General features: G+C 37.4%; 42 protein-coding genes (1 of these 42 running past the window's edge). 22 read left to right on the forward strand and 20 right to left on the reverse strand.

What is annotated here, in order from left to right; all coding sequences use genetic code 11:
- Positions 1-284: 284 nt before the first annotated feature.
- From BC008_RS34895 to BC008_RS34920, 6 genes are all read right to left on the reverse strand, one after another.
- The gene (locus tag BC008_RS34895; protein WP_027842593.1) at positions 285-1,583 is read right to left on the reverse strand and encodes a cation:proton antiporter; all 1,299 of its coding nucleotides are present in this window, start codon (positions 1,581-1,583) and stop codon (positions 285-287) included.
- Positions 1,584-1,892: 309 nt separating this feature from the next.
- Positions 1,893-2,462, reverse strand: a complete 570-nt coding sequence (locus BC008_RS34900) for a general stress protein (protein WP_027842594.1) — start codon at positions 2,460-2,462, stop codon at positions 1,893-1,895.
- A gap of 163 nt (positions 2,463-2,625) precedes the next feature.
- Positions 2,626-4,326 carry a fasciclin domain-containing protein gene (locus BC008_RS34905; protein WP_027842595.1) on the reverse strand — a complete coding sequence of 567 codons (1,701 nt, stop codon included), beginning with the start codon at positions 4,324-4,326 and terminating at the stop codon, positions 2,626-2,628.
- A 263-nt stretch (positions 4,327-4,589) separates the two neighbouring features.
- Positions 4,590-5,711 carry a baeRF7 domain-containing protein gene (locus BC008_RS34910; RefSeq protein ID WP_235595986.1) on the reverse strand — a complete coding sequence of 374 codons (1,122 nt, stop codon included), beginning with the start codon at positions 5,709-5,711 and terminating at the stop codon, positions 4,590-4,592.
- Between the two features lie 421 nt (positions 5,712-6,132).
- Positions 6,133-6,771, reverse strand: a complete 639-nt coding sequence (locus BC008_RS34915; protein ID WP_235595987.1) for an HPF/RaiA family ribosome-associated protein — start codon at positions 6,769-6,771, stop codon at positions 6,133-6,135.
- Positions 6,772-6,828: 57 nt separating this feature from the next.
- Positions 6,829-7,044, reverse strand: coding sequence for a copper chaperone (locus tag BC008_RS34920; protein ID WP_201026207.1), 216 nt, complete (start codon positions 7,042-7,044; stop codon positions 6,829-6,831).
- Positions 7,045-7,336: 292 nt separating this feature from the next.
- Here BC008_RS34920 and BC008_RS34925 point away from each other — a divergent pair, with 292 nt between their 5' ends.
- The 3 genes from BC008_RS34925 to BC008_RS34935 all read left to right on the forward strand — a co-directional run bounded on the left by BC008_RS34925 (position 7,337) and on the right by BC008_RS34935 (position 12,335).
- The gene (locus BC008_RS34925; protein WP_027842599.1) at positions 7,337-8,203 is read left to right on the forward strand and encodes an SDR family oxidoreductase; all 867 of its coding nucleotides are present in this window, start codon (positions 7,337-7,339) and stop codon (positions 8,201-8,203) included.
- A gap of 464 nt (positions 8,204-8,667) precedes the next feature.
- A complete protein-coding gene (locus BC008_RS34930) occupies positions 8,668-10,503 on the forward strand; it encodes an ABC transporter ATP-binding protein (RefSeq protein WP_027842600.1) in 1,836 nt (611 codons plus the stop codon).
- Between the two features lie 227 nt (positions 10,504-10,730).
- Positions 10,731-12,335 carry a metallophosphoesterase family protein gene (locus tag BC008_RS34935; RefSeq protein ID WP_027842601.1) on the forward strand — a complete coding sequence of 535 codons (1,605 nt, stop codon included), beginning with the start codon at positions 10,731-10,733 and terminating at the stop codon, positions 12,333-12,335.
- A 409-nt stretch (positions 12,336-12,744) separates the two neighbouring features.
- Here BC008_RS34935 and BC008_RS34940 read toward each other — a convergent pair whose 3' ends face one another.
- The 7 genes from BC008_RS34940 to BC008_RS34970 form a co-directional block, all read right to left on the reverse strand.
- A complete protein-coding gene (locus BC008_RS34940; RefSeq protein WP_027842602.1) occupies positions 12,745-13,476 on the reverse strand; it encodes a hypothetical protein in 732 nt (243 codons plus the stop codon).
- 187 nt (positions 13,477-13,663) lie between these two features.
- Entirely contained in the window at positions 13,664-14,758 is a 1,095-nt protein-coding gene (locus tag BC008_RS34945) for a D-alanine--D-alanine ligase family protein (RefSeq protein WP_027842603.1), read from the reverse strand.
- A 173-nt stretch (positions 14,759-14,931) separates the two neighbouring features.
- The gene (locus BC008_RS34950) at positions 14,932-17,748 is read right to left on the reverse strand and encodes a carboxypeptidase-like regulatory domain-containing protein (RefSeq protein ID WP_058184312.1); all 2,817 of its coding nucleotides are present in this window, start codon (positions 17,746-17,748) and stop codon (positions 14,932-14,934) included.
- A 143-nt stretch (positions 17,749-17,891) separates the two neighbouring features.
- Positions 17,892-18,773, reverse strand: coding sequence for a fimbrial biogenesis chaperone (locus BC008_RS34955; RefSeq protein ID WP_235595988.1), 882 nt, complete (start codon positions 18,771-18,773; stop codon positions 17,892-17,894).
- 2 nt (positions 18,774-18,775) lie between these two features.
- The gene (locus tag BC008_RS34960; protein ID WP_058184314.1) at positions 18,776-19,237 is read right to left on the reverse strand and encodes a hypothetical protein; all 462 of its coding nucleotides are present in this window, start codon (positions 19,235-19,237) and stop codon (positions 18,776-18,778) included.
- Positions 19,238-19,467: 230 nt separating this feature from the next.
- Positions 19,468-19,965 carry a hypothetical protein gene (locus tag BC008_RS34965; protein ID WP_027842605.1) on the reverse strand — a complete coding sequence of 166 codons (498 nt, stop codon included), beginning with the start codon at positions 19,963-19,965 and terminating at the stop codon, positions 19,468-19,470.
- Positions 19,966-20,432: 467 nt separating this feature from the next.
- Positions 20,433-21,680, reverse strand: a complete 1,248-nt coding sequence (locus BC008_RS34970) for a vWA domain-containing protein (RefSeq protein ID WP_027842606.1) — start codon at positions 21,678-21,680, stop codon at positions 20,433-20,435.
- A 352-nt stretch (positions 21,681-22,032) separates the two neighbouring features.
- Between BC008_RS34970 and BC008_RS34975 the strand changes: the two genes are divergently transcribed.
- The 3 genes from BC008_RS34975 (at position 22,033) to BC008_RS34985 (ending at position 24,313) form a co-directional block, all read left to right on the forward strand.
- Positions 22,033-22,695 carry an ATP-dependent Clp protease proteolytic subunit gene (locus tag BC008_RS34975; RefSeq protein ID WP_027842607.1) on the forward strand — a complete coding sequence of 221 codons (663 nt, stop codon included), beginning with the start codon at positions 22,033-22,035 and terminating at the stop codon, positions 22,693-22,695.
- Between the two features lie 59 nt (positions 22,696-22,754).
- The gene (locus BC008_RS34980) at positions 22,755-23,348 is read left to right on the forward strand and encodes an ATP-dependent Clp protease proteolytic subunit (protein WP_027842608.1); all 594 of its coding nucleotides are present in this window, start codon (positions 22,755-22,757) and stop codon (positions 23,346-23,348) included.
- A gap of 335 nt (positions 23,349-23,683) precedes the next feature.
- Positions 23,684-24,313, forward strand: coding sequence for a J domain-containing protein (locus BC008_RS34985; RefSeq protein ID WP_027842609.1), 630 nt, complete (start codon positions 23,684-23,686; stop codon positions 24,311-24,313).
- 212 nt (positions 24,314-24,525) lie between these two features.
- Here the strand turns inward: BC008_RS34985 and BC008_RS49935 are convergent, their stop codons facing one another.
- Positions 24,526-24,675 carry a hypothetical protein gene (locus tag BC008_RS49935; protein WP_161938199.1) on the reverse strand — a complete coding sequence of 50 codons (150 nt, stop codon included), beginning with the start codon at positions 24,673-24,675 and terminating at the stop codon, positions 24,526-24,528.
- A gap of 135 nt (positions 24,676-24,810) precedes the next feature.
- On the opposite strand from BC008_RS49935, the gene BC008_RS34990 reads away from it, so the two are divergent.
- Positions 24,811-27,216 carry a CHASE2 domain-containing serine/threonine-protein kinase gene (locus BC008_RS34990; protein WP_082650705.1) on the forward strand — a complete coding sequence of 802 codons (2,406 nt, stop codon included), beginning with the start codon at positions 24,811-24,813 and terminating at the stop codon, positions 27,214-27,216.
- A 71-nt stretch (positions 27,217-27,287) separates the two neighbouring features.
- Here BC008_RS34990 and BC008_RS34995 read toward each other — a convergent pair whose 3' ends face one another.
- The gene (locus tag BC008_RS34995; protein WP_058184316.1) at positions 27,288-28,100 is read right to left on the reverse strand and encodes a DUF1838 domain-containing protein; all 813 of its coding nucleotides are present in this window, start codon (positions 28,098-28,100) and stop codon (positions 27,288-27,290) included.
- 676 nt (positions 28,101-28,776) lie between these two features.
- Here BC008_RS34995 and BC008_RS35000 point away from each other — a divergent pair.
- The gene (locus BC008_RS35000; RefSeq protein WP_027842611.1) at positions 28,777-30,918 is read left to right on the forward strand and encodes a sensor histidine kinase; all 2,142 of its coding nucleotides are present in this window, start codon (positions 28,777-28,779) and stop codon (positions 30,916-30,918) included.
- A 166-nt stretch (positions 30,919-31,084) separates the two neighbouring features.
- Here the strand turns inward: BC008_RS35000 and trpF are convergent, their stop codons facing one another.
- Positions 31,085-31,327 (reverse strand): phosphoribosylanthranilate isomerase, encoded by a 243-nt coding sequence (gene trpF, locus BC008_RS52290; protein WP_153009713.1) that lies wholly within the window; start codon positions 31,325-31,327, stop codon positions 31,085-31,087.
- Positions 31,251-32,465 carry an AbrB family transcriptional regulator gene (locus BC008_RS35005; protein WP_027842781.1) on the reverse strand — a complete coding sequence of 405 codons (1,215 nt, stop codon included), beginning with the start codon at positions 32,463-32,465 and terminating at the stop codon, positions 31,251-31,253. Before BC008_RS35005 ends, trpF begins: the two co-directional genes overlap by 77 nt.
- A gap of 1,176 nt (positions 32,466-33,641) precedes the next feature.
- Between BC008_RS35005 and pssD the strand changes: the two genes are divergently transcribed.
- The 9 genes from pssD to BC008_RS35050 all read left to right on the forward strand — a co-directional run bounded on the left by pssD (position 33,642) and on the right by BC008_RS35050 (position 44,299).
- Complete coding sequence (pssD, locus tag BC008_RS35010; protein ID WP_027842782.1) at positions 33,642-34,091, forward strand: PssD/Cps14F family polysaccharide biosynthesis glycosyltransferase; 450 nt, start codon at positions 33,642-33,644, stop codon at positions 34,089-34,091.
- Positions 34,088-34,612 carry a glycosyltransferase gene (locus BC008_RS35015; protein WP_027842783.1) on the forward strand — a complete coding sequence of 175 codons (525 nt, stop codon included), beginning with the start codon at positions 34,088-34,090 and terminating at the stop codon, positions 34,610-34,612. The genes pssD and BC008_RS35015 overlap by 4 nt, the downstream gene beginning before the upstream one ends.
- 198 nt (positions 34,613-34,810) lie before the next feature.
- Complete coding sequence (locus BC008_RS35020) at positions 34,811-36,778, forward strand: GumC family protein (protein ID WP_161938200.1); 1,968 nt, start codon at positions 34,811-34,813, stop codon at positions 36,776-36,778.
- Complete coding sequence (locus BC008_RS35025) at positions 36,775-38,124, forward strand: O-antigen ligase family protein (protein ID WP_027842785.1); 1,350 nt, start codon at positions 36,775-36,777, stop codon at positions 38,122-38,124. The genes BC008_RS35020 and BC008_RS35025 overlap by 4 nt, the downstream gene beginning before the upstream one ends.
- 1 nt (position 38,125) lies before the next feature.
- Positions 38,126-39,313 (forward strand): glycosyltransferase family 4 protein, encoded by a 1,188-nt coding sequence (locus BC008_RS35030; protein WP_027842786.1) that lies wholly within the window; start codon positions 38,126-38,128, stop codon positions 39,311-39,313.
- 24 nt (positions 39,314-39,337) lie between these two features.
- Positions 39,338-40,543, forward strand: coding sequence for a glycosyltransferase family 4 protein (locus tag BC008_RS35035; RefSeq protein WP_058184318.1), 1,206 nt, complete (start codon positions 39,338-39,340; stop codon positions 40,541-40,543).
- A 44-nt stretch (positions 40,544-40,587) separates the two neighbouring features.
- A complete protein-coding gene (locus BC008_RS35040) occupies positions 40,588-41,559 on the forward strand; it encodes a glycosyltransferase family protein (protein WP_058184320.1) in 972 nt (323 codons plus the stop codon).
- Positions 41,560-41,642: 83 nt separating this feature from the next.
- On the forward strand, positions 41,643-43,091 hold the full coding sequence (locus BC008_RS35045; protein WP_027842789.1) for an oligosaccharide flippase family protein: 1,449 nt from the start codon (positions 41,643-41,645) through the stop codon (positions 43,089-43,091).
- A 140-nt stretch (positions 43,092-43,231) separates the two neighbouring features.
- Positions 43,232-44,299, forward strand: coding sequence for an acyltransferase family protein (locus tag BC008_RS35050; protein ID WP_027842790.1), 1,068 nt, complete (start codon positions 43,232-43,234; stop codon positions 44,297-44,299).
- A 178-nt stretch (positions 44,300-44,477) separates the two neighbouring features.
- On the opposite strand, the gene BC008_RS35055 is transcribed toward BC008_RS35050, so the two are convergent.
- Both BC008_RS35055 and nifJ read right to left on the reverse strand, forming a co-directional pair.
- Positions 44,478-45,998, reverse strand: a complete 1,521-nt coding sequence (locus BC008_RS35055; protein ID WP_153009714.1) for an HAD family hydrolase — start codon at positions 45,996-45,998, stop codon at positions 44,478-44,480.
- Positions 45,999-46,366: 368 nt separating this feature from the next.
- Complete coding sequence (nifJ, locus tag BC008_RS35060; RefSeq protein ID WP_027842792.1) at positions 46,367-50,038, reverse strand: pyruvate:ferredoxin (flavodoxin) oxidoreductase; 3,672 nt, start codon at positions 50,036-50,038, stop codon at positions 46,367-46,369.
- A 595-nt stretch (positions 50,039-50,633) separates the two neighbouring features.
- Here nifJ and BC008_RS35065 point away from each other — a divergent pair.
- From BC008_RS35065 to BC008_RS35080, 4 genes are all read left to right on the forward strand, one after another.
- Positions 50,634-51,890, forward strand: a complete 1,257-nt coding sequence (locus tag BC008_RS35065; protein ID WP_027842793.1) for an MgtC/SapB family protein — start codon at positions 50,634-50,636, stop codon at positions 51,888-51,890.
- 364 nt (positions 51,891-52,254) lie between these two features.
- Entirely contained in the window at positions 52,255-52,776 is a 522-nt protein-coding gene (locus BC008_RS35070; protein WP_027842794.1) for a host attachment protein, read from the forward strand.
- A gap of 123 nt (positions 52,777-52,899) precedes the next feature.
- A complete protein-coding gene (locus BC008_RS35075) occupies positions 52,900-53,631 on the forward strand; it encodes an ABC transporter ATP-binding protein (RefSeq protein WP_027842795.1) in 732 nt (243 codons plus the stop codon).
- A 79-nt stretch (positions 53,632-53,710) separates the two neighbouring features.
- Entirely contained in the window at positions 53,711-56,077 is a 2,367-nt protein-coding gene (locus BC008_RS35080) for an ABC transporter permease (RefSeq protein ID WP_027842796.1), read from the forward strand.
- A gap of 382 nt (positions 56,078-56,459) precedes the next feature.
- Here the strand turns inward: BC008_RS35080 and BC008_RS35085 are convergent, their stop codons facing one another.
- On the reverse strand, positions 56,460-56,648 hold the full coding sequence (locus tag BC008_RS35085) for a DUF2949 domain-containing protein (RefSeq protein ID WP_058184322.1): 189 nt from the start codon (positions 56,646-56,648) through the stop codon (positions 56,460-56,462).
- Positions 56,649-57,421: 773 nt separating this feature from the next.
- Here BC008_RS35085 and BC008_RS35090 point away from each other — a divergent pair.
- Positions 57,422-57,671, forward strand: partial view of an Hsp20/alpha crystallin family protein gene (locus tag BC008_RS35090; protein WP_027842797.1) — the beginning only. The gene runs 422 nt beyond the window's last position; 250 of the gene's 672 nt are visible here — the first part of the coding sequence; it begins with the start codon at positions 57,422-57,424; its stop codon lies beyond the right edge, outside the window.

A 57,671-nucleotide genomic window follows, 5' to 3' on the forward strand; every position in this document is an offset into this window, starting at 1 on the left:
GACTGTTTTCTTGCATCTGAATATATTCCTTGGGTCTGATAATGTATTAACCATCACCTTTTTGTATTTATTCAGCAAGCCCTACTTAAATCACCCGCGATTGATAAATTTCTTTATTTATTAATTTTAAAATTGCCGATTTAAAACGATTGATTTCAAACTACCGATTCAGTTTACTTGCATCTAAAAAACAAAATATTTTCTCAAATCAAAGAGGAAAATATATTAACGAGTATGAATGGAAGCAAATATATAACATTACCGAATATTTTAATTACTTGAATTTACTTATTATCTGCTTTAGTAGGTGAATTAACTTCCGGACGATCGGCATGATGCTTGTTATACCAGTTCATTAATGGTGTAGCAGTAATACCATGGAGTGTAATGGAAGCAATGACGGTAGTGTAAGTTATCCAAGATATTTGCTGTGCTGGTTCACCTTCTACCCCATGACCCAAAGCATAAGAAAGGTAATATAAAGAACCAATTCCGCGAATTCCAAACCAACTAAATAGCAAGCGATTTACGGGTTGAAAATTCTTGCGTTGTGGATAAACAAAGCGTTTACCGATAGTGCTAATCCAAACACTTAGAGGTCTAATTATAAAAAGTAATGATACGCTAACTACTAGCGAGCCGAAAGCATAATCCATAATTGGTTGAAACAATAATATTGAACCCAAAATTACAATCGTTCCGACTTCTAATAGTTTTTCTACTCTTTCGATAAATTGCAACTGTGCTAGCGGTTTTTCTGAAGATTTATAGCTACGTTGTAATACCAATCCAGCTACAAATACAGCTAAAAAACCATAACCATTGACGACCTCAGTTATTGAGTAAGTTAATAAAATTGTACTAAGTGCAATAAAATCTTCCATTAAATCATCAATAGGATGATATTGCTGAATTTTTCGATCCAACCAAACAATCACTTTAGACACTATAAATCCCGTAACAATACCAGCAATAATTGCCCAAATTACATCAATACCAACCCAAGAGTGCAACCAATTATTCCAATTACTATCTTTCGAAGCGTAAATTCCAAAATAAACAAAAGGGAAAGCCAAAGCATCATTTAGTCCACCCTCAGAAGTTAAACCAAAACGTAATTCATTTTCATCTTTGGTGTCTTTTAATTGTACTTCTGAAGCTAAAACTGGATCCGTCGGTGATAAGATGGCTCCAAGTAAAATAGCAGACCCCCAATCTAAATTAATAGCAAATTTAGCAACAGCAGCTAGAGCAAAAATTGAAATTGGCATGACAATTCCAATTAGTCTTATAGTTATATCCCAAGCAGCTAACTTAAAAGGACGAATAATTTTTAAGCCACAGCCAAATACAGATACTATAACTACAAATTCAGTAAGTCGCTCTAGCAAATTTATACTAAATACTTCAGTTTGACGTAACTGAATTAAATTAAAACCGTAGGGACCAATAATAATTCCGACAGCCAGGTAGATAATTGCATAAGAAAGAGGTAAACGCCGAGAAATAAAACCAGAGCCTAAGGTCGCAAATAGTAACAGCAGACCGATCGCTAATAGATTTAAAATATAAACATCTACCATAATTTCCCATCTCTCCGTAGAATTTTATTTTTTATAAGTCAAAAGTTATGCTTGCTCCCTGTACCTGGCGTCAAGGAAATTTTCTTTCATAGTAATAATCTCCCTACGGTGAGAAGCTTGGGAGATTATTGATTAGGATATTTTGAAGGTTCAAGAGTCAAACTTTTAAAAGTAAAACTAATAGAACTTATGCCGCTAGTACATTTTTTCTCGTAGAGTATGTGACACTTCGATTAATTTGCAAGGGGAAATAAAGCTCTTGGCGTCGCACACCAAACATGATAATTGTGACAATGGGGCAAATCCTGACTAAATGAGTGTACGATTTTTAATATCTTGGGTTAGCGGTATATTATACATTTCCCAATCTATAATTCCTTGGGGTCTCAAAATCATTTCCGCTTTCTTAACTTCCGCTTGAGTCCCTTCAACTAGTACCACATAACTTCCTCGAGAAAGTAGTTCGTCGTAGTACTTAGCTCTATCTTCGGGAATTCCCCAACCAACCAAAGCGCCAACTAAGCCACCACTAGCAGCACCAATACCACTACCGATCAGAGTATTAGCAAGTATTACTCCTACTTCTGCGATTGGACCAATACCGGGAATTGCTAATACCCCCAAACTACCTAACAAACCAACCAATCCGCCTGTAACTCCTCCTGTACTTGCTCCTGTCTTAGCTGCTCCTTTAGTTAGTTCTGCGTTTGATTTATCCGGAACTATATCACCTGCCTGTTTGTAACTTTCAGTATGCTGACCAACTATAGAAATTTTATCCATATTAAAGTCAGCCTCTCTTAATTCATAAAGCGCTCTTTGTGCTTCTTCATAAGTTGGAAAGGTCCCAACTGCACGTTGTAATTCATCTTCAAACATAATCTTTTTGCTCTTATAAAAAACAATTATTTAGTTTTATTGGTATCTTAAGTGTCTTTGCTTCATCCGTGCATAGCGTCCGCAGAAAACGGTTAAATAAGTTGCCAGGATGAAGCGTTAACTGTTAACTTACCCCTGAATTCTAACCCTGCACCTACTTAATCTAGAAGTTATAGCCGATTCCTAAAAGTAACCCAACATCTGTATCATCATCTAAGAAAGCTGCGTTAGCACTACCATTAACAGTGAAGCGATCGCCTAAAGGTACGTCTATACCGCCCGTAAGTAAGAAACCGACATCTGCATCGTCACTTGTCTCAATAGCTACGCCAGCACCTAAGTAGGGAGAAACATTAAACGACCTTCCTGCTACTGAAGGTGTCGTACGTGGAGAAAAATCAAAGGTTAGAGGTAATAAAATCACGGGGTCATCATCAATTATGACTGATGGTCGTGCAGAGAAGCGACGTGTCAGTCCTATTTTACTAATCGCTGCAAAGCTGCCTTCACCTAATGCAGTTTCACCACCTAGGCCAATATTACCACCAACTCCAATGTAGCTAGAACCACCACGGGTCGCACGACCGGGTTCGAGATCTGCTCCATTACTGTCTGCAGTTTCAGTTTTAGTTTCAGTTTCTGACTTTTGAGTTCCATCAAAATCGGGTGGAATTAAAACTTGGTTAACTGCGTGGATGACACCGTTACTAGCATCGATATCAGCCTGGATAACATTTGTGGCGTTGACCGCGATTTGGTTCTTGCTAGAATCGACTTGAATATTAACCGGTTGACCTTCAAGGGTTTGCAGTTCTCCCGCTGAAATTTGATCCGCACTCAACCTTCCGGGAACTACGTGATATCTTAAAATTTTCACCAGCAATTCTTTATTCTCTGGCTGCTGCAATTCTTGTAAAGTTTCTGGAGGTAAGGCAGCAAAGGCGGCGTCGGTGGGTGCGAAAACTGTGTAAGGTCCTGGCTGTTGAAGAATATCTGCTAGATTTGCCGATTGCAGTAAAGAAGTTAAAGTAGAAAAGGAATCACTAGAGGAAGCTATAGATACGATATCGTTTTTAGCTTGAGTAGGACCGGGAGTCCCAGCAACGATATAGCTTGCTGCGGGGAGATTAGCTGCTAATGGTTGTGCTTGTCCCTGATTAACTAAAGCTTGATATATTAGGGCTGCGGCTTCGGCACGAGTTAAATTTTCTGTAGGATTAAGTGTTTTTGCATCTGGATAGTTGACAACCATACTGGCTTCTGTAGCTGCTGCAACACTACTTTGTGCATAGGTAGGGATGGCAAACACATCTGTGTAGTAAGTGTTTAAGGTTTCAGTTACAGGTTTCGCCGCAGTTAACCTTAAACCATTGCTTAAAGCGACAATGGCTTGAACTTTAGGAATTTCTTGATTTGGTTGAAACACATTTCCCGGATAGCCCAACATAAATCCGGTTTCATAGGCTTCCTTAATTGCTGAAGCTGCCCAATAATCAGCTGGAACATCTGAAAATCCTTGGGTACTTAACTGTCGGACTGGATTTTGATTAAAAGCTTTTTCCAGCATTGCTGCAAATTCAGCACGCTCAACTGGTCTTTCAGGCTTAAATGTACCATCCGGAAAGCCAGTTATAATTTGTCTCTGTACTAAAGCCCGAATAAAAGGACTAGCCCAAAAACTCGCCGGAACGTCAGAAAATACAGTAGATGAAAACTGCGACTGACTCAAAATTGATTCCGAGTTTCTATTTTTTAGCTGAGCAACACTAGGTTCGGAAAGTAATACTGGACTAACTGTTACAATAGTTAGTCCAAAAGCTAGTAAGTAAATATTCTTGAACGACCAACGCAACGAAAAAAACATAAAAGCCTCCTCTTCCCAACTATACTCACTGTTTATCGCTTCAAATTTACGCAGTACCTGCTATCAAATGACCATTGTCTTAGGTAGCTTAATATTTTCTGAGCATTAACAAATATAAGAAAACAGTCAAAATTTTTAACCTTACTCTTACCTTCACTGTACGCTTTTGCACGAGCTAGATATTTTATTTGCCCGTGCTTTCACTCTCAGCAGTGGGTTTACCGAATCGTCACCCTACAACAGAATCTTTCTACGATCTAATTTTATACTGACGACGAGTTAGCGTAGACGGGATAGCGGAAGATTGCAGCAACAGATTCAGAATCTGGCATTTCCTCTGCAGACATGCAGTAAACCATCCCACCCTGTAAAAAAGTATTCGTGGCTGCAAAATCTAATAAATCAAAATTTTCTTTAGTGGAACTGTCATCAATTTCAATCGAATTAGTTTCTGGCTCGAATCGACCCCAGCACTGGAGGTTATTGGGAATAAACAAAGTATCTACTTGACCATTAATAGCTGCAGGAATGATTTGTTTTACATCTGCACTAGCTTGTTTGGTACTTAGTAATTCTTGATATTGTGCGATCGCCTGTTGTCTGGCTTCTTGGAAATGCGGTTGAATAACTTGTAAAGCCTGCTGATGTAGTTCTTCTGAAGAAAGATTTTCCGGGTTCCCCGTTACACCTTGGCTATACAAATGAGGATAGGAATTAGCTTCTTGGTAAATAGGAAGCAAATACTCTACACCTGCGAGGACTAATGGAACCTGTTTTCCCTGTAGCAAAGAGTGTAAACCGCGATCTATCTGCTGGAAGTAACGTAAGATTTCAGTTTTATTATCGGTCGTTCCTACTCCTTGTCCGTGATAAATCGGATTGGATTGAGAAGCGACGCTTTTAGCTGCACCCTTTCCGACACTATGATACTGAAGTTGCTTTTCAGGATCGTCGTAACTTAAAGCCTCAGCTAAACTAGAAGGGACATCTTCAGGTAAAGCTAGTTCTTGAATGTTGTAATGACTTGCTTGAAATAGACGAATTTGGTTTTGAGCCAAGGCTAACAAGTAAAACTCATTATCTGCAGCCATTAGCGGGAGTAAAGGTTTAAAGTAAAAGCGATCGCTTACTTCTACCAATTCTGTAAAACTATGAGGTAAAAGATAGTAACGCGTTTGACTTTGAGATATAAAATAAGCCAAGCCTAATTCTTGATGCTGCCAAAAATCATAATCATCTATCATTGTTTTGGCTTCTTGCAGAAGTTCGCCCGTTTCTGTTGTACTTAAACCAGCAGCTACTAACTTCGATTCAGCTCGATCTAATAAGTTTTTGAAACGTATAGGGTTTTGCCTAGTCTCTTTTCCTGCCTTATGTGTAGGCATATAGATAGATACACAGAATCTATCTGTTAAGTTAAATAAACTATTTAATTCTTCTTTCGCAAATAAACTCATAAATAATGCTAGCGTAATTACAAAAATACTTTCAAAAACTGCTTACTCTTTACTGCCAATAGTTTTGCACTACGATCGCAAGACAACTATTTTGCGTATCCTGTAAACAGTTCAATTAAATAAAGACCCTGGTGAGGTTTTTTGGAGTCAGTCACCCATATCAGCTAAGTTTCACACAGGAAACGATTGCAGAGACTTTTATGTGTTGGGTTTAGAATACCTTGGCCTAAGAATGAAAATTTTCCCAAGGAGGGAACAGGAGAAAGTGTAAAGATTTATTGACGAGTAATTTATGGCTCTCAGACTCTTTTCCAGAGTGTCACCTAACCACTGTTAATATTAATAATTATCAATTCCAACCCAATGGCTTCTCTGCAGCTGATGGTACTGATTCAATCCTAGGAGAACTCTGTTTGTCAACTACTTGGACGGTAGTGGCTTGAGGACCCATTTCTCCTTCCGTTTCCTTAAATCTGACCCCATTACCAACTTCTAATTGCTCAAAGCTCTGATTGGTAACACTATTGCGGTGAAAATAGACTTCCTTACCGGTACTGATTTCTTTAAGAAAACCATAACCTTGTTCGGAAAATAATTTAGTGATAACAGCGCCCATTTCCTGTTCGGGATGTGTTTTCACTTCCCCTTGTTGCTCTGTGGTGAGTCCAACCAATTGACGACGCGCTGCTTCAAAAGCATCTCGAATTACTGCTTCTAGGGGCGGATACTGTTTACCTTTGTCAGGGTTATAACCTACCGCTATTTCACGTCCGTGGGGGATTGTAATATCAATACTGATCCTGTGAGGAGACCCACTTTCTGGATTCTCGTGAGCTTTTTCAACCACTACGTGACAGCTATTCATGTAATTGCAAAATTTTTCTAACTTTGCAATTTTTTCTCTTATTAGAGAATCAATAGCTTCGGTTTTAGTAATATTGCGATAAGTAATTTCTGGAGGGATTTGCATAGTATTTGACTCTTGCATCGTTAAAAATAATTAGCGAACTTGCTATCATTACTGGAAAGATAATCAAGCTCAAATTTAATTAATTTTATGTCCTGATGCAACTATTAGTTGCTTAAAAGTCTCGGCAGAAGCCTTAGATTCTATGGTCACTTTTTGAGAATCTAAATCAATGTTTACATTAGCATTTGGTTCAGAAGTCAGAATAGTTTGCTTTAAATTATCGCTAGCTTCTTGACTCTTGAGAGTAGGTACGTGAAATTCCATTTGCCGTTTAACTCCAAAAATATTCATTAGACAATTTGCTTAGAATAAGGTTAGTTCGAATCGATCCATTTACCTAACCATCTTTAGTTATAAATAGGTGATATCTTTAGTTATAATCCTTGAATCTATGACCATGGGAGCAATTTAAACCCTGCTTTCGATACATTTATTATTTGTTTTTTTTTAATAAGTTAGCAGTAGCTAAACACAATTTTCTAAACTGTATATTCAGTGTTTAGATAAACTGATATCGCTGAATTTTATTTTGTCTAGTATTAGCAATAAAAATTCATAACAGACAAGTACAAGGAGAACTGACATGGCAATTTCTGCAGATCAAATTCCTGCTCAATCTCAGGATAGACAACCTGCATTAGAATCAGAAATGAATCCCAAACCCCAGTACGACCGGGAAAGTTACGTCGGTAGTAACAAATTAGAGGGTAAAGTAGCTCTCATTACTGGAGGTGACAGTGGTATCGGTAGGTCTGTTGCAGTACTTTATGCAAAAGAAGGTGCAAACATAGCCATTTCTTATCTCGACGAACACGGAGACGCGCAAAAGACCAAGGAGTTAGTCGAGCAAGAAGGACGAAAATGCTTACTAATTCCTGGAGATATTAGTGACGAGCATTTTTGTCAGCAAGTAGTAGAAAAAACTATCGAACAGTTAGGACAACTAGATATTCTCGTTAACAATGCAGCCGAACAACGTTTAGAAAATCCCGAAACTCTAGAAAATATTGATTCGAGAAGTTTGAATAGTATTTTCAGTACCAATATTTTCTCAATGTTTTATTTGTGCAAAGCTGCAATTCCCCATCTTAAAGAAGGTAGCTCAATTATTAATACTACTTCTATCAACGCATACAAAGGTAACGCACCTTTACTTAGTTACTCTACAACTAAAGGTGCGATCCTTGCCTTTACCCGTTCCTTGTCCCAATCATTACTAGAAAAAGGTATCCGCGTTAACGCTGTAGCCCCTGGACCGATTTGGACTCCCTTTATTCCCGATGCTTTTCCCAGCGAAAAAGTTGAAGGGTTCGGGAAACAAGTTCCGATGAAGCGTCCCGGTCAGCCTGTTGAAGTTGCTACAAGCTTTGTATTCTTAGCATCGGAAGATTCTTCCTACTTCGCAGGACAAGTGTTACATCCTAATGGTGGTGTAGTAGTCGGTGCATAGGTGAATTCATAAGGTAAATTCGTCAACTCAAATTCAATGACGTAGTATCGCTACTTAACGAAGGAAGGAGTAGGGAGGAAGAAGGGACTCCGTTAATAAATTAATGGGCTTGTATCGAATGGCACGCTCGTTAAGACTCATCCGCACGTAGCGTGCATGAACAAACTTTGAATTGATGGGGAGTGTGGGAAGCTTGTTATTTAGTTTCGTGCAACGTCCTCATTAATTAAACTCCCCCTCTCTACCCCCTCTTCCCTCCTCCTTCCAACGCAGTCGGTCAATTTTTAAACTCGTTTTGTAAGAAGATTTTTGAATACGGTCGGAGAATATATATTTTCGATATATTTTCGCTCCCAATAGTAAGTAAAATTATAGTTTTAATTAATAAGTTAAATTTCTAACTGATAATTTTTTTGTGCCTGGGTTAATACTTCGAATGAGTATAGTTCGGGTATAATTAATGTATGAGCATTCGCAGAAAAATTAACGCCCTCCGCCAATTGTTGGCAGTTTTTCGCTACAGCGGGCGAGCCATAGGTTTAGTTTGGACGACTAATCGTACTTTAACTATTTCAATTGCTGCTTTGACTTTAATCGCAGGTCTTTTGCCTGCAGCAGTTGCTTACATCGGTAAGTTAATTGTAGATGCTGTAGTCCAAGCTCGAAATGTTGGTACTTTTAACAGTGGTATTTCTAACAGTCTTTATCATCCTTTGATTTATGTGGGTTTAGAGGCGATCGCCATAGCTTTACTTGCAGCGAGTCAACGAGGACTTACAGTTTGTCAATCTTTATTGCGAGTATTACTTGCACAGAGAGTAAATGTATTGATTTTAGAAAAAGCATTGACACTGGAGTTGGCGCAGTTTGAAGATTCAGAATTCTACGATAAAATGAGCAATGCGAGAAGAGAAGCCTCTACTCGCCCATTATCGTTAGTCAATCGTACTTTTGGTTTGGTGCAAAGTGCTCTTTCCCTTTTAACTTATGGTGCTTTGCTAGTCAGCTTTTCGCTTTGGGCTGTTTTCATCTTAGTTTTAGCAGCCATCCCAGCTTTTATCGCCGAAACTAAATTTGCAGGACAAGCTTTTCGACTATTTCGTTGGCGCGCTCCAGAAACTCGCCAACAGCGTTATTTAGAAACTTTAGTCGCTAGAGAAGATTTTGCCAAGGAAGTAAAACTTTATAAATTAGGAGAAATGTTGCTTGGACGTTATCACAACATATTTCACCAAATTTATGGCGAAGACAAAAACTTAACTTTACGACGGGGTTTGTGGGGATACTTATTGAGTTTACTCAGTACCGGAGCCCTATATCTGGCTTATGGTTGGATAGTTATCGAAACAGTTGCTAATCGAATTTCTCTCGGAGAAATGACGATGTATCTGACCGTTTTTCGTCAAGGACAAAGAACTTTTTCGGAAGCACTCACCTCAATTGGAGGAATGTACGAGGATAACTTATATTTATCTAACCTCTATGAATTCTTAGAAGAGAAAGTCCCCCAATCCAGAGGAGAAGCAACTAAGGGAATCTATCCGGGAGATGGAATTCGTTTTGAAAATGTATCCTTTTCCTATCCAGGTAGCTCTAAACCGGCTTTAAAAAATATCTCCTTTCATCTCCAACCGGGGGAAAAACTAGCTATTGTGGGTGAAAATGGTTCCGGAAAGACTACTCTAATTAAACTATTAACTCGACTATATAATCCCGAGTCCGGCAGAATTTTACTGGATGGTTTGGACTTACAAGAATGGGATGTGGAGGTACTGCGACAACGCATCAGTGTGATTTTCCAAAATTTTGTCCGCTATCAATTTACAGTTGGCGAAAATATTGGCGTCGGTGAAGTGGAGAATCTTGAAGATTCAAGCCGTTGGGAAGTAGCTGCGGAAATGGGAATGGCGCGACCTTTTATTAAAAATTTACCCCAAGGTTTTCGTACCCAGTTAGGTCGTTGGTTCAAAGGAGGACAAGAACTTTCTGGTGGTCAGTGGCAAAAAATAGCCCTTTCTCGAGCTTTTATGCGCAGTAAAGCTGAAATTTTAGTTTTAGATGAACCGACCTCAGCCATGGATCCCCAAGCAGAGTTTGAGATTTTTAATCACTTTCGCACTAGCACTAAAAGTCAGATGGTGTTTTTAATTTCCCATCGTTTCTCTACTGTGCGGATGGCTGACAAAATTTTGGTCATTGAGTTTGGAGAAATTATCGAAGAAGGAACTCATGAAGAATTATTGCAGCTACAAGGACTATATGCAAAGTTGTTTCATCTGCAAGCTGCTGGTTATCGTTAAATTGACAAAACTTAATAATACTCAGGTACAATCATGGTTAAGAGTCGGCCCGCGATTGGTAAATTATAATTTCTGGAACTAATTTCTGGAAATAATTTCTGGAACTTTTCAGTCACGCATCATTTGTATATCAAGTAAACATACTGCAACAGAATAGATATTAGTCAAAAGTATTAGCTAAAAGATTAGCCAGAGAGATTAGCCGAATACACATCAACCGAAACAAAATGAAAGTTATCACAGAACCTTCAATTGCAGTAAAAATTCAAAAGATGAAAGAACGGGTGCGTTGGTCGCACCCGAGCATTGTCTCTCGCTCAATTGACCAAACCAGTATGGTTATTGATGACGGGAAAGAAGAAAGCGAGGAATTTTCGTTTTTAGTAATTGGTGATAGTGGTTCTGGACCGCACCGAACTCATAATCCCCAGAGGAAAATAGCTGAATTGATGCTTCCCCATCGGGATGAATGTAGTTTTGTTTTACATACCGGGGACGTAATGTACCTGGTAGGTTCTCGCGATTATTACCCAGAGAACTTTATTAAGCCTTACCGGGAATTTTTAGTAGGTGGTGAGAACTACGAACACATTTCCTACGATAATATGACTTTTAATCAACCCTTTTTACCAGTTCCCGGCAATCATGACTATTATGAAGTGCCGCTTTTTTATCGTTTGTTAGCTGGAGCCACTCTCCCTTTACGTCGGTTTTTTGGCTATAAAGATTTAGATTTGAGTTGGAATAGTTCCTATAAGGGGGATGCTTACGCACGGGCTTTTATCGACTACTTAAAACGATTTAATTCTCAGGAAAAATTAGAATATCATTTAAATTCCCATTATACTGGTAAAACTGATTTCGGTAGGTGTTTGCGCTATGTACCGGGCGAATTTACCCGTTTGCCTAACCGTTATTATACTTTCCGCTATAGGGGAATTGATTTTTTTGCCCTTGATTCCAGTACTTTTAACGAACCTTTAACACCGGCTAATGTGAATGAGATTCACAGCCAATCAGAACATGATGAGCGTAGACTTTTAGCTACAGAGAGATTAAAAGTAGAACAAGAACAACAGCAAATCATTGCAACCATCAGCATACTTAAGGGTTACATTCCGGAGGAAGCCGAAAAAATTGACGATCTCAATGCTAAGTTAGAGCAATTAGATGAGATCAAAATGGATCTCGACAAACAACTCAATCACAATAAAAGTAAAATCATCGACTTCGAACAACTTCATTGGTTAGAGGAAAGATTAATTAAATCTTGGGAAGATCGAGCAGTCCGGGGACGAATCATTTACTTTCACCATCCACCCTATGTTACAGAAGCAACAAAATGGGGACAAGCACAAACTTTGGCTGTTCGTCATCGTTTGCGTAAAGTCTTAGATAATGTGGTTGAAAAACTTGGTTGCTTACCCTCACAAAGTCCAATAGTAGACTTAATTCTTAACGGTCACGCTCACTGTTTTGAACACCTTCAGACCCTAGATACTGGTCACGCTGATTCCAATCTCAATTGGATTGTTTGTGGTGGTAGTGGGTTTAGCTTGCGTCGTCAACGTGAGGAAGGAGCAGAACTGACCGAAACTTTTTTCACAGAATCTGGAACAGAAGTTCGTAAAGTTGCTATTGGTCAACGGTTTATTGGTCGTAGCGGTCAGGGTTCTGATAAAAGACGTCCCTATTCTGGAATTAGAATAAACGTCAAAAAAGGTAATCCTTTACAGTTTTTTATTATACCTTTTGTTGCCGAAAGACATCAGCATCAGTGGTACCACCCGGAAATTGAACCACTTACAATAAATCCAATTGGATTGAGCTAGATACGGAAAAGTCAAAATAGCTTTGCTTTGCTAACAAAAGTTAAAACAGACCGCCCCCTACGGGCGAGCAAATGTTTACGACTCACAGCTTTTAGCGCGTCTACGACGTTAGCGGATCCGTAGGTAGCGGCTCCGTAGTAGCCCAGCTAAGCTAGAGTGCTCAGCTCCTCCGACGACGCCGCAGGTTAAGCGCGTGTCCGTAGGACAAACAGGGCCCATCAATATCCTGACCTAATTGCGTAGCACTGTAAACACAATTATTAAAAAACAAAACCATTAAAACAAACTATTTTAAACAAATAGAACCCCCGATATTCCCTAGTAGATATAGAAAAATCAGCTAAGGAAAACCCCCTTATTTAATTATTTTGCGACCTTTTGAAGTAAAAAACTTTCAAGGTGCAAGACTTTATTTTGCTGAAAGATTACTTTTTTGTAGAAAATTTAACAAAGAATTCTCTTTGCGTAAGTCTACTTGGTTGGCTAAGGATTGCTTAGTGTTAAGTCCCTGGGTTTTAGGAAAAACACTTTTTGACTGTGGTGGAAGAATAGCTGCAATGGGTTTCTTCTGACTCGGTACCCGCTTCATTGATGATATTTGGGTAGCACGATTGCGATATGGGTTAGTTTGCGGTATTTCTGTCTGCGGCGATCGCACAAATTTTCTTTTCTTCTTCTTTATGGAAGAATTATTTTGTGCAACAGATTCATGGGGTTTTGCTGCAGGTTTGCGATCGCGAACCTTCGATCTTATATATTGTTTGGGTTTAACTGGACCATTAAGCCATCGACATAACAACAAACATCCACTCGCACAGCTAAAAGCAATTGCTGCTACCATCCATAAAGGAACCGGATTAACTTCTTGGCGTGTTGGTTTAATTGATTCTTCTAATTCAACTGTAACTCTATCTACTTGTTCACTTTTTAGTAGTTCAACATGGGTCAAACTGTATAAAGAGATAGTAGCACCACCGATGAATACTCCTAGAAATCCAATTAAAAACAGCCAATGATATTTAACAAATGTCTGTATCAGAATATTCCCAGAAGAAATTAGTTTGAATTTAGCTGTTTTCTGTTCGGGTTTGGGTGTTTGTACTTGGGATGATTGATTCTGTACATTCTGAGTGTTTTCCATAATTATTTTCAGATTTGTACTATTTATAAGCCCCTCTAAATTGTAATTTTAATCGAGTAGGCGATAAATACGTATCCGTACTTAAATTGCAGATTCAATAATTTTTCTGAGATAATTAGATCGCAATATTTCAATAATTATCTCAAAAAAACATAATTTTGGGGTAATTAGGTGTTTTTTTACAGATTTAATTTATCAATGCTTCTATTTCCGGGGTTTTATGTCTTTCCAGTGCCAATTCAATCAATTTATCTACTAATTCAGGAAAGGGTATGCCGCTATATCCCCATAGTCTAGGATACATACTGGTATCAGTAAATCCTGGGAAGGTATTAATTTCATTAATTAATACTTCACCGGTGCTTTCGACATAGAAAAAATCAACTCTCGCTAAACCAGAAGCATCAACGGTTGCAAATGCTTTAATTGCCATTTCCCGGATTTGATTGCTGATTGTGTCTGGAAGTGCTGCTGGGATCGATAAGTCTGCTTTGCCTTGAGTGTATTTTGTTTCGTAGTCGTAAAAATCACTTTCAAAAGATATTTCTCCGATTGCAGAGACTTTAGGGTTATCGTTACCTAGAACAGCACATTCTACTTCCCGAGCAACAACACCTGCTTCAACAATCACTCGACGGTCGTAACTAGCAGCGTTGTCGAGAGCTGTTTCTAGTTCTTGACGCGATCGCACCTTTGCGATCCCCACCGAAGAACCAAGATTTGCAGGTTTAACAAAGCAGGGATAGTTTAAATAATTTTCAATTTCATCGCAGAGTTTAGGAAACACACAGGGATTAGACCAAATTTGCGATCGCGTTAAGGTCATATACTTAACCTGTGGGAGTCCAGCTTGAGCGAAAGCTGTTTTCATCGCAATTTTATCCATTCCTACAGCCGAGCCTAAAACTCCAGAACCAACAAAAGGAACTTGCATTAAAGTTAGTAAGCCTTGAATCGTACCATCCTCACCATTGGGACCATGGAGAACGGGAAACCAGACATCTACTTCTGAGGCTTGGGGTGGAAATTCCCACAAACTGGATTTTGTATTAATATTTGTTGCGTTCGGCTTTTCTAAGGCTTGACCTGAAACTAAAATCTGATTTGCAATTTCATTTCCTTGCCAAACACCATTTTTTTGAATGTAAAATGGCAATATTTCGTACTTATCAGTATTTCGTTCTGCATTTAAAGCCGCATTTATTGCTCTTGCAGAAACTATTGAAACTTCATGTTCTCCAGAACAACCGCCAAACAATAACCCAATCTGCAGCTTTGTCATTTAAAATACCCTTATTATTGCTGATTGCAAATAGGTTATCATAATCGTTATTGGGGATTAGTGATAAGCAATAGGCGACAAGCAATTAGGTATGTCAGAAAAACTTCCAGAAACTAACCAATATTTTGCTCCTGATAACTGTTAACTGTTAACTAATAACTGACAAATATTTTCTATATCTGTAAATTAAGTTCTTGGAATGGTTCTGAGGATTTTTCAATTTTAAGAGTGTCTACAAGTTGATCGTCGACCAATAATTTATATTCACCTTGTTGTAATCTTTCCAGATAATAAACTCCAGCAGTATTAGTAACAGAAAATTTGCGTTTGTTAGGATCTCTAGTTGCGATCACTTCTACTCTAACTCCTGCGACAGGTTCACCTGTTTGATTTGTGACTATACCCGACCGACTATAGGAACGAACTAAGGGTAAATTCACAGACGTATAACTACCTGCAACCACATCAACCGCGAAAGCATTTTTTTCTGATTGCCAATCTAAAGGATAACCTGCAGGATCTAAATCCAATCTGTAACTACCTGGAACTAAACGTATACTAATGCGATCGCTACTAATTTGTGGTCGTAAGGTTTTAAGGGGACGATTATTTACAGCAAGTAATAATTCTGATGTTTCAGTATATATTTTTTCTCCTTTGTCCCGCTTTCCATTATTATTTTTGTCAAAAAATGGTCTCACTAACAGACCACCCTGAGTACGTAAGTCTCTAGAGCGCCGATCCCCTGGGCTGAGACCACCTTGCAAATTTAAACTGGAAACTAAATCAATTTTAAAACTAGATGTATCTGAGGTTAAAGACACTCCTTCATATCGAGCCCGTAACATAATTCCTGGTAATACGGTGGTACCTAACGATGCGATTAAACCATTACCCTGGGAGCCAATACCATAGCCCAATCGTCCTTCCCAACGGTAATTACCATCCCTAGCACGTTCTTGAGAACGATATTGCCATCCTAGAGTTAACAAATTATCATTGCGATTGCGACTGCGGGTTTCGTAATTTAATAAAAAAGAATTACCGGTATTTAAAAAACTGCTGTTATTTGATAAGTTGTAGGTCAATTCTGAGAAAGTACCAATTTCATTTCCACGTTGGGTTAATTTGAGATTACCTAAACGTTGTAACCAATTCCAACGAAACCGATTTTCTGTATCTATGCTTGCACGGGCAAATGTATAGAAATGTTTGCCGCTAAAATTTAGTTGTACGCCAGAAGCAGTTCCACTCTGGCTGGAAGTATTTGCAAATAAACTCAAACCTCTTCCCAAGCGCCAATTTACATTAAAACGATTGGATAAGCGATCGCTAGTGAAGCTTGCATATAAGTTACGAGAGGGATTAAAGCGAATGTCAGAAACTATATCAGCTTCATTACCCATCAAAGCCGAAATCGCAACTTTTAAGGGGAAACCATCGGGAAGATAAAAAATTTCTGCTAAACCTTTAGCTGAATTGTCGTATACTCCACCCAAACCAACCGTAAAATTGTCAGAAACGCCCCAACGTCTAGCGACTGCACCACTAAAATCAGTAAGTTCGCCAAATCCCAAAAAACTGTTTTCCGCAAATTCTCTATCCCAACCACCAGAGAATACCCAAGCAGAAGCACCTACGGGAATTTGTCCTGGTAAGCTTGAATAGCTTGCATTCCGAATTTCTGGTCGAGCTGTTAATCGTCCCTGGGGATACAAAAAAACGCGGAGTTTATTGAAGGAATTACCTTTTGTCTTAATATTCTCAAAACGGTAAATACCAGAAGAATCCACCAATATTTCAGCAATAATATTACTTACACCTCTAACCAACTGAACTAAAGTTCCTGGTTCTGCTTCACCAGTTATAGTACGTCCAATTTCATCCGCTTGCAGACGTTGACGAGGTGATGAAAAACCTCCACCAAAAGGCTTTAGTGGTGTGAAACCCTGTCTTTGAATATAGGTAAAACCCCAATACCTATTTCCACTTCTGGTATCCCAAAAAGTTGACTGAGAACCAAGAAAGTAATCTACTTTATCTGTTTGATGTAAAAACTGCGCTTCAGAAATTCTCCAACTGCTTTGATTTTCTAAATCTCTTTGGTCAGTACGCACAAACCACGAACCACCAAAAGCGCTACCCACAGCAAGGAAATCTCCTCGCAATGATGTCGAAGTATTACCCCTACCGCTTGCGTCTATTCTTTGTTCGATCGCTGTCAGATTAAAATTTTTTGCTTTGAAACTCGGTAAACCATCAAAAATTATAGGAACTTCTTGGTCTGTAACTCCACGTCGAGAACCATTTTTCCAAGGTACTTCTAAAATAATTGCATATTCATTAATATCAAATTCTGCATCAACTCCAAACAGTCTTCTTATCTGTCCAATAGAAAATACGAGTCCTAACTCTTTATCGCTAGTAAGTTTTTTCGGATCGATTCGAATCACAACTCCAGGAGAACGCGCTTCCAACTGACCGTCGGACAAAGTTGTAATATCTATATTCAATACATCGACAACAGCATCATAGGGAATCAACCAATTATTAAAGTTAACAGCTTTTTCCCCATCCTCCGCTCCCCGGATCAAAATACTGCGATTACCATTGCGTACCCCTACATTTATACCGACGGGGAATACATTCATTTCTTGGAAATCCTTAAGCAATTGCACCCAAGTTATATTACTCAGTAGTTCTTCCTTTTGTTCCCTTATTTCTGATAGATTTATTTTTGCTACAGGAGTTTTTTTGGTGTCTTTAAGTCTTTGCACCAAAGTTTTTTTTTGATATTGATCGCGAACAGAATCGGAGCGATTTTTTGAGTTCCTCTTTGATTCTTTAAGTAATTGGACTAAAGTCTGTATAGATGATTTTTTGACATTAACAATTAAAGCATTAGCCCTAACTGGTAAATAAAACAAATAATATTTCAGGAGTAGAAAAGTAATTAAGTAATAACCAAAACGATATAACCTATATTTCACAGTATACTTATTTTTTGTAAGTAAAATTTTTCATAAATTAGGAGACATTGCCATGCAATGCCTCCTCTACATCAATAGCTTTCCCGAAAATACACTGAGACTAACAATAATATTATTTAATTGCTTATTGTTAAATCATAGATTTATTTAACTGCATCTGAAGTCGGAATAGTAACATTTACATTGAAGGGTAGCTTCCGAACATCTTCATCTTCTTTCCATTCCAAGTTTCCACTTAGTTGATAAATACCAGGAGCGAGTTGTTTTTTAGCAGGAAAATTTAACAATATATTGCGATCGCTTTGTGCAATTACAAAATTTTTTCTTGTTTCGTCAGCGTGAATTGTAGTCTTTCCGTGACTTAATTTCCAACGTATTTTGGGTCTAACAGTCTCATTACCTTTGTTACTAACCAAAAGTTGAATTTGCTCTTTCTTGCGATTGAAGCCAGCTTTATCTATCTTTAATTCTGATGCAATATCTCCATTAGCAACAAATACAGTGACCCCAATTCGGGTTTTTAACGCAACATTATTTCCATCACCATCTTTAGTCTGTTTCAGTGTTTCATTAAAGACCACAGCCCTTAATTCTCTGTCAGGTAAATTTGGAGGCATGCGAGTATATAAACGCACTCGACGTCGCGTATTTGGTGGAATAGTTAATTCTCGAGGTGAAAATTGCAGATATGGGGTGAGATCGTTCGGACTAGATTTCAATATTTGAAAACCGGCGTCACGACTATAGGTAAAAGGTTGAGCATATAGACGTACTCGTTTACGAGTATTGCCAGTATTCTTAATTGTAATCATTCCTTGAGCTTGTCCCCGTCGGGCTTCACTTTGTATTATTAACGGCGAAACTCCGACTTGAGCTTTAGCGAGGTTAGGAAATACAGTTAAAGCAGATAGACAAACAGAAGTAATGACTTGAACAAAGAGTTTATTGCCCTTATTACCTAATTTTTGCTTGTCTATAATCTTATTTCCTAAAATTTTATTTTCTAGAATCTTATTGCAAATCATATTTATTCAGAACTGACAACATTAAACTTAAAACCATATCTATAATTTCCTGCTGGAAGAGGCTTTCCTCCATCGATTGCTAAGTTAAACAGCAAAGTAGTTGTTCCCATTGGTAAAGAGAGAGTAGAAATTTCATCGGAACTGATTGATTTTCCAGAAGATGTTTCCACCCTGACAAAGGTAGATGTCGGTTCAATTGCAGGACCAGCAAGCTGAATTGGCTTTAATACACTGAAATTTACAGCTTGCTTACAGGTGATAGAGATTTCTGTTGGGGAACCACCAGCTGTTTCGAAACTCACGAGTCTAGTGGAATGCATTCCAGTCTCAGGAACTAAAGTACCAGAATTTTTCTCACTAAAACTGCATAAATGCGAAGTAAAATTTTCAGCTAATGCAATGTGAGATTCTACGAAATTAACTGCTAGTGTCAAAACCGAAATTAGTAATAAACGACTTACCATTTCGCTTAATTCTTAGATATTTATGCATAACTTTCCGTTTATTCTTAACACAGAATTTAGTTTTTGAAATCACAAAAACCAAAGTTTTTTTAATACGCAAAAACCAAATTTCAGGAACGTTATATGGTAGCATTCCTGAAATAAAATTTATATTTTCCTATAATTGCAGTTATTGTTCCATCCAAAGGATTCAGACTCGGATGGACACAAGACTGCTATTTTTTCTAAGCTTAAGGAGTGGCAGTAATAACTACTTCATAACTGTAAGTACCAGGATCCAGATTAGCACCATTACTCGCCGACATATTTACTCTAATTGTATCTTGCTCACCACTAGCAATAGTATTTTTCGCACCACTACCATCAGAAGCAAAATCCAGACCTAAATTACTACTTGTAGCATTTGCGGACAAAGTAGCACCGGTGAGTGGATCGCCAGTAGCAACTGGTTCGGCAATACTCAAAGTTGCACCAGTAGTACAGTTAATATCAATCGTAGCCTCAGAGCCTTCAGAATACTCAGGATTACTAGAATCACTACCTAAAGCATCGCCTGTTGTGTTGGGTACAAGAATACCAGCAACAGGATCGCTAAAAGTGCAAGCACCACCAACTACTCCACTGAATTCCACAGTACCTGTAGTAGCAGTTTGAGCTTTGGCTTCAGAAGTGAACGCTGTTGTACTTACCAAAATTAATGCAGAAGCGAATAAAAGACGACGCAGCATAAATAAATCCTTTTCCTCTAAGTCAATAAAAATGGGTGTTTAAATTTTGGAACGTTAAATTTGTAAGAGTCATTGATGTCCGTGTTACCGATATTGCATGGTATCCACGATGTTGAAAGACGATAAATAATTACAAATTCAAAGATAAGTGAATAGAACAGAGCCAAACATGCTTAGAATATAGCTCTACAAAAAATACATTGTTAAGAGTGATAATACCTAAGCCTTTGCTCACGGGCTAGTTATTTTATATCCCAATTGCCACAATTTTTAGGACATTTTTCTGTTCCCTGTTCCCTTTAAACCAAAATTACGATGTCCTAAACGAGGTTTTCGTTGCTATAAATCTCAAATTACCTAAAATAATGGGATCGGTACTACAACCAATCCCTTGCTTGGCCCTAAGGCTACCAGTCTTAAATTCATGAATCCTAAAGTTATGGATTCTGAAGTTATAGTTACTGAAACTATGAATCTTGTAACGTTGTTTTTGAGACAATTCTAGTTTTCTTGCGATCAGATTCAGACAATTCTTTTCCTGCTTGCAAGCGAGTTGCAGATGTTTGTAAAACAGTAGCTGCCCCGGTATCTCCCATTTGTAAAGCAGTTTTAGCTGCAGTTTGTAGTAAAGTTGCAGCACCAGCGCGATCGCCTTCTTGCAGTTTCGTTTCTGCCAACTGCGTTTGTCGGTATTTGCCCAAAGCCAAAATATGTTTTTGTACTTCCGAATCAACTACAGGCTGATAAGCGGACGTTGAATTAATTTCTATACAAATAATATCAGAACTTATACCAGTTTCATTTTTCGATGGATCGTCATAAATTACTTGTAACTTAGCAATAGTATTTTTGCCTTCAGGAAACTGCCCCAAGTAGATATTTGTCAATACTACCCGTTCTACATCTTTCATCAGGTCTCCCAGACGAACAGAAAAAATACCATCAGCTTCTGGTTGTACTGGCAATTCAATTGTATCCGGACAGACTTGCGCAACCGGTTTGAGTTCGGCTAGCCGCACCCTAGGCATTAAAGAAAATCTTAAATGAGCATTTGTTAAACCCACAGTTTGAATTCGATCAAACATTTGGTTGAACTTTTCCTCGACTTGGTCGAGTTTTTGGATATGAGATAAACTACCACCCCCTGCATCAGCAATATTTTCTAAAATATCTTGGTTCCAGTTATCGCCAAACCCGAAAGAATTCAAAGTTAAGTTGTAGCTAGTTGCGAGCTCAGCAAACTTTAAACACCGGTGATTATCGCCATGCTCGTTTTCACCATCAGTTAACAAAAACGCCTGGGAAATACTTTCTCTTTTTCCTTTTGCTAATTCTTCTATTCCCAAACGTAAACCTTCATCAATTGCGGTACCGCCATCTGCACTTAAACGGTTAATTTGCTGTTTAATCTTTTCAGGACTTTCAATTGCTTGATTTGGAACTAGGACTTTTGCTCGATGGTCGAAAGCAATTACACTCAAGCGATCTCCAACTTTGAGTCGATCAACTAAGCGATTTGCAGCTTTTTTTACAGTTTCCAAAGGTCGCCCCGTCATTGAACCACTATGGTCAAGAATCAAACATAGGTTCAGGGGGACATTACGGTCTAAACTTTGAGGCTCAGCAGAAATAGAAACAGCCAACTGACGTTGAGAATTTTGCTGATTGGCATCTAAACTCGCATCACTCAACACCGGCTCCAAGCTAACCTTCATAACCCAAACTTCCTATTGTTGGCACAATACGTATTCATAAATAACTTCATAGTGCGATATCAGCACTACGGAAAAACTTTATGTAAAAAATACGTTAATAATATTCACAATCTGTCGTTAAGAGAAACTAACTTAGGGTCTGGAAGAAGAATTTAGTTTCTCATCCTTACGATTCACCTGCAGGAGCACGCGTTAATATCCCCAATTTCTCATTCCCCAATCCAAATTTAACTATAAAAAAAGAAGAAAATCTAACAAATTTTAAAAGTAGCAGGAATCCACACCTCCACCAAAGCTGGCGTCGCGCTAGTATGTATTACAGTTAACGGCATTTATTCAGGCAACAGTTGCTATGGAAACTTCCCCCATCAAGGCTGTGCAAGCCCCCTACTACGCGGATAATCCGAACCGTACCCCCCCACCAGACCTACCTTCTTTGTTATTGAAGGAGCGAATTATTTATCTTGGCATGCCATTAGTGCCTGCTGTCACGGAACTAATAATAGCTCAATTGCTGTACTTAGAGTCTGACGATCCAGAGAAACCAATTAAAGTCTATATCAATTCTACTGGTACTTCCAGTTATAGTGGCGAACCAGTGGGTTTTGAAACCGAAGCGTTTGCAATTTATGACACAATGAGATATACCAAGCCACCAATTCATACCATTTGTATTGGTTCGGCTATGGGGATGTCAGCAATGCTTTTAGGTGCAGGAACTAAAGGTTGTCGCGCCAGTTTGCCCCATGGGACCATTGTCCTTCACCAACCAAAGAGTTACGCCCAAGGACAAGCAACGGATATCCAAATTCGGGCAAAGGAAGTTTTGGCAAACAAGAAGACAATGATTGATATTTTGTCTGAAACAACCGGACAGTCCTACGAAAAAATTGAGAAAGATATGGATCGTCTTTTCTACATGACCCCCCATCAAGCAGTGGAGTACGGTTTAATCGATAAAGTTTTCGAAAAAGAAGAAGTTGCCGATCCCGTCCTACCAGCAGGAGTGATCTAAATAAATAACTTGCAGGTCGAAAACACCAAATTCATTATTATAAAAACGGAGTAGCAAAAATGCCTATAGGCGTTCCTAAAGTTCCATACCGGATGCCGGGAGGACAATACACTCAATGGATTGAAATTTACGATCGTCTCGCAAGGGAACGCATTATTTTCTTGGGACGAGACATTAATGATGAAGTCGCGAACCAAATTATCGCTATTATGCTTTACTTAGATTCAGAAGATCCGGGTAAAGATATTTCTCTTTATATCAATTCTCCCGGTGGTGTTGTTACCTCCGGCTTGGCAATTTACGACACTATGCAACACATTAAATCAGATGTGGTAACAATTTGTGTTGGTTTAGCCGCTTCGATGGGGTCGTTTTTGCTAGCTGCTGGTACCAAAGGTAAGCGTTTAGCGCTACCACATTCGCGAATTATGATTCACCAACCATCTGGTGGAACTCGCGGACAAGCCACTGATATTGAAATTGAAGCAAAAGAAATTCTGCGAATTCGTCACCAACTCAATGGTATTTACGCTCAAAATACCGGTCAGGGGATCGAAAAGATTGAGAAAGATATGGATCGCGATTTCTTTATGTCTGCTCATGAAGCAAAAAAGTACGGCTTGATTGACAAAGTAATTGAAGATCGTCCGTAAATATTATTTTACCCAAAATCCAAATATTCTTGGTCTTCGGGTTTGATGTAGAGACGTGCTAAGGTGCGTCTCTATGAGTTTAATAGCACGCTTTAATATTAGTTAACAGTAATATCAGTTAACAGTTGCCAGTTACCAGTTGTCAGTTTAAGGCACGCTTTTACAGTACACAAACAACACTAAGTATTTCTTACTTGTTACTTATTACTCATTACTTATTACTCATAATTGTTAATTACGAACTTTCAAGAAAAAAAATAATCTATATGATTATCACCTGATTGTTTTAAGCTTGTAGCTAATTGCCGTTTCGAAGTAAAGATAGCTAACAGCCAATGGATGTTGTAGACTGCTACCGTTTATTAGGTTTAAGGTCAGGAGCCTCCGCTAGTGAGATTAAATCGTCTTATCGGCGCTTGGCGCAGCGATATCATCCTGACACAAACCCCAATGATAAAAGAGCAAAAGAAAAATTTATTGCCGTTACTGAAGCATACAAGTTGCTGTTAAAAGTGGTACCACCACATAAAACACATCAACAGCAAACCTCTTCTTCTCAGGCAAACTCAATATATTCGGAAAATAAAGCTAATGGCAAAGAGGTATCAACGAAGGAAAAAGTAAAAACCAAGAACAAGTCAAGAACAAAGCCTCCCAACCTTTCTGAAACTGAAAATCGACTCAAGTGGAAAACTTACAAACAATTACTGCAATTCTTAAAACAAAGACGTTTTCCCCAGGCTACAGCCCTAGTGGAAGCTCTAGTACAGCGTTTACCACAAGATGCAGAAGTTCGTCAGTGGCAGGCTATTTGCTATCAAATGTGGGCAAAACAACTAATTGCCCAAAGAAAATTACTTAAAGCGAGAATCTATCTTAAAAAAGCTCTCAAAGCCGACCCGAAAAATAAAAGTTTACAAAAAGAGGTACAGCGGGATTTTAAATACTTGGAAAAAATTCTTTAATGGTTGTGCACCACTGGTCATTTGTCACTTGAAATAAAACAAAATATAAATAACAAGTGATAAATGACGAGACATAAATTTAACCTAAATTATATGAACTCGGGGTAATTATGGCTTTTGATAAAACTAAATAGTTAATCTCAGTCATATTAGTTTCAAGATTTCATTCTTCTATCCATATATTTTCTGGCTATGTTTGTGTCTGGAAATACTTAGCGATAGAAGAATTTTTTGTGCTTATATATTTGATTGAGAATATTTCCTGTTTCTTTGCCCTTCTTACCTGTCAGCTTTGAAGCAAAATCTATATCTCTACTATTATGACCTTGTGGTGTTGGCAAAGCAATTATTTCAGCAAACATCAGTTACAGTATTATTAAGTTAGGTCAGAACATGAAAATTGACGAAGAATAAATAATGTATTCGGAGATAAAGTATCCTAAATCTCTAAACATACTTTCAACGCAAAGTCGTAATTTATACCATTAATTATCAGCATGTTCAAAAAAATTCGTGCTGTATTGACAAGTAAAAAAAATCCTTTACGTTTACACAATTTCTTTTTTTTGCCCCCACCAAGTGATTCTCATCGTGCTTCGAGATACCAGGGTAGCGAGCACACCAACCTAAGCCAGAAAAACTTAGGTATTACTTCCATAAAATCCTTAGATCGCAATAGAAATGCGATCGAGTACTTGGGATTACTTACAATTGGTAGTGCTGGAGTAGCAGCTTTAATATTAGGAATAAGAGAAATCAGATGGTTGGAAGATTGGGAATTAAATACTTACGACCAAATGCTGCGCATTCGTCCATCTGAACCTGTTGACAAACGACTATTGATAGTTGGTATTGACGGTAAGGATCGTCAAAATTATTCAAATCCCCTTTCCGACGACTTGATTAATAAGTTGTTAGAGAAAATACAGTCCCATAAACCACGTATCATTGGTTTAAATATCCTGCGCCCACAACAAAAAAATTTAGCTTCTGGTCAAAATATAGAAAATCTTATTACTGCTTGTACCCACAGAACTAAAACTAAAGAGGAAATTCCCCCACCACCGAACTTTCCTGAAGTAAATATAGGTTTTAACGATCTACTTCCCGACGCAGATCGAACAATTCGTCGCAGTTTACTAACTTCCAAAATCGATTTATCTGAAACTTCAGAGAATCAATGTAAAGCAGAATACTCCTTTGCAACCTTATTGGCGATTGACTATCTGAAAGAAGAAGGTATTGATTACGAAGTTGAACCATTTCAAGTAGGTGAAATTTTATTACCAGGATTAACAGTAAATTCCGGTGGCTATAAAAATCTTGATTCCAGAGGTCACCAAATATTATTGAATTACCGCCATCTTGATCGCCGTCTCGATAAATTTGTCCAGACAGTAAGTCTTTCTGATATTCTCGAAAATGGAGTTAAACCTAGTATTATTCAAGATAGATTGGTAATTATCGGTATTACAGACCGCAACCAAGACAATTCTGTTTACACTCCCTACACGAATTCTGAAGAACCACAATATTCAACTGCTTCAGTATATATTCACGCTCAAATTGCAAGTCAACTAATTAGTACTGCGTTGGATCATCGTCCTTTGATTGGTTATTTACCCGAGCAACTTGAGGTGATATGGATATGGTTGTGGGCGGCGATGGGTGCTTTTTTTGGGTGGCGCTTGAGAAATCCAATTATTTTATCGGTGTGTGGGAGTATAGTTTTTGCTGCTTTGGTGGGAATTTGTTATCTAGCATTTTTACAAGCAATTTGGATACCTATAATACCCCCTGCTCTCGCTTTAGTAATTTCTAGTGCTGGTATGATGACTTATATCAATTACCAAGTGCAGCAGCAAACTAAATTAATTATTCTACAAGTTGCGAAACAAAAGGAAGCTATCGAACAATTAGATCTTCTTCTCAAAGAAAATTCTGCAGTTCAAGACATAGCCCAACAAGAAGATAAATCTAAACAACCAAAAATATCTAAACAACAAGAAAAATCTGGACAAGAAGATGAATTATTAGATAAGCCGCATTCGCAAATCAGTCCTGCTTATTCTAGGTCTTTTTCTTCTCCACCTTCTTTACTTTCCCAAAGATATGAAATTAAAAGAATACTCGGTCAAGGTGGTTTTGGCTGTACTTATTTAGCCAAAGATACCCAACGTCCTGGAAATCCAACTTGTGTGGTCAAGCAACTAATGCCTGCACGCAGAGATACAAGATTTTTACAAGTTGCGAGAAGATTATTTGATGCTGAAGCTGAAATTTTGGAGACTGTAGGTAAACATCCTCAAATTCCAGAATTACTAGCATATTTTGAAGAAAACCAAGAATTTTATCTAGTAGAAGAATACATTCGAGGTCAATCCTTGGAAACTGAATTATCGACAAGTAATCGGATGTGGAACGAAATCTCTGTAATTGAAATGTTGATAGAAATTTTGGAAATTCTCAATTTCATTCACAAACACCGAGTGATTCATCGAGATATCAAACCCAGTAATATAATCAGAAATAAATTAGATCGCCGTTTAGTATTGATTGACTTTGGCGCAGTCAAGAAAATGCAGCCGCTAGACGCAGAACAAACAGAATTAGCTACAGTTGCAATTGGGACTAGGGGATATACACCACCAGAACAATTTGCCGGACATCCCCGCTTGGCGAGTGATATATATGCTGTGGGTATGATTGGCATTCAAGCATTAACAGGAATATTTCCACAGGAGTTGACGCTAGATCGAGACACAGGAAATATCTTTTGGCGACAGAATGTACAAGTGAGTGATGAATTGGCAATGATTTTGGATAAGATGATATGCTACCACTTTTCCGAGCGATATCAATCTGCTGCAGAGGTTTTAAAAGATTTAAAATCAATAGCTTAGTTTACAAATAAGCTATACTCAATCATCTCATATTTTTCATTACCAATTACCAATTACCAACCAAAGAAATCTTACCCTGCTTTTGGATATGATTGATTTTGGGAATCAAAGCAAGCATTAAAATGTTGCTTGAAGTAAATTCCGGACGTTGTCATTCCTTCAACGTTGTAATGAGAACTTGGTGCTTCTTTGTATGACGGACAACGAGTGTTAATTTCCTTTTGCAATATTTTTGGTAACTGTGTAAAGTCATTAGCTTTCTTGCCACGAGCAGCATATATTAGGTAGCCTGGGAACTTTCCCATTCTCATCCAGGGAAGCCATTGACCTGTTCTGTTCCAGTTTAATTCAAGTTTAGATACAGTCTTGACTTTCAAATCAAGTAAGTCTGCAGTAGAAACTGTGAGTTTGAAAAATTCTGCTGTTTCATAAGTTGGTTGGGGGCTATATTCAACAAATTTTGGTTCTTTGGTTAAAGGATTAGGATAAGTGGGAAAAATATCAAATGCAAAAGTTGTTCTGTCACCATCTACATAAGCCGGAAACTTGCCTTTAAAGTATCCTTGTACTGGATTATTAACAATTTGAACAATTGGAACTGTTTCCCTTGTCCAAGGATTTTCCCACCTACGCAAAACTTCATTTGTTACTGGATGTAAATAATAGTTGAGTTCCCTAGAAATATAATCCCATCCTCCACCAGCATTGGGAATGCACCGACTGACACTTACTCCTATAAGATTAAACAATAGTTTTCTCTTTTTCCCTGGGATAGATGCGTATATCGAACCATTCCAAAATAAAAAAGTAGATTGTTCGGGGTTTAGAGATGCACGAGTTTTTACCCAGTATTGGGTATCAAATTCTTGGATGTTGGCAATCATAACTAAAAATATATGTATGGTATGAATAGGAGCCAATAAATCTCAAGAATATGTATCTGCTTAGAAAAAATAATTCTGTAGTTTTGAGTCAAAAGCAATCTTTTGCTCAGATGCATATGCTGAGACAGATGCAGCTCCATGTAACTTTTAGTTTTAACTTAACCTAGATTAACGGGAAGTATTAAATCTGGCGATAGGTTATAAATCCCTTGCCAATCAAAGAAACTGAAGGTTATATTAAAAAGTTGGCTTTCTGTAAGTAAATGGAGTTTGTAGTGCAATTGACATAAAAAATACTCAAAATACTTGGGCTTTAGGTAAATGCAATTACATATGGGACGTTGGGAAAGTTACAAATCATGAATTGATAGAAAAATAAATCAATCCCAATATAAATTCATTTAGTATCTAAATGCATTCCCTATATCCAGGGTAACTATTACGAAGGAACTATGGGAAGAGCATCAGTAATAACTGTAATGAAAACGAAAAAATCTAGATATTTTCCCAAAGCTATTTACTGCAGATCGAAATAACAGATAAATTCTCTTTAGTCCGGATTTGAAAAAAATATACAGCTATAGATACTGGGGGTTGATATTAAAAATTTATACTTTATAAATAGATTAAAAATATATTTTTAAATTGATTTAATTTTACTTTTGATTTATGGTTTATGACTCATAAGAGTTTCCTTGTCCGCTGGTTTTATAATTTACCGATTCGACGCAAGCAGCTAACTGGGTTATTTGCTTCAGAAATTATTTCAACTATTGGATTAGTTGGAGTCGGAGCAATTTTAATTGTTACTGGGGGACAAAGTATATTATTTCATCAGGCTAAATCTGAGTTAATAGTCAGCCAGATGAGCTATGATATCAAAATTAACCAAATGGGATTTGGTTTTCGCGGTCAGTCAGATAATATAGCTATTATTAATGCACTCAAGGAAAGTAAAGGTTCAAGAAATTTAAATCCTAGTTTGCAAAAACAAGTTAAACAAATTCTCCAAAATGAAATTACAGCCAGAGAGATTGAAGATGCTGTTTTAGTGGGAAAAGATTTACGGGTAATTGTTAATGGCAAAACTGATAAGAGTGGTGAAATATACAATCCAAATAATTTGGTCAGTAAAGTTTTGGAATCTAATACACAAATTAAAACTACTGAAATAATTAACGAAAAAGAGCTATATCAAAGGGATTTACCATTACCTTCAGAAGTAAAAGGCGAGGATATATTAATTCGTTATACTGTTACACCAGTACAAGACCCTAAGACAGGGGAAGTTTTAGGAGCTTTACTTTCTGGTGATGTAATTAATCATCAGTCACAAATAGTTAAACAAATTCTTAATGCTACTGGAGGTGGTTATAGTGCTATTTATCTACATCAATCCACCGGAAAATTTAGTCTTGTTACAGCCGCTTTAGAAAGGAGACAACATCGAGAAAATCGAGATAAAAATTTAAATCAAAGAAATGAAAAGTATTATAATAAATATCGATTTAATGTTCCTTTAGAAAATAATTTCTTACTTAAACTTGCTGTTGAAAAACCTGGTCAAGTAGCAACTACACGTTTAAAAGTAGGAAATAATACTTATACTATAGCAGCACAATCAATTAATAATTTTGCAAAACAACCTGTAGCAGTTTTAGTCAGAGGAACTCCAGAAAGAGATTTAAATCTTTTACTCAGAGATAATTTGTTTGTTCAAGGGGTGGTTGCAATTATAGCATTGGCAATCGACATTGGGTTAGCAATCTTGTTAGGAAGAGCGATTGTCTATCCAATAAAGTGTTTACAGAAAGCCGCTCAGGATTTTTCGACGGGAGACTTACAAGCACGAGCGGAGGTAATCGCACAAGATGAAATAGGAGAGTTAGCACATAGTTTTAACTTAATGGTAGAACAAATTGCTAGACGCGATAGAACTATTTTGCAACAAATGCAACAACTACAAGGTACTTTAGAACAACTCCAAAATACTCAGAATCAGTTAATTCAAACAGAGAAAATGTCTGGTTTGGGTCAAATGGTCGCAGGGATTGCTCACGAAATTAATAATCCTGTCAACTTTATTTATGGTAATCTCGATTACGCGAAAGAATATACACAAAATCTAATTGAATTATTACAAATTTACCAAATAAAATATCCCGAACCAGATTCTACAATTAAGGCTAAAGTTGAAGCTATAGATGTTGATTTCTTACAAAAAGATTTGCCCAAACTTCTGAATTCTATGGAAGTAGGTTCTGAGCGTATTAAGGAAATCGTTAATTCTCTACGTAATTTTTCTCGAGTCGATGAAGCCGAATTTAAAGCAGTTAATATCCATGAAGGGATTGACAACACATTAATAATTTTAGCAAATAGGTTGAAAGAAAATATAGATCGTCCTGAAATAGATGTTATTAAAGAATATGGCAATATTCCTTTAGTTGAATGCTACGCAGGTCAAATAAATCAAGTATTTATGAATTTGATTAGTAATGCAATTGATGCCTTAAACGAACACACCATAAATGTACATTCACCTAAAATTTGGATTTATACTGAGCGGCTCAAATCAAACTGGATAGTAATTAAAATCAAAGATAATGGACAAGGAATAGATAGAGAAGTTAGCTCTAAGTTATTTGAACCTTTTTTTACTACCAAACCAGTTGGTAAAGGTACGGGATTAGGTCTTTCAATTAGCTATCAAATTGTTGTGGAAAAACATCATGGTAGCATCTCATGTAACTCTAATTTAGGTGAAGGAACTGAATTTGTCGTGAAGATACCGATTCAACAAACTATTGAGTTATAGCGGATTGCAACTAAGTGAGGTACAGTTCAAAAACTGAAAGTCAGTTATAAAGCAGATTCTACTCCTGACTCCTGTCTTCTGACTCCTGAATTCTGCTGTAAGTCTTCAAACAAATCAATAAGAATTGGCAGAACTGAAATTAGCTCCGTCAGGTTTTTAATTAAATCTAAAAATTTAAATTTTCGAAGAAAGACCTGAGTTTGCTCTCATCTAAATCACCTAAACTGCAAACTCCACTACATACATCTACTCCAAAAGGAGCTACTTTTTCAACCGCAAGATTAATATTTTCCGGGTTTAATTCCTGCTCTGACTTATAACTTATTCTCAAATTAAGCAGCTTCGGAAAGCTGACGATCAAGACGACGGAATAAAAATACCCAGACAGGTAAAGAACTATTAATTGCAATTAACCTTACCAAATGACCAACGGTTACCACTTCTACATTATGATTTAAAGTCAAAGCCACCAAAATCATTTCTGCAGCGCCTCCTGGTGCAGTTACTAACATACAAGTTAACCAGTCCCAAGACGTTAATTGCATAGCAAAATAAGCTGCGATCGCACCTGCAAATAAAGTCATAAGAGTTGACATCACAGCATAAGCAATAGTTTTCTTACCAAAATCTGGTTTTTCACCCCAATATTCGCCAATAGTAATCCCCAGGAGCGTTTGACCAATGATACGAATAATTGGCGGTAATGCAAAGTGAGTAATTCCAGTTGCGATATGTAAACTATGAATTAGTGGATTAAATGTTATTCCCACCAGTAAAGCTGCAAAAAAATGAGCTGCGGGAATTTTAAATAATGTGGCAATATAAACTGCAATTAAGCTTACAACTAAGAGTAATAAAAACAAACCAAAATATGAAGGTGTAAAAGTGATAAATTCTACTGCTGTAATAATTGTTGGAGAGGTGATGTGATCATCTGTTAAAATTCTTGCGATCGCTGGGATAAATAATACTACTGAGGTCACACGAATAACCTGTACTAATGCTACTTGTGTAACGTTTTTATTATAGTCTGCAGCTATAGCTGCCATAACACCAACACCTCCAGGAACTGTGGCTAGCATTGCTGTTAATAAATTTGTTTTACTGAGGCGAGAATAAATGTAACCAATCAGAGTACCACTTATGAGTAAAAAAAGAGTCAGAAAAACAAAAATAGGAATTCCTGTTACAACACCAATTAAATTATTTTGAGTTACAGAGAAACCAATGGTCAAACCTACTAAGACTAAACCAACATGTCTAGCACTCCGGTTTGGTTTAAGTGTAAGCTGATAAAAAATCCGACTGACTTGCAGAACGATTACGCCGGCTATTATCCCAGAAAATATCCATGCCATTCCACCAATATTGAAATGGGAAAGAATTAGACCTACAGGTAATGCTAAACATATCTGCAAAGCAAGAATGGTCAAGGATTGCCAAAATAACTGCTTTGTGCTTTTAGAGGAGGCGTCTATATCGATATTATTTAAGTTTCTATCGCTACTTATCTGATCGGAAGTAACTAACTTTACAGCTTGTTTCATAGATAAATATTTTTTAACTTTACTTTACTATGTATCCACGCTAACGCGATCTTGGTTGTAAAGATAGTCAGATAAGTAGATTTGACAGAGATTAGAACTCTGAAGCAAGAAACAACGGAGAATAGTATGGAATGTGATTCTTTGTCAACAGCTTTAAGTCATATCAAGTCCGGTAAATTAGTTTTACCTCAGGGCTGAATAACAAGATCATCATATCCTCGAATAATACTTTTGAAGAATCAAAGTCTGTTAAAGCAAGTAAGGTCCACGGAAGTGGACTTTTTATTTACACAATTTGAATATCTCGATTGCTGCTCACATGTATTTCTCGCTACACACAAACTGCCTGGAAGTTAACTATGATAAATACCTATAGTATTTGCTAAATCTTATCTTACCAGTCTATGGAGTTTTGTACTTGTAGAAAAAATATATTTTTTTATTATATGGTTAATCAAAATAAGTATTAAGAATTACTTGATTTACTTTCGTTAATAAGTATATTTTTATATTGCATCTTACCTTAAATCTTTCTCAAAAATATTCAGCGATATTTCACTGATATTTCTCTTAAACCGCGTTCATTTATCTATCACTTATTATACAAGTGATAGTATGATATTTTTTGCATCATTTTTTCCAAAAAATATATATTGACTAAATTTGTAATATTACGGTTTGAATAAATATATTTTATTTAACTCAATTTGCTTGGTCTTAATATAGTCAATTAATAACTTTTGGGAATCAAAGTAAATGACTTAAATAGGTTTACTTATTTTATTGCTAGATTTGTTATATCTATTGAAATTATAAAGTAATAAATGTATTAGCTATTTTATAATAGGCGAACTAATACATTAATACTCAGAAGTAAATAAATATTAGTGACATTGTTTAAATGTGTTTTAGCTAACTTTTTTTATTTTTTACACGATTTTATTGAGAATGAATAAAATACTCATCTAAAACACCCATCGTTTTTTGCATCATAAGTCATGAGTAATTTTTAATTACTTACAGTGATTAATGTCACTTTAATTAAATATTTTTTATCTTTCGCAATCTTAGCTAAATAAGCAAAAATAATATTGTATTTTGACGAGTGATTCTCTTAAATTAGGGCTCTAACCAATCAATTGAAACTATTTTTAACTACTCAAGCAGCCAACAAAAATGAAACTACTCCTAGTATGTACTTCTGGCGGACACTTTTCTACAATGCGAAGTCTTAAATCTTTCTGGTCCGTTCATGAAAGAGTTTGGGTTACTGATTTAAAGAAAGATACAGAAATGCTTGAGGATAATGAAAAAGTACATTGGTTACCTTATCAAGCCCCAAGAGATTTCCTAGCTCTAATATTTAATATCCCCGAAACTTTAAAAATTATTCTGACTGAAAAACCAGATTTAATCATTTCCACAGGAGCAAGTATAGCTATAAACTTTGCATTTATGGCTAAACTTCTTGGGGTTAAATTTCTTTATGTAGAAAGTATTTCTCGTGCTGAAGAATTAAGTGTGACAGGAAGAATAGTTTATTTACTGTCCCACGAATTTTATGTTCAATGGCCTGAGTTAAGTAAAAAATATTCTAAAGTACTGTTCAAGGGTTATGCTTCATGATTTTTATGACGCTAGGAACTATATCTTTCCAGTTCAATCGAGCTATTAATTGGTTAAGTGTTTTAATAGAAAATGGTGTAATTTCGGAACCTGTCTTTTTACAGCATGGTTCCAGCGATGCTTCTAGGCTTGTAGGACATCCTTTAGTAACCTTAGAGTCGACAGTTAACGGACGAAAAATGACTGAGCTCGTTGAAAATTCTCGTCTAGTTATTTCCCATGCAGGTCAAGGTTCAACGCGTATGCTAGCAGCTAAGGGATGTAGTTTTATTCTTATACCAAGGCTAAATAAATACAGCGAACACGTTGACAATCATCAGTTATTATTTGCCCAAGCGGTGGAAAAATTTGGCATCAAAAGCTGCTTATCTTTAGAAGAGCTTAAAAGTGCAGTTTTACAGCCACCACCTATTTTTCAGGGGCAAATCTTCCAAAATCCTAAGCTGACAGAACATCTTTTGCAATTGTATCCACCAGAACATAAAAAAGTGGAACAGCAGCAAGCATTAAATTCAAATTAAATTGAATTACCTTAACTAAATATTGAGACGAAACGGAAAATTAAAATTTTATATATTTCCGATTCATTTATCTCTTTTTGGTATGACACGTGTATTTTGTAAGAATTAAGGTTGAGGACTGTGAAGGTATCTGCAATTATACAGAGGCTATGGTTACCTCTACTTGGGTTAAATGGTGTTATTGTTGGGTCTGTGATAATGATTGCTACATTTTCACAGAAAACTTGGACAGCTAACGCCCAGTTGATTTTGCCTGATACCACAACAAATCTAGATGCTAGTTTAGGTACATTGGGTCAGTTGAAGGAGCAAGGGGTTGCTTTTACTAACGAGCTTAATCCGCTTAAAGTTCTAACTTCTATCATTACTAGCGATGATGCGATCCGTCCTGTTCTCTTATCTGATCCTGAAAAAGATAAGTTTCGTAGTTTGAGTAGTTATAAAAAGTTGTTTAAGGTAAAACCTACCGATCAGTCAACAAATATTCAGCTACAAGTTACAGCTTCGGAGCCAGAATTAGCAAAACAAAGGGCAAAAAGATTAATTGAAAGTTATCAAGAGCGCTTAAATGAACTGAGACAGGGTACAGCAAATGCTCGAGAGCAATTCACTCAGCGTCAGCTTAAAGATGCTGAACGTAACTTGCAGTTAGTCAAGAGTAAATTAGCACAATTTAAAAAGTCTACGGGGTTCGTTAGTGATGAGGAGCAGACTAAAAATCTAGTTACGGCGATTAATACTCTAAGAACAACCCAAACAGATGTACTTGCTCAAGCAAAAGCAACAGCTACCCGTTCTCAAGAATTAAGCCGCACACTGGGAATGGCTCCACAGCAGGCTATTAATTCATTACGTTTAAGCGAAAATAAAGAATACCAAGCATTACGACAAAAGTTAACTGAAGTAAATACTGAAATTGCAGTTAACCGGGGAACTTTAACAGAGGAACATCCTACTGTTAGAGCCTTATTGCAACAGCGTCAGAAATTACTAATGGCGCTTAATCGACAGCTTAACGCAGTGGTACCGAGTGCTGATGGAATAGATGCTAATTTTGGTGGTAACAATTTCAAAGATGCCACTATAGAATTGATTGCACAGCTAATTCAGGTTGAAAGTGAGAGTAAAGGGTTGCAACAGCAGGTATTAATAATTCAGAACAAATTAGAAAGACTGCAAACAGAACTTAAAAATATCTCTACTCTGCAAGCTCAATTATTGGATCTGCAGCGTCAATATGATATTGCAGAAGGCGTTTACAAAGGGATTGTAGCTCAGTTAGAGCAATCAAAAATTGCTGCTTTTAATGCTTACCCCAATCTGCAAGTACTCGATCAACCCACTGTCGATCCAAAACCGACGAGTCCGAAAAAATCTCTAATTGCTATTGGTGGGATTTTAACTTCGGTTTTTGCTAGTCTTGCCTTGATCTTATTTTCTGAATCTCGTAACCCATTACTCAAACAAAAAGATCTGCAAGATATTGAGCTACCATTGCTGGCGCGGATTCCGATTTTTAAATCTGCTCCATTGGGTTTAACAATGGAATCTGATGCACAGATACCCTTTCAACGCTTGGCATCTACCATTAGTTTAATGTCATTAGAAAATCACCGCTTAATGGTAACTAGCTCTACTGCAGGAGAAGGTAAAACTACTGTCACTCTTGGGTTAGCAAAAGCTTTAATGGTTTTAGGTTTTCGGGTGTTGATGGTAGATGGTGATTTCCGTAAAGCTAAGTTGAGTCGGCAATTTGGTCATGTTATGCACCCACAAAGTAATGATTTGCCTCAACCAATGCAAATCAGTCCCGGCTTGGATATATTACCAACTGCGCCCAATCAAAATAACAAAGTAATGGAATTTGTAGCCCGTGGGGGTTTTGAAAAGTATCTTAATACCATTCAAACCAATGGTAATTACGATTACGTAATTGTTGACACGGCTCCAGTGACCTCTACCAGTGAAACCGCTCTAATGGCAAAAGTGATCGCCAATGTGCTCCCAGTCATTCGGCTAGGGATAAGCGACCGCTACATGGTTCAAGAAACCATAGAACAATTGATGCGTCATAATGCCAACATTATTGGCTTGGCGCTTAATGGTATTGAACAACGCTCCGAAGGTTACATCTACAAGCACGATAGTTCGCAAGTTAACTCATGAAACAGCAACGGCGCTTTCTGGCGCGTTCATCCACAGTCGCAACCGAAGAAAGCCTCATACATAGGGGTTTAATTCGTTGGGGTGCTTTAACCGAAGCGGAGCAGCTCTTTTGTAGCTTCATTATTCTTACCCCTGTGTGGTGGTTAATGGGATGGGGTTATCAGTTACTGCTATGGTCAATAATAGTTGCTATCAATCAGATACTCCGGAATGGAACACTTGGTCTGAAGCGTCCCAGTCTGACCGTAATTTCAATTATTGGATTTGGTATATATAGAGCTATATCCACAAGTATTAATAGTTCACAGATCAAACCAAGTTTTATCTTAGGTCCACTCGCAAGTTTGTGTTGCTTAGGATTAATCATTTGGTATTTACAGAGTAAAAATATCCGCATACGTTTGGAGGTTATAACCTGGGCGTTTTCCGTTTTGGTTATTGAAATGTTAGTGTTTTGGATTGTTGCTCAATTAATTTTACAAACACCACACTACACCCCAAATCTTTCCCTTTTTGGTTACCTTACCAATAAAAGAGAACGGTTTATTCCTGGAGCTGGGAATGGGAATTATCTACTTCCTTACTTTCCCGATGATAAAGTAGCTGCAGGATTTAGTCGTTTTAGTTTTTTCTTCCCTGGTCCAGAGTCACTCGCCATATTGGTAGGGTTTATTGGTCTAGTTGCTTTAGAAGTTAAAAATCGTTCGTGGTCAATTGCACTTTTTTTTGCGAGTGCTTTTCTATTGTTGACTAGTGCGACTCGTTCTAACTGGATTGTGTTTCCCTTAATACTGGTTATTCGCTATGTAACAACTATTGGTAAAGGAATGCAAACTTGGCTGATATTCTCCTTGATTGCTGTGGTAAGTTTCGTTTCATTTTCACTACCACCTGCAACTGATTTTATCACTAATACTTTTACAAATACGGTAGAGAGTACGGGTAATGCTCGCGCTGATTCTACTGAAGTTCGTGCATTAATTTACCAAAGAACATGGGAAACCATTATAACGGAACCAGAAGATTTTATATTTGGTCGCGGACTTCAAGGGCCCACAGTATTACCTGGATATGCACCTGCACAAATTGGCTCCCACAGTTTTATCTTGGGAACATTGTTCTATCGTTCTGGGTTTATGGGTAGTACCATTTTTGTGAGTTTTTGGGTTTCGCTAATTCTCTACTTGTATCGAACCCGGAAAGATAGACCAATCTGCTCTTTTTTGATGATTCTCTACATAAGCATGACATTTAGTGTGATGGAACTTGAATCCACAGTTCCGTTAATACTTATTATTTGTGTCGCCTTAACTACAACTGCAAAGCCTATCAGGGGGAGGATTTAACATGCGCAAACTTATGATTTTACCTGGAACTTGTCATGCTCTTGGAGGAACATTAATTACACTCTCCCTATTAATTAAAGGATTTGAGCAATATGGTGTAAGAGAAGAATTCTGTGTTTTAGTGCATGCAGGCTCGATTACACAGAAGTATTTGCAGGATGCTGGACAGGGTGCTTACTTAAAAGTAATAGCTGCTCCAACAGAACCTGAATTTTTTAGAAAAGCATTGCAATGGGTAAAACAGCAACCCCGTGACTACCCGTTATTATTAGATAACTGTCTTAATCGTTCTTTACTATTTACACTTGTAGCTGCTGCTCCTTGGATGCGCTGGAGTGGTCGCCCGATTTACCACTTTTTTCATGACTTAGCACTTTCTTATAATCGTATGGGTGAAGTGTTAAGAAAATTAATCTGCAAATGTCTTGCTCCACAAGCTATCTGTAACTCTCAATTCACCGCTGAGTGTATTCGTCGTCGCTTAATATCTGATATTGTAGGTATTCTCTATCAACCAGTAAATACAGAACGTTTTAACGTTCGAGTTTCTTGTGCTCTCCCTGCTCCTTTAGAACCTATTCTCAAATCAGGAGCAAAGTTAATACTGACCCCATCAAGAATTAATCAGCCAAAGATTGTCAATGATAAAAATCTACGTGCCTTAATCCCAGTATTAGTCTCCTTAAAAGCAAGTGGTCATTTCTACCACAGTGTGGTTATAGGAGAGGATTTATCTCCTGGTAAAATCTATTCCCAGGAGTTACTCCAACTTGCTAAAGATGCAGGTGTTGAAGATCGCTTTACGATGTTACCTCCCACATTTGCGATTGAAGATTATTACCAACATGCTTCAGTAGTCTTGACCCTTGCTCCCAGAGAACCCTTTGGGCGTACCGTTGTTGAAGCACTCGCCTGTGGTGTTCCTGTAATTGGTAGCAAGAGTGGAGGAATTGGGGAAATCCTGAGTAATTTTGCACCGGAGTGGATGGTAGATCCAGAAGATGCAAAAGCTGCTGCTGAAGCAATTGTGCGTGTCACTACCGATGCGAATACAACTCAAATACTTGAAAAAGCAAGAAATTGGGTGCACTCAGAATGCAGTGTTACTAGCTATGCAAAAAAGATGATGCAAATCACAGGGATTGCTCTACCCGAGAACAATCAAAAGGAATTAGTTCAAATCAGTTAAATCAGACCTTCCTCTATTAATAATATGCTCCAAATAGCAAATACAGATGGTGTTAAAACTGAACCATCTCAACAACCTGATATTTTGGTTATCTCCCGTGTTTTTCCTCCCGATGCAGGGGGAATTCAAGAGTATGCTTACAATCGCTGCTTGCAAGATCCAGATCGAATAATGGTTCTTTCCTCTGCTTGTGCGGGTGATGAGTCATTTGATAGAGTGCAACCATTTCCAATATACCGCTGGTTAATGCCTGCACTATCTCGCTTTGGTGCATGGGGGAGTATTCTCAAACAGATTCTGAATATGTTTTGGTCGGTGGTGCTTGGGGTTCAACTATATCAACGCCATCGCTATCGTTATATTGAATGGTGTCACGGTTATGATTTTCCATCATTGCTAGTTTTGAGCTATTTATTACCTGTGGAATGTTTTATGTATCTCCACGGTGACGACGTACTTTGTCCCCAAAAAAATCCTGTTTTTCGCTGGTTATTTGAGTGGACACTCCAGCGCACCAAAGTAATTATCTGTAACAGTAATTTTACTGGCGATCGCCTTAAAGAAAGTTTTCGAGTTGATAGTCCGACTCAAACAATTAATCCAACTGTCAGACCAGAAAAATTTGGTAACGTAAACCTGGAGGAATTAAATACCCTAGGCTCTCAAATTCGCTCCAAATACCAAATTCCCCAAGAAGCTATTGTCATTTTGTCTGTAGGACGATTAGTTAGGCGCAAGGGTTTTGACCGCGTAATCGAACATTTACCAACTTTGTTAGCTGAAGGAATTGACATCTACTATATAATCTGCGGTAAAGGCGGGATGGAGTCCGAACTCAGAGAATTCGCTGCAAACTTGGATGTCGCCTCGCGGGTTATTTTTGCAGGATATGTACCTGATGAAAAATTAGCTAGCTATTACGCTGCGTGCGACTTATTCTCGATGCTGACTTTCTTTGATAGCAAAGATAAAAGTATTGAAGGCTTCGGAATTGTTTATTTAGAAGCAGGTTATTTCGGTAAACCTGTAATTGCTTCACGAGTTGGAGGTGTTGGGGAAGCTGTGATTCATGGAGAAAATGGTTTACTCGTAGACCCAAATTCGACCAATGAAACTTTGAACATTTTACGTCAGTTATGTACAGATGAGGAATTGCGGGAAAAGCTTGGGCGCAAAGGTAAAGAATTGACAAATAGGGTTGTTCCTCATTCTTGTCTTTATATAAATTAATTACTTCTTATAATTACCTCTTACTGATTAAGTATATACAATTAATGCAACAAGAAATACAGAATATGTCTCAAAAAGATAGTGGTGTTATCACCTTGGCTTATGGGATACCCAAGTATGTTGAAATGGCAAAAACTCTTGCACGTTCTTTACGTCTTCATTCACCAAATATTCCCCGTGCAATTGTTACTGATAATCAAGACGATCGAGAGTTAATGGAACTTTTCGATGACATTATTCCATTAAGAAAAGAATACGGATCGAATCTGAGACAAAAACTCCACCTCGACAAGTATTCGCCATATGAAAAAACTGTTTACATTGACAGTGACTGCATTGCAGTAAGAGAAATTAACTTTTTTTTTGAACTTTTGAAAGACAGAAATTTTAGCGTTCCAGGAGAAAATTTACTTAAGCCGGGTCACAAAGACAGTTTCATTGACGTAGATTTTGTACTTACACATTTCGGCTTGGAAGCCTTACCTCAATTTAACGGAGGTCTTTTCTATTTCAATAAAAATGAAACTGCAAACTTGGTTTTTGATACAGCACGAGATATCTTAAATGATTGGAAAAAACTTGGCTTTTCCGAATGGCGTAGCGATGGACCTAACGATGAACGTATATTCGCGATCGCGATGACCTTGCATAAAGAAACCATGTTTCAAGATAAAGGTCAGATGATGTGTACTCCTATCGGACTTAAAGGTCATTTTGATATAGATGTTTTCACAGGTAAATCTACTTTCCAAAAGTACGATAAAGTTGTATCTCCTGCTATTGTCCATTTCGCATGTGTTTGGGGCGAGCATCCTGTATATTCTCGCGAAGTTTTAAAGTTAAAAAATATTAGTTCGGGTAAAGAAAATAATATTGAATCTGGAATATTGTCTGCAATTAAATATAGATTTGGTTATCAAATTGCTTTTGTCAGATATTTGGTTTATCGAGTGCCTAAAAAGCCTAAATATTTTATATCTATGGCTAAAAGAATTTGGAAGAAAGTATTTAGTTGAGGTCGCCAATTGAGTATTAACAACTGCAATTAAATGTAAGTTGAGCTACTAAGTATCCGAACAAATGAAATATATAACCAATTATGACTAAAACCAACTCCACAAGGATTGTCAAAGCCAGTCTATGGATGACTATAAGCTTTGCTTTAAGTAAAGTTGCTCAACTAATTTCTCAAATTATTTTAGCTCGCTTACTGTCGCCCAAAGACTTTGGTATTTGGGCTATGGTGTTGATTGTAAGTAATTTTTCAATCCTGTTTAGAGATGTGGCGATCGCCCAGGTTTTAGTACAGCGAGGCTTAGATGACAAAAAGATAGTTAATACTGTTTACAGTTTGGGTGTAAATATCTCGATTGGTTTGTTTCTCGTACAAGCAATCGCAGGTTTCCCACTTTCTCATTTTTTTGGAGTATCTATAGTATTTCCACTAACTGTATTGTCTGCGGCTGTATTTTTGATTGGTGCAGGTGCGGGTTCACATACTGCTGTCATGCAACGACAAATGAAATTTACTCAACTCGCGATCTGTGACAGTGTTGCTAGCTTTGCAAGAGTTGGTGGTGCTATTACTTGTGCTGTGATGGGTGGAGGAGTTTGGTCTTTTGCGGTGGGAGAGCTTGCTATGGGGTTAGCAGATAACTTACTCAAACAATCATTTAGTGGATATCGCTTCACCTACCGTTTCCGATTGGATCCCTCTGCTGTGAAAGAGGTAAGAAAATTTATTGCTGGTATTCTTGGGAGTAAGTTTGCTGTTCAGATCAATACAAATAGCGACAACCTAATTATTGGTAGAACCCTAGGTACACAAGCACTTGGATATTATAATTTAGCGTACCAATTGGCAATGATGCCTGTATATGCTTTATCTCAAGTAAATAGAGTAGTTTTTGCTGCTCTGTCGCAAAAAGATAATGCGGGTCAGAAAGTTTTTCTGGCGAAGGTATTGGAATTATATGCAGTACTTTCTGCGCCAATTTACGGTGTAGGACTAGCGATCGCACCTTGGGTAATTCCTTTAGTGTTTGGTTCTGAATGGGTGGAGACAGTTAGACTTTTTCAGATTGTATTGATTTTTGCCTATACAAGAGGCTTCATGTCAATTCTGGGAACTACGCTACTTGCTTTAGATAAACCTTTAAAAATTGCCATAATTGATTGGGTCTTAGTCCCAGTTTCTATCTCTTCATATTTATTTGGGGCTAATTTAGCAGGAATTCAAGGGGTTGCGATCGCTGTTGCACTAGTTATGGGTGTTGGTGCAACTATCTGGTTTTTGTTCGCAACTTGTCGTGCTGCTGGTTGGAATCTTGGACTTTTAATTCAACCAATTTTATTACCAACTGTCGCAATGAGTATTGGATTAATGCTAATCTTCGCGATTCCTTTTCCTGAAAGTTTACGGCCTTTTTTACAACTAGTAATTCTGATTTTAATTTATGGAACTACTCTAAGTATATTTTCCAAAGGACGTATTCCTACAATGCTAATAAATTTGATTAAAATTTCTATGAATAAGAGTAATAAATAATATAACTTGAATTTCCGATGTTTCATGTATATTTTTACCTATATCAGTCAAAATTATTTATGAAAAAATAATTATGTTTATTACAAAAAATATACTCCCGACGTAATTACTAAGAATTGAATAGTGATCGTATATAAACTATGAACAATCAGCAAACAGGTAGGCTATTCTCACTTGACTTGCTCAAAGCAATGAGTATTGTTGCTGTAGTCTCTTTTCACTCAATGATTTTACCAAAGGAAAGTTTATCATCAAGTCAGCTAGCTGAAGGTATTCTCTTTTCTCCTTTAAAATTCTGTGTTCCAGTTTTTCTGACAATTTCTTTTTTACTTTTTGAGAGGGGAGCAGATAAATATAATGATTCTAAATTAGCTGCGATTAAGAAGCGTTTATACCGTCTTTTTATCCCAACCATATTTTGGTTTACTATCGCAACTTTATTAAAGCTATTAAATAGAAAACCTATACCAGAAATCATTGGAGACTTAGCTAGAGGTGAAGTATTTACAGGAGCTTATTATTTATTAGTCATTATCCAGCTTATTCCCATTTTTATTCTTATTAGAGGCTGGTTAAATAAGAAACTAAATATTTGGTTTTTAGGAATTATTCAAGCTTTAGTTTTTTTATCAATTTATATCATACCTTCTAACTCATACCAGGAACAAATACTTACGATATTAAGGAGCATCAATAGACCTTTATTAATTTATTGGTTTATTTACATTGGCTTAGGTATTTTTTTCTTTAAAAATTGGTTATTAGTTGTTAAATTTTCTAGTCGAATTAATATAAAAATCAAGGCATTATTATTAATAATATATTGCGTCGTTCAAATGATAGAGTATCGCTGGCTATTTATTAGATTTGAAGGGAATATACTACCATTTGATTATGTAATGTTTTCCTGCATTATTAGTGTATTTATAATGTTTTTTTGTTTTGCATCTCTTCAAGAGACACAAGTTTCTTCATCAATTAGGGATCTAGTTAAAATTTTATCAAAATATAGTTTGGGTATTTTTTGTATTAATGGTATTGTTTCGCAAATTTTTATTTCAATTAGTACTCGCTTTCTTAGCCAAGCTACATTCAGTTTTCCTGAAATCATAGGTTTGAAGCTTTTCGTTTGGATGATATTACTCTTTATTTCTTTGGGGTTATCAATATTCTTAGAACGTATTGGTCTCAAAGCAGTCGTTTGTTGATAGGACAGAACATATTTAGGTTTTAGAAGTACAGTATATAAACTTGAAGGTAAGTGTAGAATCCTTCTTACTTATCAATCTGTACTTTATCATTTTGAGATTCCAAATACCTAATTGATACGACACCTAATTGCTCATTATGGGTAGATGAACTCTGGTTCAATTAATTCGAATGACTTCATTTACTTTCTGAATTGTGTGTACCCCATTGGTCTTTCCACACTGGATGTGCGGACCGAATTATCTCTAAGGGAAGACGGCGTCCTCTGTATCCACAATAAGCAAAGATTGTAAATGTCTGCCAACTAATTAAAATGGAAGTGTCTTGAGTTCCTAAAGTAACCGCAGTAAGTAATAGACCAAATATAAGAACGCGGAATAATTGGGCTATGTTTTTTGGCCAACCATCAACCTTTGCGTAGCGGTAAATAATGTAGGGAACCCAACGAGAAATTACGTGAGCTGTAAATATCATTGTTCCAACCAGGTTACTAACAGTCACAGTTAGAAATCCAAAACATCTACAAGCTTGTAGAACTGGATACAACCAAACCCGTGTCTTCTTATCGATATGGTTGTAAATCCAGAAAACAACTCGGACAAAAATAAGTAAACTTATCCAAATTAAGGTGTCAGTTAAAAGGCTGGTTGCGTGACTAGAAACAAATTCAAAGTTAAGAGTTAGATTAGCCGTTAATTCTTTACTTAGCTCTAGAAGCAGGATTCCTGGAATTGTGAGAATTATTGACCAAATCCAGGGTTGCCATAGATTAATTCTTGTCTTGTAACGTTGATATGTATCTGTTAGTTTAGGTTTTTTCTCAAATTTCTCGGCAACTAAATCATTCTCCATATAGCCTGTTTCATAGATACACCAGAAAGAAAGTATCATAAAGGTCATGCTAAAGGCATGAATAATTGGTTGAAAACTTATCCAACTTGATGCCAAAATTAGGAATAGCAGGTCATTTCCGAGAATTTCATTCATAAAGTATGGTTGACCTGGCTTTTTGACTTTTTCTAAATAAAAGAAGGGAATGTATACGTCAATCATTGCATGAATATTTTTTGCCTCGGGCCACACTAATAAACAGGGCTTAGATACACGAGACAGTAAGGGTAGATCATCATTGGAATCTGTAATTAGTATTGCATCTTTGACAACATCTTCACCTAATGCTGTTGTTGTCATTGCTAATTTACCTTTGTATCGGTCGCTTCCTCCCTGCCAAAATCTACAACAAATTATTTGCTCTATTTTTACTGGTAAGTGTTTTGCTAGAGGACGAATGATAAAATCGAAGCCCAGAGAAGAAATAATTACACGAGAATTAGGATTATTGTTAATCGCTTCAATTAGAATTTTGTTACCATAAAGCCGGGCAATTTTTTTAGCTTTAAATTGCCATAAAATAAGAGTCCATGGAAAAAATAAAGTTGCTAATACAACTTTTAACCAATCTCTTGATATGTCTCCTTTAATATTATTTGGTAACCAATTCCAAGGTTTAATTAAGCTCAGCATAACTAGGAAAAAAGACCCAAGTATACGAGGTTGCAAAGAGTTAAGATACTCCTGTGTTGAGTTGCGAAGAAAGAGAGTCTCATCGAAATCTACAAGAATAGAAGTACCATCTGGCGCTGTCTCAATTAGATTTACCACTTCTACAATAGACGACTCGGGATAGTTATTTTCCATAGTTGTTAAAACCTGAAGTATGGGTAATAGAAATAAAAATATTCTATTCTTATAATCAATCTACAGCTTAAGTATAAAATAGTACGTCTTGTTTTTGTTTAAGTATTATATTAAGCTTTAACAACCTTGGATGAATTTTATTTAAATAAGAACTTGTATTTGTTTTATCTTATATAAATACTTTGAAAAAAAAACAATTAACGAGTGCGTAAGTCCTATATTGAAAAGGTTAATAGTAAATTTAAAATGATAGTAAATGTATGGCAATACTAAATAATTTATAAAAATTAGTATACATATAAAAATTAATATATAGAGACCTAGCATTGCTAGATCTCTACATTTTTGGTAACTAATTGTATGTGATATCAATCCTCGCTGTTTGTGATTTTCCGTTCTGCTAAATATTGATAAAGTTTCCATCTTGCATTAACTTGAGCTTGTGCTGCTTGCAAGAGATTTTTAGCGAGTTCGGGTTTGCTTTTAGTCAGCATCTTGAAGCGGTTTTCTTGATAGACTGATTGTTCGATTGATTGCTTTGGTTGCTTCATATCCAGTTGCAAGGGATTTTTTCCTTGTTGAACTAAATTAGGATTGTAACGATATAGCAACCAACGTCCCGAATCTACCAAGGCTTTTTGATGGGTCATGGCGGTTGTCATATTAATACCATGGGCGATGCAATGACTGTAGGCAATAATTAGAGATGGACCATTATGGGCTTCAGCTTCAATAAATGCTTTAAGTGTGTGTTCGTCCCGCGCACCCAATGCAACGCTAGCGACATAAACATTATCATAGGTCATTGCAATTAAGCCCAAGTCTTTTTTCCCTGCAGGTTTACCACTTGCAGCAAACTTAGCCACTGCACCGATTGGTGTTGCTTTGGATGATTGACCACCAGTATTGGAATAGACTTCCGTATCCATAACCAAGATATTGACATTGCGACCGCTTGCAAGTATATGGTCTATACCATCAAAATCAATATCATAAGCCCAGCCATCACCTCCTACAATCCAAACACTTTTCTTGACCAGATAATCAGCTAGGGATTTGAGGTTTTGAATTTTGGATTTTTGTAGAGATGTACCAGAGCCTGCGGTGTCGGCGTTAAGCCTCTGGTAAGTCTCTACAGGATGGCACGTTTTCATAGAGGTCAACAAGTTGTCTAATTCTTTTTTAAGTTGTGCAACCCGTTCCCTTTGTTCCCAAATATCAGCTTCACTATTTTGTTCTGCGTTCAGAATGGAATTAACTAGGTCTTGAGGAATTAAAGTTTGTTTATCCTTCCCATTTCCTGTTTCCCATTTCTGATTTCCTAATTTTTCTAACAATTGGGCTGCATATTCTGTTTGCTTGTCTACAGATAAACGAAAGCCAAAACCAAATTCGGCGTTATCTTCAAACAAACTATTAGACCAAGCTGGACCCCGACCTTCAGCGTTAGTTGTCCAGGGAGTCGTCGGTAAATTACCCCCATATATGGACGAACAACCCGTTGCATTTGCAATTAAAGCGCGATCACCAAATAGTTGAGTTAATAATTTTAGGTAAGGTGTCTCCCCACAACCAGCACAAGCACCAGAAAATTCAAATAAGGGTTCTTGCAGTTGTTGTTGACGAATTTGTTTGAGTTTTAAATGTCTGCGATCTGGAAGTGGTAAATTTAGGAAAAAGTCCCAATTTTCTCGTTCTTGCGATCGCAAAGGTAATTGGGGTTCCATATTAATTGCTTTGCGTTCGGGTTGGGATTTATTTTTTGCGGGACAAATATCAACGCAGATACCACAACCAGTACAGTCTTCTGGCGCTACCTGAATAGTAAGTTTTTGGTTTGCAAAGTCCTTATCTTTAGCATCAATAGATTTGAAACTAATTGGTGCATTTACTAATTCAGATTCGCCATAAATCTTGCTGCGAATAGCTCCATGGGGACAAACCATCACACACTTATTACATTGAACACATGCATCTGGTTCCCAAACTGGAATCTCTTGGGCGACATTACGTTTTTCCCATTTTGCCGTTCCTGTTGGAAAGGTACCATCTATTGGTAAAGCACTTACAGGTAGTTCGTCACCTTCCCAAACCATCATCTTACCAAGGACATCCCGGACAAATTCCGGCGCATTTGCAGAAACTGCTGCTTCTAGTTCTAGATTACTACTAACAGTTGCAGGGACATCTACTTTTTGTAAGTTTGCGACCGCATTATCTACTGCTTTTAAATTCTTATTGACAATATCTACCCCTTTCTTACCATAAGTCTTTTCAATCGCTTGTTTAATTTTAGCGATCGCTTCTGATTGGGGTAACACATCGGCTAATGCAAAGAAGCATACTTGCATTATTGTATTAATTCTTTTGCCCATACCACTTTCTCGGGCAACTTTATTGGCATCGATGATATAAAATTTCAGCTGCTTGTTAATTATTTCGGCTTGAACTGAAGCAGGTAAATACTCCCATACAGTCTCGGAATTATAGGGACTATTAAGCAAAAATATTCCCCCAAGAACAGCGGATTTGAGAATATCAACTTTTTCTAGGAATACCCACTGGTGACAAGCAATGAAGTTAGCTTTGTCAATTAAATAGGTAGAACGAATAGCTTGGGGACCAAAACGCAAATGGGAAACAGTCATCGACCCAGATTTCTTTGAATCATAAACAAAGTAACCTTGGGCGTTATTATCAGTTCCTTCACCAATAATTTTAATAGTATTTTTATTTGCTCCAACTGTACCATCAGAACCCAAGCCATAGAACATTCCTCGGACAACGTTGTCTGCTTCCGTAGAGAAACTGGGGTCAAATTCCAGAGAACTGTGACTCAAATCATCATTAATCCCGACTGTAAAATGATTTTTTGGTTGTTCTTGGGCTAAATTTTCCAAAACCGCCAATACCATCGCCGGGGTAAATTCTTTGGAGGAAAGACCGTAACGACCACCAACTATTTTTGGTAATGGTGTTGCAGATAATCTTTCGACAAAGGCGGTGATGACGTCTAAATATAGTGGTTCGCCAGCACTACCGGGTTCTTTAGTGCGATCGAGAACAGCGATTGCTTTGACGCTATCGGGTAAGACTTCGACAAATTTTTCAATATCAAAAGGACGGAACAGTCTAACTTTAACTACGCCAACCTTTTCTCCTCGAGCATTAAGATAATCTATAGTTTCATGTACGGTTTCACACCCCGAACCCATTAGTACAATGACCCGTTGTGCATCCTCTGCACCGTGATACTCAAAAATTTTATAATGCCTTCCCGTCCGTTCTCCAAATTCATCCATTACCTGTTGTACAATTCCCGGACAAGCATTATAGAAAGGATTAATGCGTTCCCGAGCTTGGAAATAAACATCAGGGTTTTGTGCAGTTCCCCGTAACACCGGACGATCTGGAGTTAAGGCGCGATCGCGGTGAGCTAAAATCAATTCTTCATCAATTAACGCCCGCAAATCGTCATCTGTTAGTAGCTCGACCTTTTGAATTTCATGGGAAGTGCGAAAACCATCAAAAAAATGAATAAAAGGTACTCGTGCTCTTAAAGTTGCAGCTTGAGCAATTAATGCAAAATCATGTGCTTCTTGTACCGATGTTGAACAAAGTAATGCAAAACCACTCCCCCGGGTCGCCATCACATCACTTTGGTCCCCAAAGATTGATAAAGCATGGGTAGCCAAAGAACGAGCAGCGACGTGAATTACAGCGCTTGTTAATTCGCCAGCAATTTTGTACAGGTTGGGAAGCATTAATAACAAACCTTGAGAGGAGGTAAAGGTTGTTGTTAGGGATCCCGTTTGTAGCGAACCATGTACTGCTGCTGCTGCACCACCTTCACTTTGCATTTCTACAACACTGGGAATTGTATCCCACAAGTTAGGACGACCCCCAGCTGACCAAGTATCAGCCCATTCTCCCATCGGTGAAGAGGGGGTGATCGGATAAATTGCAACTACTTCGTTTAAACGATAAGCAACACGGGAAACAGCCTCATTCCCATCAATTGTTGCAAAGGTTTTTTTCATTTGTTTTACCTGGTTCTGCTAGATTGAAGTTCCACACCAATTAATTCCATACCCATTAATTCCAAACCCATTGCAATGACCCTGGGGTATGATTATTTTTCCAGTGTTGTGTCAATCAATAAGTATTAAAAAAACATTTGCTTTGGAAGCAAAAGTAACCAAGAGTTACTGTAAATGAGAAGGTTGATGATGAGTCAATCTCTAATGCATGCAGAGTTAGAGGAGAGGCTCTACTATTTAGTTAATTAATGTGACACAGTTATCTCGATTTTATTGCTATTCTGTTACATAAAAACAGCAAAGAAATGTTAATTCAGCTTTACCTCAGATATTTGTATTAGACAATAAATATATAAGCAGCAATTAGTTTTGAGAAGCCTCAAATTTTAGGAAAAAGGCTGCTCTGGAGGTGGAACTATGTTTGATATTTCAGTATCCGATGTAATTAAACATATAACTCTCAAAATAAGCGTGTTGATTCTGTTAGTTTTGCTAATACTGGCTATAACTGCAATCCCAGTTTTTTAATCCCAGTTTTTTAATCATGACTGAGGGTTAATTAACTATTAATTAACCGCTTAATTGGTCGTAAAAAATGAATACTATAACTGCATTTAGGCTAGCGCTCGCCCTTGCTGTGGGTCTTATTATCGGTATGGAACGCGGTTGGAAAAGCCGAAAAAGTCCCACAGGTTGGCGGGTTGCAGGGGTGAGGAGCTTTGCATCCATAGGGTTATTTGGCGGTATATCAGCCCTTTTAGGAGAAAAGTTTGGTGCAGGTTTCCTAGCGGTGACATTTTTTGGTCTAGCGCTAATGGTTGCTGTGTCTTACGTGATGACTGTCAAAGATACCCAGGATTTTGGGATCACAACTGAATTATCTTTATTAATTACGTTTGTTTTAGGTGCATTAGCTGTAAGTGGTTTTGAGAGTGAAGCCGTTGCAGGTTCTGTTATTTTGGCGGCATTGCTAGGATATAAACGGGAATTACACCGAATTCTGAGAAAACTAGATCGACGAGAACTAATTGCCACATTACAACTATTGATAGTTGCAGCAGTTGCACTTCCTCTACTTCCCAATAGTAATATTGGTCCTTGGGAAGCATTGAATCCTCGGACGATTGGTTGGTTGGTACTGTTAATTGCAGGTATTTCTTATATTGGCTACTTTACAATGCGAATCTTTGGGAGTCGCATTGGTTTGCTTGCGACTGCGATCGTTGGTGGATTAGTCTCATCCACAGCAGTTACGGTCGCCTACGGAAGAATGGCGCGCAAGGAAAAAGGAAATTTTGCTTTACTGGGTGCGGGTATTTCTCTTGCTGCTGCTACTATGGCTGTTCGTTTACTAATTGAAGTTGGAGTTGTCAATCCTGCTTTACTCCCTTGGCTTACGGCTCCAGTAGCTTTATTAGCAATAGTTCCCCTTATAGCGTCAGTTGTGATTGCAACTCGAGTTGAGCAAAACCCATCATCAGCACAGTTAAAGCTAAATAATCCAGTCGAATTGGGAGCAGCTTTCGGTTTTGCTGTGGTTCTGAGCATTTTATTTGTCCTTGTTCGTGTAGCTCAAAGCTGGTTTGGAAATACGGGTATCTATGCGCTCTCAGCAATTTCGGGAATAGCAGATGTAGATGCAGTGAGTTTATCTTTGGCACAAGCTACTCGAGGAAACTTACCTCTTCCAATTGGAGCGACGGGAATTCTAATAGCTGCAACGGTGAATACAGTTGTCAAAGCTTTGCTAGCTTCATTTATTGGTGGAGTGTTTTTAGCTCGATGGTGTGCAACTATTTTGTTGGGTGCATTGGGGTTGAGTTTAATTACAGCTTTTTTTATATACAGCTAAGAAATAAATTTACAGCCGATTTCATCTAAGTGAGGTACACCTAATATCTTTATAATGCAAGGGAGTAGGGAGCAGGGGGAATGCACCTCATCTACTTACAAAGTGCTGTATCTCTCTTTAAACTTTTGTTGACAACATTTTCCTCACGATTTCCTCATATTTATTTTCTAATCTTAAAATAAACGGGACTTACGCCTTTAAAAGCAGATTTCTAAAAAGGCTTGTGCAAAGTAAATATATTTTAGAGTCTATTTTTAGTCACAAACCTCAATCTTGCTGATGAATGAAAGCGTAAATTCCCATCAATGTAAACTCTCATAAATTCAGAATCAAGCGGTATCGTTTCATAGAAGCTATACGAAAAATGAACGTTAATACATCGCTCGAAAGCACAAGATTTCTCGTTGCAGTAATTGATAGTACAAAGGCAAGATTTTTGACTTTGGAACTAGAAGAATTAGTTGATAATGATTTTGGACCAAATTTGATCGAACGGGAAACTTTACATAATCCAACGAAAAAACTACCGGGTCAAGAACTTTGGGCAAATACTAAAACCGGACGGAATCGTGGTGCAGGGGCTCGAGCCCATAGCTATGATGACCATCGTGAAAATCATATGGTTGAATTTGAACGGCGCTTTGCTCAAAATATTTCTAACCAAATTTTTAGTTTAATTCGGGTTTATAAAACTGGGCATTTACTTTTGATTGCCGAACACCGAATTTTAGGATTGATGCGAGACATTGTCGTACCCATATTACCTAAAAATCTTAGATTATTTGAGTTAGCTAAAGATTTGTGTCAAGTTAAGCCAAAAGAACTTCATGAATATCTAGCTCAGAAAAAATTACTACCAGAACGACAGGGCGTATCTCAAAAATAGTATTTTTTGACACTCTGCCGTCCTATAAGGACGGAGATTCTTAGTTCAACAAATCCACGTAATTTTCCTATATTAAGATCTAAAGGAAGATTTTGGATTTTGACTTCACAGAAATTTCAGTAAATGCAAAATGTTATTGCAAATTCGCCACCAAAAGTAATTTTTCATATCCAAGAAATCACTAAGGTTTATCGCATGGGTGAAGTGGAAGTGCAGGCGCTCCACTCAGTTAACCTCGATCTTTATGAAGGGGAATTAGTAGTCCTACTAGGACCTTCCGGAAGTGGTAAGTCAACTTTACTTAACATTATTGGGGGACTAGATATACCTTCTAGTGGTTACGTTTTCTTTCACCAACGTGACCTCACAGATGCTAATGATGCGGTGCTAACTCGCTTTCGGCGCGAATGCGTGGGTTTTATTTTTCAGTTTTACAATCTGATTCCCAGTCTTACCGCACGGGAAAATGTTGCTCTTGTTACCGAAATTGCCTCAAATCCCATGCTTCCGGAAGAAGCACTAGAACTTGTAGGTTTGGAGGAACGTCTAAATCATTTTCCATCCCAGATGTCCGGAGGAGAACAACAAAGGGTAGCGATCGCCCGCGCGATCGCTAAACGTCCAGAGGTTTTACTATGTGACGAACCTACTGGAGCCCTTGATTTCCAAACAGGTAAACTAGTGTTGGATGCATTAGAACGGGTGAACCGAGAACTTGGAACCACGACAGCAGTAATTACCCATAATGCTGGAATTGCAGCAATGGCAGATCGGGTTATAACTATGCGTAGTGGTGAGATTACCAGTATTCATTGCAATCAAGCAAAGGTAAAACCTGAAGAACTGGAATGGTGATTTTTAAAGATGATGGCTTGGGGAACAGGAAACCTGGAACGGAAAAGATTAAAACTTTAGGGACTATTTTCGTAATTTAATGAAAGCCCTGGATAAAAAACTACTACGAGATATTCTCCACTGGCGCGGTCAAATTATTGCAATCGCCTTAGTTGTTGCTTGCGGAATTGCCAGTTTTGTCAGTATGTTGAGTGCTTATGAATCTCTGCAACTTTCCCAGACAACTTACTATGATAACTATCGTTTTGCGCAGGTATTTGTACAGTTAAAGCGAGCACCAGAAAGCTTAGCCAGAAAGATTGGAGATATTCCAGGGGTAATGCAGGTAAATACAAGGGTCGTAGTTGATGTAACTCTTGATGTTCCCAAGCTTTCAGAACCAGCGACAGGTAGACTGGTTTCAATCCCAGAACGGCAAACACCAATCCTCAACGATCTATACATTCGTCAAGGACGTTATATCGAACCGGGTAAGAGTGATGAGGTTTTAATTAGTGAAGCTTTTGCTAAAGCTAATAATCTAAAATTGGGCGATAATGTTGAAGCAGTAATTAATGGACGCTGGCAAAAGTTACAAATTGTTGGTATCGCACTTTCACCAGAGTATGTTTATGCAATTCGCGGTGCTGGAGATTTGCTTCCTGACGATAAACTATTTGGTGTTCTGTGGATGGGTCGTAAGGCTTTAGGTACTGCTTTTAATATGGATGGGGCATTTAATGATGTAGCGTTAACATTAATGCCAAGGACAAACGAAAAAGAGGTAATCTTTCGATTAGATAGACTTTTGGAGAAGTATGGTGGATTAGGTGCTTATGATCGAGAAGACCAAATTTCCAACCGCTTTCTCTCCGAAGAAATCGAACAACTCCAAGGAAGTGCAATCTTTGTCCCGACAATTTTCCTTGGTATCGCAGCATTTTTGTTGCACATGTTGCTTTCACGTTTAGTTAGTACCCAGCGTGACCAAATTGCAGTACTCAAAGCTTTTGGTTACAACAATATCAGTATTGGTTTACACTATCTGAAGTTTGTCCTAATCATTGTCTTTTTTGGTGCTTTTCTCGGTACGGCTTTGGGTCTGTGGTTTGGTATAGCTGTCACCCAAAATTACACTAGGTTTTTTAATTTTCCCTTGCTGCGCTACGAAGCAAGCTTAGGTTTGATTTTAGGGTCAATTTTTATTAGCGGTGGTTCGGGTGTGTTTGGAGCTTTTGTTGCCGTAAAACAAGCAGTTTCCTTACCACCAGCAGAAGCAATGCGTCCCGAACCACCAGCACAGTTTCGAGCAACTCTTTTAGAACGTCTAGGGTTGCAACAATTAGTTTCTCCCGCCGTCAGAATAATTCTACGTAACATTGAACGCAAACCATTCCAGGCTTTATTTTCTGCGTTAGGAATTGCTTTGGCTGTCGCCATACTAGTTGTCGGACGTTATTTCTCTGATGTGATGGTACATATTATTGACGTACAGTTCCGTAATGTCCAGCGCGAGGATGTAACTATTGTTTTCAACGAACCACGTCCCGCACGAGCAAGATATGAGGTCGAACATTTACCTGGGGTTATATATGCCGAACCTTTTCGTACTGTAGCGGTGAGACTGCGCTTTGAACATCGTAGCTATCGCAGTGCTTTAACAGGAATTAATCCTCAAGCTGAATTAAGACGTTTAATTAACCGCGATTTAAATTCCGTGAACTTGCCTGGTAATGGAGTTGTATTAACAACACAGCTAGCAAATACTCTAGGGGTAGATTTAGGTGAATCATTAACGGTGGAAGTATTGGAAGGCGCTAGACCTATTCGCACTGTCCAAGTTGTGGGAAAAGTTGATGAATTACTAGGGATGTCTGCATATATGGATATCGGAGCCCTCAACCAATTAATGCGGGAAGGCGGAACAATTTCAGGTGCTTATTTGATGGTTGATGACAATATTCTTAATCGCCTTTATGGTTTACTCAAACGAACTCCTGCAGTCGCTGGTGTCTCGATCCGTAAAACTGCAATTGAAAGATTTGAAGAAACGATTGCAGGAAGTTTAAGTATTTTTACCACTGTCTTGGTTATATTTGCTAGCATTATAGCCTTTGGAGTAGTTTACAATGCCGCCCGTATTGCACTTTCCGAACGCAGTCGCGAGCTTGCAACGCTGCGAATTATTGGGTTTACCCAAGCTGAAATTGCTTTTATTTTGCTAGGAGAACAAGCAATCATTACCTTAATAGCAATTCCCTTAGGTTTTATGATGGGTTTTGGGTTATGTGCTTTGATGTCCAGTGCTTACCAGTCAGAACTTTACCGCCTTCCTTTGGTTGTCACTAATACTAGTTATGGGTTTGCATTAATTGTAATTGTGATAACTGCAATTCTTTCTGGGTTTATAGTTCGCCGTCAGTTGAAGGATTTGGATCTAATTGCTGTACTAAAGACTAAAGAATGATGTCTTTGATTTTTTCTTAGGGAACCAAAACTATTCATAAAAAACTGCTTATAAATAGTTGTATAAAGTTGTACATATCTAGACTTTTCCATATTTTCTATAATTTTAATAGGGAAAATACTGTATGTAATTAATTTAGTTTTTAAATTTATCTATTTGTGACTTTAATTTATGACTATTCTATTTTCAGAAAATTTTTCAGGCAATGTCATATTCTATTTTGAGAGATAATTTTTCAATACATTATCCTCCCAAATTCTAATTACTCATAGATATTTGGAAGGATAAAATTTATTAAACAAGTAAATACTATTGATTATCGATTTAATTTTTGCTAAGTTATGAAGTTTTATTAATGATTAATTCACTACTTTCAGCACTTTTAACTTTCAAGCCAGTCGAAAATTTCATCCAACTGTGAGATATTTACTAAGCCATATTGCCAAAGTGTCATTGGTAATAAGCTAGGACAATCCTTAATATCTCGTAAAGCTAAATCGATCGCAGCAATAGAAATACCAAAATGTTTCTCTAAAAAGCTAATGAATTCAGATTGTCTTGTAGATAGCATTTCACTTTCCCCATCTGAAATAGATTCTAATTTGTAAGTTTTAGGCTGTAAGTGGGTTAAAGATATATTATAAATTTGAGGAAAATATGAGGAAATCCAGGAAATTATAAAACTTCACCTAACTTTATAAATCAGGATTTGCAAGATATTCTCGGAGGAGTATCTCAATTTTTTAAATTTACCAAAATTTAGGTTGTCATTGCTTAGCCTTCGCGTTAACGAAGTCTACCTCAAAGGTTTAGCGCGTTCTCAGCGTATGCAAAGGGCATAAGTATGTTAGTAAGAAAAATCATAACTTGTTTGTAATAGCGCTTTAGCGCTAAAGCGCTACTACGAGCAAAATACAGATATTTTATATTTATTTACATAGTTTACTTTTTTTTTCTTCCCTACTTACTTATGCAGTGTAGCGAAGCTGTTAGCAGAAGGGTGACTTTATTCATACGCAAGAAGAAAACATGTTTTTCAAAATGTGAGATGTTCCCTGTTTTCAGGAATCTAAGTAAAGGATAAAAGCTGTTAATTTATATTAATATATATACTCGCAAATTGTTAACTATTTTGTCATTCAGGCTTAGCAATGCGGAGAAAAATAGATAATTGGTAATTTATTTCTCCCATTACTCTTAAATCTTATAAATTACGATATATCCTCACAACTTCCCCAAATTTTTTCCTTAATCTAAAAATAGAGCCGATGCTAGGAAACAATTATTCTTCATCTTTGCTTTGGCTCCCGATTCAGTTGCAAAAAAATTATTAGAGGAAGGAAAATGTCTTGGATTGGTTGGCAACCACTTAAAGATTTAGATATTTTGCGACATCAAATGAATCATCTATTTGATGAACTAATGGAAATTAAGCATACAGAAAATACTGCCTGGAAACCGGCGATTGAAATCAAACAGACAGATATAGATATTATCTTACAGGCTGAAATTCCCGGTTTAGATGCTCAAGACTTAGATGTTGAAGTGAGTGAAGAAGCCGTTTCTATTGCAGGAGAACGAAAAGAAGAAAAAT

The organism is Mastigocoleus testarum BC008 (assembly GCF_001456025.1).
GTDB lineage: Bacteria > Cyanobacteriota > Cyanobacteriia > Cyanobacteriales > Nostocaceae > Mastigocoleus > Mastigocoleus testarum.

Excerpts from the sequence above, each read along its gene's own strand:
- BC008_RS34895 (WP_027842593.1), bottom strand. The coding sequence starts at position 1,583 with ATGGTAGATGTTTATATTTTAAATCTATTAGCGATCGGTCTGCTGTTA.
- BC008_RS34900 (WP_027842594.1), bottom strand. The coding sequence starts at position 2,462 with ATGTTTGAAGATGAATTACAACGTGCAGTTGGGACCTTTCCAACTTAT.
- BC008_RS34905 (WP_027842595.1), bottom strand. The coding sequence starts at position 4,326 with ATGTTTTTTTCGTTGCGTTGGTCGTTCAAGAATATTTACTTACTAGCT.
- BC008_RS34910 (WP_235595986.1), bottom strand. The coding sequence starts at position 5,711 with ATGCCTACACATAAGGCAGGAAAAGAGACTAGGCAAAACCCTATACGT.
- BC008_RS34915 (WP_235595987.1), bottom strand. The coding sequence starts at position 6,771 with ATGCAAGAGTCAAATACTATGCAAATCCCTCCAGAAATTACTTATCGC.
- BC008_RS34920 (WP_201026207.1), bottom strand. The coding sequence starts at position 7,044 with ATGAATATTTTTGGAGTTAAACGGCAAATGGAATTTCACGTACCTACT.
- BC008_RS34925 (WP_027842599.1), top strand. The coding sequence starts at position 7,337 with ATGGCAATTTCTGCAGATCAAATTCCTGCTCAATCTCAGGATAGACAA.
- BC008_RS34930 (WP_027842600.1), top strand. The coding sequence starts at position 8,668 with ATGAGCATTCGCAGAAAAATTAACGCCCTCCGCCAATTGTTGGCAGTT.
- BC008_RS34935 (WP_027842601.1), top strand. The coding sequence starts at position 10,731 with ATGAAAGTTATCACAGAACCTTCAATTGCAGTAAAAATTCAAAAGATG.
- BC008_RS34940 (WP_027842602.1), bottom strand. The coding sequence starts at position 13,476 with ATGGAAAACACTCAGAATGTACAGAATCAATCATCCCAAGTACAAACA.
- BC008_RS34945 (WP_027842603.1), bottom strand. The coding sequence starts at position 14,758 with ATGACAAAGCTGCAGATTGGGTTATTGTTTGGCGGTTGTTCTGGAGAA.
- BC008_RS34955 (WP_235595988.1), bottom strand. The coding sequence starts at position 18,773 with ATGATTTGCAATAAGATTCTAGAAAATAAAATTTTAGGAAATAAGATT.
- BC008_RS34960 (WP_058184314.1), bottom strand. The coding sequence starts at position 19,237 with ATGGTAAGTCGTTTATTACTAATTTCGGTTTTGACACTAGCAGTTAAT.
- BC008_RS34965 (WP_027842605.1), bottom strand. The coding sequence starts at position 19,965 with ATGCTGCGTCGTCTTTTATTCGCTTCTGCATTAATTTTGGTAAGTACA.
- BC008_RS34970 (WP_027842606.1), bottom strand. The coding sequence starts at position 21,680 with ATGAAGGTTAGCTTGGAGCCGGTGTTGAGTGATGCGAGTTTAGATGCC.
- BC008_RS34975 (WP_027842607.1), top strand. The coding sequence starts at position 22,033 with ATGGAAACTTCCCCCATCAAGGCTGTGCAAGCCCCCTACTACGCGGAT.
- BC008_RS34980 (WP_027842608.1), top strand. The coding sequence starts at position 22,755 with ATGCCTATAGGCGTTCCTAAAGTTCCATACCGGATGCCGGGAGGACAA.
- BC008_RS34985 (WP_027842609.1), top strand. The coding sequence starts at position 23,684 with ATGGATGTTGTAGACTGCTACCGTTTATTAGGTTTAAGGTCAGGAGCC.
- BC008_RS49935 (WP_161938199.1), bottom strand. The coding sequence starts at position 24,675 with ATGTTTGCTGAAATAATTGCTTTGCCAACACCACAAGGTCATAATAGT.
- BC008_RS34990 (WP_082650705.1), top strand. The coding sequence starts at position 24,811 with ATGTTCAAAAAAATTCGTGCTGTATTGACAAGTAAAAAAAATCCTTTA.
- BC008_RS34995 (WP_058184316.1), bottom strand. The coding sequence starts at position 28,100 with ATGATTGCCAACATCCAAGAATTTGATACCCAATACTGGGTAAAAACT.
- BC008_RS35000 (WP_027842611.1), top strand. The coding sequence starts at position 28,777 with ATGACTCATAAGAGTTTCCTTGTCCGCTGGTTTTATAATTTACCGATT.
- BC008_RS35005 (WP_027842781.1), bottom strand. The coding sequence starts at position 32,465 with ATGAAACAAGCTGTAAAGTTAGTTACTTCCGATCAGATAAGTAGCGAT.
- pssD (WP_027842782.1), top strand. The coding sequence starts at position 33,642 with ATGAAACTACTCCTAGTATGTACTTCTGGCGGACACTTTTCTACAATG.
- BC008_RS35015 (WP_027842783.1), top strand. The coding sequence starts at position 34,088 with ATGATTTTTATGACGCTAGGAACTATATCTTTCCAGTTCAATCGAGCT.
- BC008_RS35020 (WP_161938200.1), top strand. The coding sequence starts at position 34,811 with ATGATTGCTACATTTTCACAGAAAACTTGGACAGCTAACGCCCAGTTG.
- BC008_RS35025 (WP_027842785.1), top strand. The coding sequence starts at position 36,775 with ATGAAACAGCAACGGCGCTTTCTGGCGCGTTCATCCACAGTCGCAACC.
- BC008_RS35030 (WP_027842786.1), top strand. The coding sequence starts at position 38,126 with ATGCGCAAACTTATGATTTTACCTGGAACTTGTCATGCTCTTGGAGGA.
- BC008_RS35035 (WP_058184318.1), top strand. The coding sequence starts at position 39,338 with ATGCTCCAAATAGCAAATACAGATGGTGTTAAAACTGAACCATCTCAA.
- BC008_RS35040 (WP_058184320.1), top strand. The coding sequence starts at position 40,588 with ATGCAACAAGAAATACAGAATATGTCTCAAAAAGATAGTGGTGTTATC.
- BC008_RS35045 (WP_027842789.1), top strand. The coding sequence starts at position 41,643 with ATGACTAAAACCAACTCCACAAGGATTGTCAAAGCCAGTCTATGGATG.
- BC008_RS35050 (WP_027842790.1), top strand. The coding sequence starts at position 43,232 with ATGAACAATCAGCAAACAGGTAGGCTATTCTCACTTGACTTGCTCAAA.
- BC008_RS35055 (WP_153009714.1), bottom strand. The coding sequence starts at position 45,998 with ATGGAAAATAACTATCCCGAGTCGTCTATTGTAGAAGTGGTAAATCTA.
- nifJ (WP_027842792.1), bottom strand. The coding sequence starts at position 50,038 with ATGAAAAAAACCTTTGCAACAATTGATGGGAATGAGGCTGTTTCCCGT.
- BC008_RS35065 (WP_027842793.1), top strand. The coding sequence starts at position 50,634 with ATGAATACTATAACTGCATTTAGGCTAGCGCTCGCCCTTGCTGTGGGT.
- BC008_RS35070 (WP_027842794.1), top strand. The coding sequence starts at position 52,255 with ATGAACGTTAATACATCGCTCGAAAGCACAAGATTTCTCGTTGCAGTA.
- BC008_RS35075 (WP_027842795.1), top strand. The coding sequence starts at position 52,900 with ATGCAAAATGTTATTGCAAATTCGCCACCAAAAGTAATTTTTCATATC.
- BC008_RS35080 (WP_027842796.1), top strand. The coding sequence starts at position 53,711 with ATGAAAGCCCTGGATAAAAAACTACTACGAGATATTCTCCACTGGCGC.
- BC008_RS35085 (WP_058184322.1), bottom strand. The coding sequence starts at position 56,648 with ATGCTATCTACAAGACAATCTGAATTCATTAGCTTTTTAGAGAAACAT.